Raw genomic sequence first — 55,566 nt, 5'->3', positions numbered from 1 at the left:
CTGTGACAGTTTCCAACAACACCGCGGAAAACAGCATCCGACCTTTCACCGTTGGGCGGAAAAACTGGCTTTTCAGTAACAGCGCCAAAGGAGCCAAAGCCAGTGCCATCGTCTACAGCCTGATTGAAACAGCCAAAGCCAACGGCTTGGACCCCGAACGGTATCTGAAATACCTTTTTGAAAAGCTGCCGAATACAGCAAACTTCAAAGATACCGAAACCTTGGATCAATACCTGCCTTGGGCAACAAAGCCCCAGGAAAAGTGCAAAGAATAAATAGAATCAAAGCCCTAGACTTATGAAAAAAGGATAGCATAAGTCTGGGGCTTTTTCTATACACTGATTTATTTTCCGCTTACGATATGATCGCAGTGCTCATGCGTTAAAATGATATACTCTGGAACGAGTTGATGACTAGCAAGATAGGAATGGATTTCTTGATAACAGTTTGGGTCGATGATGAGGGCGTGGGATTCAGCAGTAAGAATATAACAGTTACTCTGTGTCAGTGGGTCTGTAATGCAGTGGGGCTGGATGACCGCAGGCATGTTAGATATCGACTCCGTATTTCCGCAGAATATCCATTCCTTTTTCATAAGAGCTGAAGGCCAAGACGTCCGGGGTATCGATGGAAATGTCAAAGGTATCTTCCATTTCTTCCATCAAGTTCATGTGACCCATTGAATCCCACAGTTTTATGCTGCGATATTTTAAACCAGGAAGGTCTTCCTTTTTTAATTTAAAGCTGTTGATAAAAAGATTGTCGTATTTTTCTAAATTTGTCATGATACTACTCCTATTCTGATAATTAAAATTATTGGTTGTTTTCATAATACGTAAATAAGGTTTTCATCATTAATTGATGGATGGTTCCTTCTACGGCCAGTGTCCCGTCGGATTTTTTGCAGGTTCCCTTGAATTCTCCGATGTACCAGCGCTTTTTTTCTTCCATATGGACTAATTTTATAGAAGCCGTAATGGTATCCCCGGCATAAACGGGGGCTGTAAAGGTCAGGTTTTCGTCCATTAAGATGGTCCCTGCTCCGGGTAATGTAGTGCCCATTATGGAAGATAATAAGCTTCCGGTTAAAATGCCATGAACGACGGGGCGGCCGAATCCGTATTTTGCAGCAAAAGCAGCGTCGGTATGCAGCTTACCATAATCTCCTGTCAACTTTGCGAATTGTTGGATATCTTCTTCAGTAAACGTCCTCTCCATGGTGGCCGTATCTCCTAAACAGATACGCCTTTTTGTATCAGCCGTTTCTGGAGGTGCTTCTGCCAGTTCTTTAGCGAAAGCGGCAAACTGTTGGGGCGTACAAAGTTTTTTGAATTTTCGGGCTGCAATACCCGTTTCTTCTGCACAGGCTGTCATACAGCCACAGACAAGGAGGCAGATGTCGCAAACTGTATTTTCTATTTCATATGTGAATGTATGCTGGGGAAATTTTTTTTTAAGTTTTTCTACTTCCTGACTGCGGTCATAGCGTGGGTTACAGCCGCCACAGTATTTTATCCCGATTTTCATAGATTCACCTCTGCATATGGCGCTCTCTTAAAATCGCCTTGGCTTGAGCGATGAGAGCATCGCTGACACCACTGACGAGAATGACATCGTGGACATCCTCAACGGCTTCGCGGACTTTAGCACTGATTAATTCTTCTGTCGTCAACTGTGCTGAAGGACAGCCGCTGCATTGGCCGGTTAGGCGGATTCGCAAAATATGATCGGCATAATCGACAATGACGACGTCTCCCTGGTGTTCAGCCAGCGATGGGCGCACTTCTTTTTCTAAGACATTTTCGATTTGTTCTCGAATTGATAGAGTCATAGTAATTCACATCCTTATATAGTAGTTAATTATATATATGAAATTATCGTGCCAAAATATGGAGAAAGAATCAAATTAGATTGTTATAAAATTCACAAATAAGAAATCGAGAAAAATGGAAAAGCTACATAAACGTTTTAAATATAAAGAATTGGGCTAAAAGAATAAATAAAATAATATTTGTGAATACATCATATTACGAATATTTTTTATCAAGAAATAAGATAAAATCAAGGAAAAGTCTAAAAAATACAACTAAATAGCGTTTTAAATATGGAACAATATTGGGTTTGTTTTATATATGGAACAACGATTTAAGGAATACGAACCAAAAATGAAACGAAAAAACGTTATAAATATAACAAAAATAACGTGAAATTCAGAACAAGAATTCAGAGAAAATATTTTTTGGATTTCAAGAATGGGATAGTTGCTATGCTTTTGCGGAACGAGTCAAAAGAAAAATCCTATTGGAAGCTTACTTGGCACGATTCTTGCTCTTACTATAGGCAAAACACACTAACGTGTGAACCTACTGTCAATACTTTATTATATGATAAGAAGAAAGGATGATTATTATGGCATTAATGACAGGCGAACAGTACATCGAAAGCATGAGAAAGAAAAATTTACAGGTCTACATGTTCGGTAAAAAGATTCCGTGTCCGGCAGATGACCCGATTCTCCGTCCGTCTATGAACTCCGTTCGGATGACCTATGATCTGGCTCAGAAACCGGAATACCAGGAACTGATGACGGCGATTTCCCCGTACACCGGCGAACGTGTTAACCGCTTTACTCATATCCATCAGAGCACGACGGACTTGATGAATAAAGTGAAGATGCAGCGCCTTTGTGGTCAGAAAACGGCTTCCTGCTTCCAGCGCTGCGTCGGCATGGATGCTTTCAATGCGGTATTCTCTACGACGTACGATACGGATAAAAAATATGGTACGAAATATCATGAAAACTTCATGAAATTCCTTAAACGCGTACAGACGGAAGACCTTACTGTTGATGGAGCTATGACGGACCCGAAAGGCGACCGTGGCTTGGCACCGCATGCACAGGCAGACCCGGACCTCTATCTCCATGTTGTAGAACGTCGTCCGGACGGCATCGTAGTCCGTGGGGCAAAAGCTCATCAGACTGGTTTCATCAATTCTCATGAAGTCATTGTTATGCCGACCATTTCCATGGGCGAAGATGATAAAGATTATGCCGTTTGCTTCTCCTGCTCGACAGATGCTGAAGGCATTTTCATGATTGTTGGCCGTCAGTCCTGCGATACCCGTAAAATGGAAGGCACTCCGATGGATACGGGCAACCCTGAATTCGGTGGTACCGAAGCCCTGGTCATCTTTGATAATGTCTTCATTCCGAACGAAAATATCTATCTTAACGGTGAATATGAATTTGCCGGTGTCCTCGTTGAACGCTTTGCTGGTTACCATCGTCAGTCCTACGGCGGCTGCAAAGTTGGCGTAGGTGACGTCCTTATCGGTGCCGCAGCTGTTGCCGCTGATTATAATGGCTGCCCGAAAGCATCTCATATTAAAGATAAGATCATTGAAATGCAGCACCTCAATGAAACACTGTATGCTTGCGGTATTGCTTGCTCGGCCTTGGGCACGAAAACAGAATCGGGCAACTATCTTATCGACTTGCTCCTGGCTAACGTCTGCAAACAGAATGTTACGCGTTTCCCCTATGAAATCGTCCGTCTGGCTGAAGATATTGCTGGTGGCTTGATGGTTACGGCACCGTCTGAAAAAGACCTTCGTGATCCGAAGATTGGGCCGTATATCGATAAGTATCTCCGTGGTGTCAATAATGTATCGACGGAAAACCGCCTCAAGATTTTACGCCTCATCGAAAACCTCAGCCTTGGCACGGCCGCTGTCGGCTATCGTACAGAATCCATGCATGGCGCAGGTTCGCCGCAGGCACAGCGTATCATGATTTCTCGTCAGGGCAACTTGCGCATGAAGAAAGCCTTGGCTAAAGCCATTGCACACATTGAAGAATAAGTTGATTTTACACTGGAAATCGCTATCCTTGCGTAATGAAGTAGTACAGAATAAATATAGTATGAGTATATAGACGTGATTTTGACTGATGCCTGCAACTAGGCTGCTCCTCCTTCGTTGCAGGCCGTCAGTCAGTTATAGGAAAGTAGGTGTGTGTGATGGATTGGAAAAAAGAATATGCGAACAAAATTGTCTCTGTCGAAGAAGCTGTAAGCCATGTCCAATCCGGCAATCGTATCGTTTTCACCCATGCTTGCGGTGAAGCTCAAGCTTTAACAGAAGAATTAGTTCGCCAGGCAGATCGCCTGGAAAATGTTGAAATTGTTCACATGGTTGCCATGGGTAAAGCACCTTATTGTCAGCCAGGGATGGAAAAACATTTTCGTCATAATGCATTGTTCGTAGGCGGGTCGACTCGTAAAGCGGTAGAAGAAGGCCGCGGGGATTATACGCCGTGCTTCTTCCATGAAATACCCAAGCTCTTTACGGATGGTACATTACCTGTTGACGTTGCTTTTTTACAGCTCAGTGAACCTGATGAAAATGGTGTCTGCTCTTATGGGGTTTCTGTTGACTATACACAGCCAGCGGCGGAAGCAGCTAAACTGGTCATTGCACAGATCAATAAGAATATGCCCTATACCTATGGCAATGGTATTAACTTGAAAGACATTGATTATATCGTAGAAAAGGATGAACCCCTTATTGAATTGCAGCCTCCTAAAATTGGGGAAACAGAACATAAAATCGGGGAATATGTAGCTTCGTTGATCCATGATGGTGATACGCTGCAACTGGGCATCGGTGCTATTCCGGATGCTGTCTTATCCTTCCTCGGAGATAAAAAAGATTTAGGGATTCATTCCGAAATGTTCTCTGATGGGGTTATCGACTTAGCGCGTAAGGGCGTTATTACGAATAAGAAAAAGACGATTGACCAGGGAAAATTTGTTTCTTGCTTCCTCATGGGGACAAAGAAACTCTATGATTTTGTAAATAACAATCCTGATGTCTTAATGGAACGTGTCGATTACACCAATGATCCCTTTGTTGTAGCTAAAATTGACAATATCATCTCTATCAACTCGGCTATGCAGGTCGATTTGATGGGGCAGGTCAATGCTGAAATGATTGGCTATAAACAGTTCAGCGGCGTTGGCGGCCAGGTCGATTTCGTTCGAGGGGCTTCCCGTGCAAAGGGCGGTAAAGCTATTATTGCTATGCCTTCGACTGCAGGCCATGGCAAGATTTCCAAGATTGTACCGCTTTTAGACGAAGGCGCTGCTGTTACGACATCCCGCAATGATGTAGACTATGTCATTACAGAATTTGGTATCGCTCCCCTTAAAGGACGTACTTTGCGGCAGCGTGCTATTGCCCTCATTAAGATTGCCCATCCTGATTTTAGAGATGGATTGATTGCAGAATTTGAAAAACGCTTCCATTGTAAGTATGAAGGATAAAAATAGCGGTTTTTAATACGCATGCGCCATGGCGGCTGTTCTATTCGTAGATAATTACATATCGAATAACTTGGCCATGGCGCTATTTTTATCTAAATTTTCTGTTGATTTTTAAATTTACAAAGAAAGAGGGGACGAAATATGTTTGGTCCTGTTTATAAACGAAAAGAAGGCGAAATACAACCGGGAATTAATTTACACGTATTTAACTTAGTCCTGCGTTTACCTTTCATCCATTATCGCTTTGAATGGCCTGATTATGTTCAAGGGCTGCTTTTATGTGCCGTTTGTCTCGGCATCATCCCGGTATTGCAAGAATATTTAGGGATGCCTTTTGAAATTGCTATTACCATTGTCATTATGAACGGGTTCTTATATACTTGGCATGCTCACTTGGGTGACCCCGTTGTCCCTGGCTGGATTACTCCGGCTATTCCGCTGTTATTGCTGTGGCTGGGCGAGTTCCCCAATGATACGGCTGAACGTATGCATGCACTTATTGCATTTGAATTTGAACTCGGGTTGCTTACTTTCTTGTTAGGGGCTACAGGCCTTGCTAAACGCGTCGTCGACTTAGTTCCCGATGCTTTGAAATCAGGGATCCTTATCGGGGCCGGTATCGCAGCTGTACGCCTGGTATTCAATACGGGTGGTAACTTCGATAAATATCCATTTACTATCGCTATTGCCGTAGGCTTTGCTTTCTATTGCTCTTTTAGTAATCATTTCAAGAGCATCATGAATAAAAATAAAGTTTTCCAGATTATTTCTGACTTGGGATTGCTGCCTGCTATGGTTCTGGCTGTCATTATTGCTCCGTTGGTGGGCGAATTACCTTGGCCAACTATTGAAATGGGCTTTACTCATCCTCATTTCATTGAAGTCTTTACCCAGTGGAGTCCTTTCGCTGAACGCATTGGCTTCCCGGGTATGACTTACTATATCCAAGCAGCTCCGTTAGTTATTGCTACTTATGTTGTACTCTTTGGTGAATTGATCCAGGCCGATGCCTGATTGATGAAGCTCGTGAATTCCGTCATGGTGATGAAAATATCCATTTCGATGCCAACAGAAATAACGTTATCGTTGGTGTCCGTAATATGGTTATGTCCTTGTTAGGTCCTGACCTTTCGATGTGCGGTCCTTTATGGGCAGCTATGCAGGTCGTTATTTGTGAACGTTACAAACACGGTCGTGATGCCATGGATAGCTTAATTGGCGGCGTTGCTTCCTTCCGTTTGGGGACCTTTACTGGGTACTGGTTATCGCCTATCGTAAGTTTTGTTAAGCCTGTCCTGCCGATTGCTTTGGCATTGACCATGTTGATTCAAGGTTATGTTGCTGTCCGTGTCGGCGTACTTCGCTCTAAGACTTTCAATGACCTCGGTGTTGCCGGCGTCATTGGCGGTGTCCTCGTATCCCGCGGCGCTGCAATGGCTTTGGGTGTTGGCATTGTCCTTTGCCTGCTCGTATTTGGCAAAAACTTCTTTAAACGTAAAATGTCTCTGTACAATACGAAGTCTGACCCGCTTTTCAATATTGCAGCTTTGAAAGAACTGAATGCTGAAAAGGAAGGCGCAGAAAAATAAGCAAGAAGACTCTTGATGACCGGAGGTTGAACTATGCAGTATTATGGTGATTTATTGCGCAAACTGACAAAATCGAACACGACAGAAATCTGTGAATTCTTCGTGAAAAAGTGCCTGATGAATGCGAAGAGTAAGTCGACAAATGAAGCTATGAAGCGCTTTTTCATGATCTGTGGGGTATCAGCTAATGATGGCATCAAAGAGTTTTTAGAAAAGAATGATTTAACTTTTGATGGCTATTGGTCACATCGTCGATATTTTGCCAAGGTTAAAGACCATATCCCACTGGTCGTAAAATCTTACTTATCATGCATGTTGCTTCTATTAGCTTCTCAGAAAAAATTAATTTCTCAGAAAACGGGCATGAATGAAGAAGAACTTCTGAGTCGTTGGTGTACTATTTTTAAATATGATGACCAAGATAAAATTTATTTTAATGATCTTTTACGGATTGTCCGCAAAGGCGAAGAAGGTGTCATGGAAATTTTTGAAGACCTCAACAGTATTTGTCATGATAATCTGAATGGTGGAAAAGAATCTAATATCCCGTGTACGGATGAAAATCGTGATTTACTCGTTTATCGGGTTGGAGAAGATGTCTACATATTGGTTTGTCGTCTTCAGGAAATGCCTGATTTCTCTTCATAATTGGTATGTGTTGCGTAGAACCTCTTCTGGTAAGGGTAGCCTAGTACCCCAGCTGGGAGAGGTTTTTTAGAAAGGTGGTATTATGTCATGACGATTGGAATTAAAGCACCGGGATACTATGTGCAAGGCAATGGGGAGTTAGATAAATTAGGGAAATATGTTAAGAAAATGGGCAATAGTTTCTTGGTCTTACTATCGCCTAATAATAAGCGAAGAATTGGTGACCGCCTGGATAAAGCTTTGCATAGTGCGAATAAATCTGTATTCTATGCCGAATTTCAAGGTGAATGTTCTAAAAAGGCTATTGCCGATGCACAAGATATAGCGTACCAGCATGGTTGTGATACTATCATTGGCGTTGGCGGAGGTAAGGCACTGGATACGGCTAAAGCCGTGGCCACTAATTTAGGCGATTTACCGACAATTATTATTCCTACCATTGCTTCCAATGATGCACCGTGTAGCAGTGTGGCTGTTATTTACAATGAACAAGGTGTCGTTATCAAGGCTTTAATGATGAAACACAATCCGGATCTCGTTTTAGTCGACACTGGAATTATCGCTCAAGCGCCTAAACAATATTTAGTTTCTGGTATGGGGGATGCCTTATCTACCTATTTTGAAGCACGCGCCTGTCAGCGAAGTGGTGCAAAGACGATGGCTCGGGGGACTTGTTCGGCAACGGCACTGGCTTTGGCTGAATTATGTTATAAAACTTTATTAAATGATTCACTGGAAGCACTTAGCGCTGTTGAAAATCAGGAAGTAAACCCTGCTTTAGAACGAGTCATTGAGGCCTGCGTCTATCTCAGCGGTGTCGGATTTGAGTCGGGAGGCCTTGCGGCAGCACATGCTATCAATGATGGATTTGCTCATGTTCCACAGGCCCATGGAGCTTCTCATGGTGAAAAAGTTGCTTTTGGATTATTATCACAGCTTATCTTAGAAAAAGCACCAAAAGATGAGTGGGACACAGTATTGCACTATATAAAATCGGTAGGACTTCCTTCATGCTTAGCTGATTTAGGAATTACGGATGTAAAAGAAGACGAAATCCGTTTGGTTGCGGAAGCAGCTACCGTGCCAACTCAGTTCACAAAAAATGTGCGTGCTGACATTACGGCAGATGAAGTGTATGATGCCATTATGAAAGCAGATACATTAGGACAATCGTGAGGATTTCAACATGTTTACCATAACAGAACAAGCAAAACAATATATTCACGCTCATGGCGGTCATGTCATTATTACCTTGACCTTTGAACCGTCTGGAGGGAGTTGTTGAAAAGGCGATTTGATTTGGGGCAGTTATGTTCCCGAAATCGGTTTAGGTAAACCGGGTCAACAAATGGACTATCCTTTTGAATTAGTTGATGATATTGTCGTTTGGTATCATCCTAAATTACAAATTCAACAAGGGTATCAATCTATTGTTATCCATATGAAGCGATTTTTATTCCATCAATGGCTGACAATAGAAGGGGCGCAAGGAATGGCTATAACACGTGAAAAAGGGTTTGAATAAAGAGATAAGCTGCCTTATGAAGGAAATCTTTATAGAGGCAGCTTATCTTTTATGGACGATATATTATAATTTTGTTATACTTTTTATAGGTGCTACCAAAACGGTAGGCGGTTATCCCTCTTCGGAGGGCGCTCTACCCTCCACCCAGATTAGAAATCCGTATTCACATAAAGAAAAATAACCGCCTCGCTCCCAACGCAACGGTTATTTTTTCTTTAAATAATCTTTGAGGGCTAACCGTCTATCGGTAGCGCTTTTTTCTATATGTTTATTTTGCCAGCGTATGGGCGGCTTTGATGCGGTGCGTGATATAGGTGCTCAGCAGGACGCCGAGGATGGTAAAGACGGTCATGACGGGGAAGACAATCTGGTAGCCGTCGATACCCTGATGGCTATCGAGGATGGAGCCGTAGACGGCGTACATGAAGGCGCCGGGCAGATAGCCGATGAAGGAGGCCATGGACATGGCAGAGCCTGTGATTTCGCGGGGGACGTCGACTTCATCCATGGGGGCGAAGAAGACGGCGCGCATGCTGTAGACGCAGGCACTGATGGCCAGGGAGATGATGATGCCGGCCCAGATGCCGAAGGGTCTGGTAGGGCATCCAGGTGAAGGCGATGAGGACGACGGCTGTGATCAGATAACCGATGCGCAGGTATTTGGTCGGCGAATGGAAGAGTTTGTCCGATAACAGGCCGCCGACCATTTTCAGGCCGTACTGGTTGATGATGCCGTAGACGCCGATGAGCCTGAAATACATGAAATGCCATGGCAGCCACTGAATGCGGATTCCTATTTGACAGATTGAAGTATAAGAAAATTTAGGAAGTCCGCATCTGTCCCAGGTATGGTGGACGGTATTCCAAGATTCAGTATTGCTACTCTCTCAATCCCCTCTTGTCCCAGCTCTATCTGGGACGGGCCGAAGTCTATCATTCTGAGCCGTTGTGCCTGGAAGTGACGCCGTGCCGCGTCGATAAATCCTTTGGCTTGAAAAAACTCTTCTCCTCCCGCGTTCATTGACATCCTCTGCGGATAAGGGTATCATGAAGGCATGTGAAGAAGTAATGGCATTATAGGAGGAAGGACATGTTTGGCTTAGGCGCACCGGAATTACTGCTCATTTTAGTCATCGCCCTGGTCGTATTCGGACCGGGGAAACTGCCGACCATCGGCCGGGCTTTGGGGAAGAGCCTCCGTGAATTCAAGGAAGCCGTCAATACGGATGAAACAAAGCAGATAGAGGAAAAGACGGAAAAAACAGATGAGAAATCGATGAACCACTAATTGGCTTATAACGCAAAGTTTGTAGTATGGAGCAGTTTGTAGAAGCTGGCTCAAATTTTTTACCATTTGCTGCAAACTAAAAACTACAAACTTAAAACTCAAAAAAGGGCTGTCGCACGTGCGACAGCCCTTTTTCGTTTTCTGGCGGGAAAGTGTGGGAATCGAACCCACCTGAGAAGCTGTTAACTCCCCATGCTGGTTTTGAAGACCAGAGGGAACACCAGAACCCATCCTCCCCCAGGACAGGTTTATTATATCACGGGCATCCTGTATCTTGCAAAACTGTTTCCATCTTTGTTACACTAAAGGCGGTGAGTGCATTACCCATTAGAAAGGAGTTAATGAAATGATTGAATTACAGTTGAAACCGACGATTTACTCTTACGATACGTGCCGGGAATTTGTGGAAGACCTGCAGGTCGGAGCCGATGACCTGATTGTTACCAATCAGTATATCTTTGACCCGAATTTCAAGGATTTAGGCCTTACGTGCCACGTCTTGTTCCAGGAAAAGTATGGTATGGGTGAACCGTCTGATGAAATGGCAGAAGCCATTTATAAAGATATGCCCAAGGATGTGAAGCGCATCATCGGTATCGGCGGCGGCACGGTCATGGACTTGTGCAAGTTGTTCATCTTGAAGCAGGTCAGCCCGGTCCTCGATTTGTTCGATGGCAAGATTCCTGTGGAAAAGGAAAAGGAACTCATCCTCATCCCGACGACGTGCGGGACGGGCAGTGAAGTCACCAATGTATCGGTCATGGCCCTGGTTAGCCGCAACACGAAGAAGGGCATTGCCGACAATGCGCTCTATGCCGATAAAGCCGTCCTCATTTCGCAGCTCTTGAAGACCCTGCCTTTCAAGGTCTTTGCGACCAGTTCCATCGATGCCCTCGTCCACGCTGTCGAATCGGCCTTGTCTCCGGATTCCAGCGCCAGCTTCCGCGTTTTCAGTTATAACGCCATTGAACTCATCCTCAAGGGCTATTTGCAGATCCGCGACCATGGTCCGGAAGCGCGCATCCCGCTTATGAAGGCTTTCCTCCTGGCCAGCAACTGGGCCGGCATCGCTTTCAGTGTCCCTGGCTGCGCCGCTGTCCATGCCATGAGCTATCCTCTGGGGGCAAAGTATCATGTACCTCATGGTGAATCGAACTACGCCATGTTCACAGGCGTCATGAACTGCTACATGTCCATCAAATCGGACGGTGAAATCGCGAAATTGAACGGCTTCATCGCCGACATCCTGGGCTGCGAACCGGAACACGTCTATGAAGAACTGGAAAAACTGCTCAACGTCATCCTGCCCAAGAAAGCGCTCCATGAATACGGCGTCAAAGAAGAAGAATTGCCGGAATTTGCTAAATCGGTCATCGAAAATCAGCAGCGTCTCATGAAGCACAGCTTTGTGCCCCTCGATTATGATAAGGTGTACGGCATTTACAAGAAACTGTATTAGTGGCTAGTGGTTAGTCGCAGGGGCCGCACGTGGGCGGCCCGTCTCGGGCCATGTGGGAATCCCGGGCGAGCCATTAGCCGCTAACTGAAGGGTTCAACCTCTCCGGCCCTGCGGGCCACCTCTCCTATCAGGAGAGGCTTGCCTGCGGCCTGCGGTTTTACACATTAGAACCAGACGGCCTGGTCGCCGGCTTTTACGTTGCCGTCGGCTGCCAGGTGGACTTCCTGACCGTCTTCGAGGTCGGTGAAGATGCACAGGCAGGCGTCAGATGGGGCGTTGGCCTTGATGAATTCGTCGTCGAATTCCATCAGTTTATCGCCTTTCTTGACTTCCTGGCCGTTTTCGACGAAGACATTGAAGCCTTTGCCTTCGAGTTTGACCGTATCGATGCCGATGTGCAGGAGGTATTCTACGCCGTCTGCCGTGGTCATACCGATGGCGTGTTTCGTATCGAAGACGAAGGTGACTGTTCCGTCTTCCGGCGCATAGACCGTGCCGTCTGTCGGATAGACGAAGAAGCCGTCGCCTGTCATTTTGCCGGCAAAGGCTTCATCCGGGGCTTCCGTAATGGGATGGAGGCTGCCGGTGAAGGGCGAATTGAAGTAATGCTTTTCAGCATCTGTTTCCGGTTCAGTCTGTGTTTCCTGGGCTTTCGGCGCTTCTTCAGCCGGAACCGTTTCCGCTGCCGGTACGGCTTCGATAGGGCCGTCTGCCGGGTTGGTTGCCAGATAGCTTTCCAGGTTGGCCTTGATGACGGCGACTTGCGGGCCGTAGACGACCTGGACGCCCTGGCCTTTCTTGATGACGCCTACAGCGCCAGTGGCTTTCAGAGCTGCATCGTTGACCAAGGCCGAATCGGCTACGGAGCAGCGCAGGCGCGTAGCGCAGCAGTCGACGGAAGTGATGTTCTTGGTGCCGCCCAGGGCGCGGGTGATGGCCTGGCTGACGACGTCCGTGGCAGCCTCGCCGTCGCCGGCTTTGGCTGCGGCGTCACGGGCTTTGACGTCGGCTTTGGTGTAGAGTTTCGTTTCCACATCGTCGTCTTCACGGCCCGGTGTCTTGAGGTCGAACTTCTTGATGAGGAACGTGAAGATGAAGTAGTAGAGGAAGAAGTAGATGATGCCGACCGGGATGATGTACATCCAGTTGGTCTTGGCTTCACCCTGCAGGATACCGAAGATGAACAGGTCCAACAGGCCGCCAGAGAAGGTCAGGCCGACGGCGATGTTCAGCATGTGGGCGATCATGTAAGCGGCACCGGCCAGGACGACCTGGACGTAGAAGAGCATCGGTGCGACGAAGAGGAAGGAGAATTCAATCGGTTCCGTGATGCCCGTGAACATGGACGTCAGGGCTGCCGATAAGAGCAGGCCGCCGGCGACTTTGCGTTTTTCCGGTTTTGCCGTGCGGTACATGGCCAGGGCGGCGCCGGGCAGACCGAAGATCATGAAGATGAATTCGCCCGAGAAATACCGGGTTGCATCAGCACTGAAGTGAGTGACGTTAGGCGAAGCGAGCTGGGCGAAGAAGATGTTCTGGCCGCCCTGGACGAGGTTGCCGTCGATCATCATCGAACCGCCGACGCCGGTCTGCCAGAAGGGCGGGTAGAAGACGTGATGCAGGCCGAAGGGGATGAGGGCCCGCTTGATGATGCCGAAAATCAAGGTGCCGATGTAGCCCGTACCCGTGACCAGGCCGCCGAGGGCGAAGATGCCGCTCTGGACGACAGGCCAGACGAAATACATGGCAATGCCGACGAACATGTAGACGACGGTGGAAATGATAGGGATGAAGCGCGACCCGCCGAAGAAGGACAGGGCATTGGGCAGTACGATTTTATGATAGCGGTTGTGCAGGTAGGCGACGCCGATGCCGACGATGATACCGCCGAAGACGCCTTCCTGGAGGGACATGATGCCGCAGACATTGGCAATCGTACCTTCCAGGACATCGGGAGATACGGTGTTATTGGCCAATACCTTGCCAGTCAGTTTGAGGACGGCGTTGGTCGAGGCGTGCATGACGAAAAAGGCGATCATCGCCGATAAGGCGGCGACTTCCTTTTCCTGCTTGGCCATGCCGATGGCGACGCCGACGGCGAAGATGATGGGCAGGTTACCGAAAATGATGTTGCCGGCATCGCTCATGATGGTGAGCAGTGAATGGAGTATCGTGCCGTTTCCGAGGATGCTTTCCAATCCATAGGTCTGGATGGTCGTAGCATTCGTGAAAGAAGCCCCGATACCGAGGAGTAAGCCGGCAATCGGCAGGATGGCGACAGGCAGCATGAAACTGCGGCCGACAGCCTGCAAGATGGAAAAGACTTGGTCTTTCATAAAATTCCTCCTTTTACTATAGGAATAAATAAGTATGAGACAGTACGTTCCTATTTTAACATACCCTAGGCAAATGAGAAGGATGAGAGTTACGTCTCATCGTGCCTATCTAGCATATATACTTGACAAAAAGTAAAGGAGTGATAGTTTGCAGCATGGAGTTTGTAGTTTGTAGAGGATGGCTTTAGAAATTTTTGCTATTTACTGCAAACTAAAAACTATAAACTGAAAACTCGAAAAGAGGCTGTCTGTGACGACAGCCTCTTTTCGTTAAGAGGAGAATGAATGTGAAGTTGTTTTCTGATTTTTATGCTTTGGCAGCGGCTTCGCCCAATTCTTTGCATTCAGGAGCGTTGTCCGGTGTTTCGTTGACGATGGCCGTACCAATGACGGTGGCACCGGCATCTTCTGTACGCTGTTTCCATGCGTCCATCCATTCGCCGGAACCCCAGCCGTAAGAACCAAAGAGGCCGACTTTTTTGCCCTTCAATTTCGGAGCCAAATCGGTGAAGAACGGTTCGACGACAGAGTCTTCCAGTTCTTCTGAACCCATGGCCGGGCAGCCGAGCAAGATGACGTCTTTGCTAGCTACATCATCGACATTTGTATCTTCAAAGCGGACTGATTCTACGTCAGCACCGGCAGCTTTGACGGCTGCTTCGATTTCGTTAGCCATTGCTTCTGTATTACCTGTACCACTCCAATAAACGATTTCTACCATGATTAAATCCTCCTTATGCTACAATGAGCGAGTCTAATGTTGTCCCAACGGCAAAGCGATTCAAATAGTCTTGCCGGCAGCACGTATAGCGATGGAAAGTACGGGCGGCAGCGTGGGCGTCGCCGTATACCTTCCATTCGCCACAAAGCTTGGCATGGTTTCCCTTGTTGGCGATGAAACCGCACACGTCCTCTAGGGGATAGCCGAGGAAAATGCCCGATTCATGAGGGAAACAGCCATCTTCTGCAAAGCGTTCGGCAAGACGGTCCAGCAGGGAAGAGATGTCCTGGCAGTCCTGATAGCCGAATTGCTGCAGAAATGATGAAATGTCCCGCTGCTGTACGTAGGCCCAGACCCTGGCCGGTCGGTATACATACAGCAAAGTGCGTTTGGAACAGGCGTACAAGATACGGAAATACAAGCCTTTTGCATTATATTTATGATTATAATTTTCAATTATATCATCATAGGTACAGCCGCTGTCCAAGCGGGGTAGACAGAGAAGGGATGCCTGTTTGAGACCCGCTAAAGTCGGTGAACAGTGGGTTATTAAGACGAAATCCAGGTTCATATCCGGTTGCCGCTCCTTTCGCTTTGATACTGTAAGTATAATTTATTTGAAAGTGATTGTCAATACTAATATGATAATTCGTTTCAAATAAGCGAAAGGCTTGCCAAGTATAGTATAATAAAGGTAGTGTGAAGAATATTCGGAGGGGGGGATTAGATGGAAACTGCTTATGATACGAATCATTGTTTCGGCTGTGGCCGCGATAACCCGATTGGCCTGAAGCTGGACATGAAGATGGAAGGCGATCACTGCGTGGCTTATTTTACGCCCAAGGCAGAGCATGAAAGTTATGGTGACCGCATGCACGGCGGCCTGACGAGTACGCTGCTGGATGAAGTCATGGGAGATTATGTGTTCCGCATTGCCGGTAAACCAGCCTATACGGCGCGGCTGGAAATCCGTTTCCGCAGTGCCATACGCATCGGCGAAACGGTCAAGGTCGAAGGCTGGCCGGAAGTCCACCGCGGCCGTCTGTTCATCATGAAAGGAAAGATTACCCACGCTGATGGTACGCCGGCTGCCGAAGCCAAAGCGGAAATGATGCTGGCTAAATAAAGGAGGAGTTACTATGGATAGAAGCGATATGATGCACCGCATGTATGATATTAAAGGGCCTTTAGTGGCCAAGAAGTTTGCAGCCCGCGGCTTTGAAGCCGTATACTGTCCGACGAAGGAAGAAGCCTTGAAGCAGGCCATCTCGTATATCCCGGAAACGGATGTCGTATCCTGGGGCGGCTCTGTATCCATCAATGAAATCGGCCTGCGGCCTTATGTACTGGAACACAATCCGGTCATCGACCGCGATTCGGCCAAGACGCCGGAAGAACGGGTCGAACTGATGCGCAAGGCCCTGCTCTGTGACACCTTCCTCATGGGGGCCAACGCAGCCGTCCAGGACGGCCAGCTCATCAACATCGATGGCAACGGCAACCGCGTCGCCGCCCTTTGCTACGGGCCGAAACAGGTCATCGCCATCGTCGGTATGAACAAGGTCGTCCCGACGGTCGAAGCCGGCATCGAACGGGCGCACACCGTGGCGTCGCCGCAGAATATCGGCCGCTTCCCCGGTGTCGGTACGCCTTGTGCCAAGACGGGCATGTGTGGCCACTGCATCCGGCCGGACAGCGTCTGTGCCCAAGTCGTCCGGACGCGTATCTGCAAGCCCCAGGGCCGCATCAAGGTTATCCTGGTCGGAGAAAATCTGGGCTTTTAGTCCTGAAAAGAGAGGTATTTTATTATGAGAACTGGAACGGGCGTCGTCGAAGAAGTCTGCCCGAATGGCCTGGCCAAAATCCAGACCAACCGCAATAATCTATATTCGCCGTGCAGCGACAGCATGTGCGCGGACAATGTCGTCATCGATGCTGTGAACCCCATCGGGGCCAAAAAGGGACAGTATGTACAGTTCAACATCCCCGACGCCGGCATGGGCGTCAAGGGCATCATCTGCTTCGGCGTCCCCTTGCTGCTCATCATCGTCTGTGGCGTCGCAGGCTACCTGCTGGGAGAATCATGGCAGGTCAAACCGGAAATGACGGCCTTTGCCGGCATGATTGCAGGCGGCATCATCGGCTGCCTGGTCCTGAAAGGCTATGAAAAGAAAATCAACAACAACCAGACCAAAGCCGAAATCACGGGAATCATCAGTTAAGAGGCTGCAGGTTCGTAGGGGCTCGCACGTGGCGAGCCCGCCAGATATATGTAAGAATTCCGTGAACAATTGGCATGAGCGGGCGCCCCGCGTGGCGCCCCTACAGAAAAAGGCTTGTCGCACGTGCGACAAGCCTTTTTTTTATACAATATCGATTTGGCAGGCTTTCATGGCCTGTAATGCTCTTTCGTGGTTTTCTGGTGTCGAACCGGCACAGCATGTGCTGTCGACGATGATTTCCTTTTCCGGGTAGAAGGCTTTGAGCAGCATGGCATTGGCGATGACGCAGATGTCCGTGCACAAGCCCATCAATACCAGCCGGTCGTAGTCGCGTACTTCATCGACCAGGGCCGGACAGCCAAAGGATGGCTTTTCCAGGATGGTGGCCCACATGGTGTACGGCAGGAGCTGTTTGCAGATGCGCCAGCCCCGCGTGTCTTTCAGGCAGTGTGGAACGGGAAGTTTCCGGCCTTCCTGGGTTTCGCTGTAGGCCTCGTCGTGGGTGTCCTGGGTGAAAATCAGGTCCGTTTCCTGGTCGGCATCCTTTTTGCTGGCCACGATCTTGGCCTCGATGCGGGGGACGACGGCTTGAGCCTGAGCGCTTCCCAGGGCGCCGTCGATGAAATCATTCTGCATATCGATGATGATATAAGCCTGGGTCATTACGGTCATCCCTTCTCTTTAGGCACGCAATTCTTTTAAATATCCCGGTACGTCCGGGCAGGTCATGAGGCCCGACATGAGGGCGACGCCTTTGATGGGGACGTCCTGGAGCTGAGAGATGGTCTTCGGCGTAACGCCGCCTAAGGCATAGACCGGAATCTTGACGGCCTTGCAGATGGCTTCGACCGTGTCGACGCCGATAGGCGGATCCGACGGCTTGCAGGCTGTCGGGAAGACGTGGCTGGCCATGAGGTACGTAGCGCCGAGCTGTTCGGCTTTGACGGCTTCTTCGACGGTGTGTACGGAGACGCCGAGGGTCGTCATGTAATAGAGCAGGGACGAATGGGTTTCCAAATAAGGCAGAGAGCACTGGAAACGGGGAATATGAAGACGGATAGCAGCCTTTCCGAAATGCTGGAGGATACACGTCTTCTGATGGATGCTGCACAGGCGCAGGGCCCGTTTCGCATAGTCCGTGTATTCTTCTTCAGAAAGGTTTTTTTCACGAAGGACGATGAAATCTACATCGGATGCGGCGATTTGCTCGAGCTGATCCCAGTAGTTCGTCGAAGCCAATTCGTGATTTGTAATTGCAGCTACTTTTAACACGATTTATCACCTGAATATTAGAGTATTTTATATATATAACTATACATGAATCTCATACTAACGTCAACAATTATACCAATAGAATATAATAAATGTTCTATATGAGTTTAACGCCCTAAAACGAGAAGATATATGACAACAGGTTCGGGGTGGATTGGGTCCCGGACCGTTTTTGTCATATACATTTTATAGGATTGGTAATGGATTACGTTAGATGGTTTACAAATAAATATACTCACTGGTGACAGGCTGCAGGCCCATGCCCTTGATGTCGGAGTACATCTGGTCAAAGGACCGGCCGTCAGTGATTTCGAACTGTTCGTCACCCATTTCGGAGCCGTCATTTTCCAGATGGCCGCCGATGCCGACGCAGACGCTGGCCGATACTTTGGTAGCGGCGATTTTCATGATGGCGTTGCGGTAGCGGGCGCTTTCACGGCTCGATACGACGATGCAGGCGTAAGGCATGAACAGACGGTAGGCGCAGATGATCTGCGTCAGTTTCCGTTCGTCTACGTCCTTCGGGTTGATCTTATCGTTATTGATGATCGGGCACAGGCGCGGACAGGACAGGGAAATTTCGGCATGCGGGTACTTACGCTGCATGAGCCATGCGTGCATCCCCGTTGCCAGGGCATCTTTCTGGTAGTCGTCCAGGCCTAAGAGGGCTGCGAAGCCGACGCCGCGCATGCCGCCGAGGATGGCCCGTTCCTGGGAGTAGAAGCGGTACGGGAAGATGCGCTTGTGACCGGCCAGGTGAAGGGTAGCGTACTTGTCTGAATTGTACGTTTCCTGGAAGACCGTGACGTAGTCGGCGCCACATTCGTGGAGATATTTGTAGTCTTCCGAATTGACCGGGTAGATTTCCATGTTGATGACCCGGAAATACTGGCTGGCGATCTTGACGGCGTTGCCGATGTATTTGATATCGCTCATCTTCGGGCTTTCGCCGGTGAGCATGATGACTTCTTCGATACCCGTATCGGCGATGTTCTTACATTCGCGGTGGAGTTCTTCGTCCGTCAGGCGGGCGCGCTTGATCTTGTTGTGCGAGTTGAAGCCGCAGTAGATGCAGTAGTTATCGCAGTAGTTGGCGAAATAGATCGGCGTCAGGATGGTGATGTTGTTGCCGAAATGGCGCCGCGTGACCAGATGGGCTTTCTGGGCCATTTCTTCCAGGAACGGTGCAGCGGCCGTCGATAAGAGGGCCATGAAGTCCCGCGGGTCCAGATGTTCTTTCGACAGGGCCAGGCGGACGTCTTTATCAGTGAAGTCGTCATTGTTGAAGGAATTGCGGATGGCGACGACCTGGTCGAGCATATCCGAGTCGATGACTTCCATGCCCGGTAAATATTTCATGTGGTCGATGAGTTTGCTCTGATCGATAGTTTTAGTTTCTTCCGTCATGTTCGATTCCTCCTCAGTCTCCTAAGAATCCCGTCAGCGGATCCGAAGCCGAAGCCGTTTCGCGGACGCGGCCCAAGCCGGCAAGGTAAGCATTGCGGCCGGCACGGATGGCTTCACCGAAGGCTTTGGCCATGAGAGGCAGGTCGCCAGCCGTAGCGACGGCGGTGTTGGCCATGATAGCAGCGGCGCCCATTTCCATGGCTTCGCAGGCCTGGGACGGACGGCCGATACCGGCGTCGACAATGACCGGCAGGTCGACTTCGTCGATGAGGATCTGGATGAAATCTTTCGTCGACAAGCCTTTGTTTGTGCCGATAGGCGAAGCCAGAGGCATGATGGCAGCAGCGCCGGCGTCAGCCAGGGCACGGGCGGCGTAGAGGTCCGGATACATGTACGGCAGGACGACGAAGCCTTCTTTAGCCAAAATTTCCGTAGCTTTGATGGTTTCGTTGTTGTCCGGCAGGAGATATTTGGAGTCGCGCATGACTTCAATCTTGATGAAATCGCCGCAGCCGACTTCACGGGACAAGTGGGCGATGCGGACGGCTTCGTCGGCATTGCGGGCACTGGACGTATTGGGGAGCAGGGTGACATCTTTCGGGATATAGTCGAGGATATTGTCTTTCTGGCCGGCTTCGACGCGGCGCAGGGCCATGGTTACCATCTGGGCACCGCCTTGTTCGACAGCGGCCTTGATGAGGTCGACAGAGAATTTACCGGAACCTAAGATGAAACGCGATGTGAATTCGTGGCCGCCAAGGACCAGGGTATCTTTTTTTTCCATTGGGAAACACTCCTTTTATAATGATAGATGAGTTCATGACTGCTTTGCCGCAGGGAATCAGCCCCCGCCGACGAAGTGTACGATTTCCATGGAATCGCCGTCTTTCAAAGTCACTTTATCGTAATCCTTGCGCGATACGATATCACCGTTCAGCTCGATGGCGATGCGGTCTGTACGATATTCCTGGTCGGTCAGGTAAGCGAGCAGGTTCTGGCCGGCCGCTTCGATGTCTTTGCCGTTGATCCGTACCATGGAGGTCCTCCTTTCTCTCAAATGAAAAAAGGGTCGCACGAAGAATTACACCCAAGGTGGTGTACCCCTTCGTGCGACCCTTGTGATTCGGTCTCACTCTGCCTATGATTATAGCCTATTGTCACAAAAAGTCAACCGTTGATAATGAACTGTCTTGAGAGAAATGACCGGGGAAGACGACAAAGGCCGAAAAACTATAGTATAATAAAGTTATGATTTTACGAGAGGTGTGATCACTGCCATGGAAGAACGGATGGACTGGATGAATATTGCCCGTTATTTTTATTTGACCGACGAGCGGCTGCAGCAGATTTCCCGCGATTTTGCAGACGACATGGAACGGGCCCTGCAGGGAAAGCCGGGAGCGACCGTATCAGCCCTGAAGTCGTATGTGTCCCTGCCTGGCGGTGAGGAGCGCGGTGTCTATCTGGTCCTGGATTTCGGCGGTACGAACGCAAGGGCTGCGCGGATCCGCCTGTTGGGCCGGCACTGTTACCTCATCGAAAAGAAGGTCTGCCAGCCGCTCCGGCTGCCTGGCCAGTACGACTATCTCTCTTCGGCGACGACGGCTGGGGAGCTTTTCGATTTCCTGGCCCGCCTCGTCGGTCAGGTTGCCCATGGGCAGCAGGCCTATACCCTGGGCCATACCTTTTCCTTTGCTATAGAGCGGCAGGACCTGCGCGATGGCCGGCTCCTGTCGTGGTCGAAAGAAATTGCCGTTCCCGGTGTGGAAGGCGAATGGGTCAACGCCATGCTCAAACAGGCCCTGGCCCGTCAGGGCTTTAGGGCTGTCGAACCGGTGGCCCTGGTCAATGACACGACGGCCCTGCTGTTGTCGGCAGCGTATACGCTGGAACGGGTCCGCCTGGGCCTCGTCTGCGGGACGGGCTTCAACGCCTGCTACTATGAGCCGGCCTGGGATATGATCGTCAATCTGGAAGCCGGCGACTATGGCGGCCTCATACGCAATCGCTGGGACAAGGCAGTCGACGCCCTGTCGGCCCAGCCCGGTCAGCATCGGATGGAAAAGATGACAGGCGGTGCCTATGCAGCGGAAATCTTCCGGCAGACCTTGCTGTCTTATTTCAAGACTCGCCAGCTCCCGGTGTTTTCCACAGCCGCTATGAATGACATCATCAGCTGCGACAATGATTTGCAGTGCCGGCTCAAGATGGGCCAGCTGTGGAAGTGCATCGTGCGGCCCGATGAGATGCGGCCTGTCCGCAATATCGGCGCCGCCATTTTCGTCCGCGCTGCCCAGCTGGCCGGCGCCGTGAGCTGCGGCATCCTGCGCCATCTTTATGGCGGCGAAGCCGTTCCGGCCCAGTCCGTGGCCGTCGACGGCAGCCTCTTGGAACACGTCCGCGGTGCCTTGTTCATGATGGAAGATGCCATGCAGGCCTGCCAGAATGAAGGCGTGAGCCGGGACAAGCAGATTCCCGTCGACCCGGTACTCATCCAGGACGGCCCCTTAGTCGGCGCCGCCGTCGCAGCGGCCATGGCAGGCGAAGGCCGGTGACAGCAGGCCGGCCCACCACGAACCACGAGCCACGAACCATGAACCACTAGCCACGGCCACGTTTTTTCGGTACAATATAATATTGCAGAGATATTTCCACCATATCTGTAGTTCAGGGAAAGGAGACGGCGCCAGGTCACGATGCTGCAACTCGATAAATCTACCAGCAAACCCTATTACGTACAAATCTATGAATATTATCGCCGGGAAATCGAAGAGCACCGGATGATAGCCGGCATGCGCCTCGACTCGGTCCGTGAACTGGCCCAGGCTGCGGGCATCAGCAAGATGACCGTCGAAAAGGCCTACTACCAGCTGGCCAGTGAAGGCTACATCCTGCGCCGCCATAAGGCCCGCTATGAAGTGGCCTCCCTGGGCGGTCTGGAAGCGCGGACCGAAGAGGCTGCTGCGCCCGTATTGCGTGAAGCCAGCCGTCTCCCTGTCTATGCCTATGACTTTGCCAGTGGCGACATGGCTTTGGAACGCTTTCCCCTCGACATATGGCGGAAATATATGAATCGGATCTTATCGGAGCCAGACCGGCTGCTGGCGGCCAATGATGACCAGGGCGTCCCTGATTTGCGCCGGGCCTTGAGCCGTTACGTCTATGAAACGCGCGGCGTCCATGCAGAGCCGTCGCAGATTATCATCGGTGCCGGGACGATTTCTCTTCTCGGCGTCCTGACCAATCTGCTTCACGATAAATATGCCTGCATCGGCGTCGAAGACCCGGGCTTCCGCCTGGGCCGGGAGATTTTCCGCAACAGCGGCTATTCCATCGTGCCCATTCCCATCAGCGGCGGACTGCTCCACGTCGATGCCCTGGAAGCCAGCGGCGTCCGCCTGGTCTACGTCAGCCCGTCCCATCAGTTCCCGACGGGGACGGTCATGCCCGCCGGCATCCGCCATCGTCTGCTGCATTGGGCTGAAAAGACGGATGGACTGATCATCGAAGACGATTACGACAGCGAGCTGCGCTATTATGGCCGCCCCGTCCCGGCTTTGCAGGGCCTGGACCGCCACGGCCGTGTCGTCTACATGGGGGCCTTGTCCAAGGTATTGCCCTTTTTCATCCGCCTCAGCTATATGGTACTGCCGCCTCAGCTCATGCCCCTTTACGAACAGCGGCGCAGCCTGTTCCGCCAGGGCGCGTCGGTTCCGGAGCAGTGCGTTCTGGCGGAATATATCGAGAGCGGCGAACTGGCCCGTCAGGTACGGCGCCTGCGCAAGGAATACCAGGAAAAAGGGGAGCTCTTAGGCCGGCTCTTAGTCGAAGCCTTTGGTCAGGATATCGTCGTAGGGCGGCTGGTTTCCGGCGTATACTGCCATATCCGCCTGCACAGCCGCTTATCGGAAGAAGAACTGCGCCGCCGGGCGGAACTGCAGGGCTGCCGTGTCTTGTCCATGCAGTCTTTTTATGAAACACCGTCGCAGGAAACGGATAAAGAATTTCTCCTGTCATTTTCAAAAATTCCCACCTGCAGGCTCCGCGATGCCGTAGCGGCGTTGCATGGAGCGTGGTCAGAGAAAGAAGGATACTAATGGCGAAAAGTTTGCGTTTTATTCAATGCGGGGATCTCCACTTAGGGAGCCCTTTCCATAACCTCTCCGCTATTGATGAACGGTGGCAGCGCATCGTCGGGAAAGCGCCGGTCCGGGCGTTCCAGAAAATCGTCCAGATGGCCATTGATAAACGGGTCCACGCTGTCCTCATCACCGGCGATGTCTACACCAGTGCCGATCACAACTTGACGGCACAGCTCGATTACGTGCGCCTTTTACATAAATTAGCACAGAATAACATCCAGGTCTTTGCCGTCCTGGGGAATCACGACCCGCTCGAAGCGTGGAAGGCGAAGATTCCCTTTCCGCCGAATGTCCACGTGTTTCCGACCGATGCTGTCGAACGGGTCCCCCTGGTCGTAGATGGCGAAGAAGTAGCGGCCATTTACGGGCAGAGTTATGCCAAGAGCGAACAGCGGGACAATCTGGCCTGGAAATTCAACCGCGCTGCTGGCGACCGATTTTCCATCGGCATGCTCCATACCCAGGTAGGCAGCCGGGATTCGACATATGCGCCGTGCACCCTGGAAGATTTGAAAGAATGTGGCATGGATTACTGGGCCCTCGGGCATATCCACAAGCATGAGATACTCTGCGAAAAGCCCTATGTCGTCTATGCCGGCAACCCGCAGGGCCTCGATTGTACGGAAACGGGGCCGCGGGGCTGTTATTACGTCGAAGTCGGACCGTATGGGACGACGGACCTGGAATTCATCGACACGAGCATCGTCCGCTGGGAAAGCATCGACCTCGCCATCGACGGTATCGAATCGGTGTCGGAACTGCGCGAGTCCGTCCGCTTCGCTAAGGAAAAAGTGCGCCGTGATATCGGCAAGCCGACGTTCCTGACGGTCAATTTCACCGGTTCCGGCAGTATGTACCACGTCCTCAACAATCCGGAGGCGACGCAGTACTGGCTGGAAAGCTGGCGTGAAGAAGAACAGGGGAAATACGCCTTCGTCATGGTCGAACGCCTGCGTAACCTGGCCCGTCCCAAGATGAATATGGACGAACGAAGTAAACTGCCCGACTCCGTCGGCGACTACTTGAATGTCTTCGACAAGCTGGAAAAGCTGGCTCCTGAAGAAAGGGCCAAGGCGCTGCGGGATATTCTCATGAGCCGCCCGGAATTTGAACGCCTCGGGGCCTATGGAAGGGCCCTGACGGACCAGCGCCTGCTGGAAACGTTCGAGAAAGCCAAGTGGCTGGGCGTACAGAAATTGCTGGAACATAGAAGAGGTTAAGCAGTATGAAGATTACAGAGATGCATTTGGATGATTTCGGGATTTACCATAATGTGAGCTGGAATCCGCCGGAACACGGCCTGATCGTCATGCATGGCCGCAACGAAAGCGGCAAGACGACGCTCATGAAATATGTCCGCTCCATGTTCTTCGGCTATCTGCGCGGAGACTGGAAGGGCTATTTCGGCAGCATGGGCATCCGTCGGGAAGACGGAAAGGAATACCGCATCGTCCGCAATGAAAAAGAATATTTCCTGTCAGACGGTCAGGAAAAAGTACAGGAAGAGCCAGCGAATCTGTGGTGGCACGGCCTGGACCGTCAGACGTATGATACGATTTTTGCCATGGGCCTGGAAGACCTGCAGGGCTTCAAAATCCTGTCCAATGAAGCCGTGCGCAGCCATTTCTTCAGCATCGAAGGCGGCATCGGCATGGGCCTGGCCCGCAGTGAAGTGACCAAGCATATGGGTGACCTCCTGGTCGCTTCGCCGCAGGGCAAGAAACCCATCAATGCCCTGCTCAACGAGCAGAAGGACTTCGACCGCCGCATTACCGGCATGGCCTACGATGAAGATGAATTCGCCAGCCTGCAGGAAACGGAACAGACGACGCATGAAATCGAGAACCGCATCCGCCTGGATATCGAAGAATCGAAGCAGCAGATCGAACGGATTTCCATGCCTATCGCTGCCTGGGATGTCTATAAACGCGGCCAGGACGCCATGCAGCATATGCAGGCCCTGGCCGATGTATCCCAGTTCCCGGCTGACGGCGCGCAGAAATGGGCCGAGCTGGAACAGAACATCAAGGCCATTGACGAACAGGTCCGCAAGCTCAAGGCGACGAGCCGCAAAGGCCCGGCCTTCCAGGAATCGTGGAACCGCTGGCTGGCCTGCGGCCCCCAGCTCGACGCCATGGCTCACCATGTCGGTGAATGGAAGCAGGGGCTGGAAGAGCTTTCGGACCATGAAGATAAGGAAATGGACTGGGAATTTGAAGGCACGAAACAAGCCGACCTGCTCAAGTCCTGGACCGATGGCAAGGATATTCCGGCAGCCGTCAACTGGACTCAGGGGATTTCGGCCGCCGCTGCCCTCGACCACAGTCGTCAGGATTTAGAGAAATGGCAGGCTGACAAGCCCAAGAATGTTTCCGGTGCCAGCGGCGAAGACGGTCCGGCTGAAAAGACCAAGGACGAATGGGATGTCATCGGGACGGCCGTAGCGACGATCCAGAACGTCGTCATGGAACGCCAGAAGATACAGGAACAGCTGGAATGGCTGAAGAACGAACCGGCTGGCTCGTCGAAGGCCTTTACCTTCGTCGGCATCGCTTTCCTGGTCCTGGCGGCTCTCTGCGTCGCCGCTGTCTATCTGGCTCACTTCGATTCGACCCTGGGCCTGGGCGGTGCCGCTGCCTGTGTCGTCATCGCCATCATTTCCCTGGTCCGCCAGAGTACCGGTGCCGACCGGGTTCCCCGGAAAATCGCAGAAATCGAAGGCCAGCTGGCAGGCGTCAACCGCAAAATCAGCGACTTAGCCAAAGAAGCGGAAATGACCCTCAGTACGGACGAATCGAACGAACGCTGGCTCCAGGAACTGGACGCCGTCCGCAAGCAGTATCTGGACTGGCAGACGCGGGAAACGAAGAATGCCTGGCAGAAAGAACAGAAAGTCATGTACGACGCCATTTATGAAAAATGGCAGTCCGATGGCAATACCTGCAAAAAACAGCTCCTGGCCTGTGAAACGGCCTGGGACGGCTGGCGCGATAAAAATAGTTTCAGCAAACTGGATACGGCCGATGTGGCCAAAGCCAAAGAAGCCTGGGATACGTGGCATGAAGTCACGACGGCCGCTGCCGATTGGAAGCGACGCAAGTTGGAATTGAAAGGCGCCATTTCCCGCTGGAGCGATACGGCAGAACAGATTTTCCGGGAAGTCGGCGTCAAGAAGGCCGTTTCCCCGGATACCGTCGAAGACGTCTACAAACAGTGGCAGGACATCCGCGTCCAGGCTGAAGTGGCCAAAGAACAGGACCGTCAGCAGAAAGAACGGGAAAGTCAGATTGCCAGCCTGGGAGAAGAACGGCAGCAGCGCGTCCAAGAACAGCAGGAACTGCTCAAGGCAACCGGCGCCCAGACGGAAGGCGAATTCCGCAGCAAAGTCCTGCGCTTCCGCCAGTTCCACCAGTACAAAGAAGTCTATGACCAGACGGAAGCCCATATCCGCCTCATCGCCAAGACGCCGAAAAACCTGGCCGAACTGCGCCATGAATTGAAAATCCATACCTTGAAGACCTGGACAGATGAACGCGACTACTACCAGAAAAAAATCGCCGATGCCGAAAAGAAACTGGCTGAAGTCGCAGAAAAACGAGGCAGTATCATTGAACGCCTGAGCCAGATGGCCAAGAGCGACGAATACGGCAAGCTCCTGCAGGCCAAACAGAACCGCAAGGCCGAACTGGACCGCGACGTCGACGACTGGCTGACCAATATGTACACCCAGTACATGCTGGAACAGGCCCAGGAATACTACGAACGGGTCCGCCAGCCTATCGTCATCCGCCAGGCCGGCGAATACCTCAATCTCATGACCCAGGGCCGCTATACCCTGCAGGCTAGCCTGGACGGCAAACAGCTCTTTGCCGTCGATGGCAGCCAGCGCCGCGTCCCGGAAAAACAGTGGAGCAGCGGCCTGGGCGACCAGATTTACCTGGCCATCCGCATCAGCCTGGCCATGGCCTTCTCCAAACAAATCGAACCGATGCCGCTCATCCTCGACGACATCCTCGTCCGCTTCGACGAACAGCGCCAGAAAGAAGCCATCCAGTTCCTGGCCTCGTTGGGCAAAAAAGAACAGATATTCCTGTTCACCTGCTCCGATGCCACGTTGCACCTGGCCGAAGAAGTCCAAAAACAACTGTCTGGAGAAACAGACACGATCCATCTCTTTGAAATCGAAAAAGGGACGATACGGGGAAAGGAAGGCTTATGCTAGAGTATGTAGTTCGACAAACGGCGGCCTACATGGAATCCATGCCTAAACAGATTCGCAAAAAAAGTGGTCAATTCTTTACCAGCATAGAAACAGCCCGGTTCATGGCCGGGCTGTTTGCTATCCCTGCACAGCCTGAAATTACCATATTGGATCCCGGAGCTGGCACGGGTATCCTTACGGCTGCTTTATTGGAACGTATTTCGGCAATCCCAGCTGTGGAACGAGTACACCTTATATGTTATGAAACAGATGAAAAAATCATTCCTGTTTTAGAAGATAATCTTCGTTATGTGACCGCTCATTGTTTAAAAAAAGCTGACTATGAGCTCCGCACTTTGAATTATATTACAAGCCAGGAAAATGCTTTCAATGGAGGCCTGTTTCCAGAATCAGGCATCACTTGCGACCTCTGTATTGGCAACCCGCCGTATATGAAAATCGGAAAAGATGCGCCTGAAGCTAAAGCCATGCCGGCAATTTGTTATGGTGCTCCTAATTTATATTTTCTCTTTGCGGCTATGTCGTTATTTAATGTCCGTGACGGCGGAGAAATGGTTTACATCATTCCCCGTTCTTGGACAAGTGGCATGTATTTCAAGCGCTTTCGCCAATATTTATTCAGCCATGGTGTGATTGAGCAGATTCACTTGTTTACCAGTCGGGATAAGGTCTTTGATACCGAACAGGTATTGCAAGAAACGATGATTGTCAAGATACGGAAACAGCGTCAGGTTCCTTCGGATATATTGGTCACTTCTTCTGAAGCTAATTGTGATTTCCGTCATTTACAGCAGATTTCATTGCCTTATTCGGATGTAGTTTCCGGATCGGACCAGTATGTCTTTTTGATGACTAATCATCGGGAAGTAGACGCTATCTGCTTGTTAAACACATTTCCCTATACCCTGCCAGATTTCGGTATGAAAATGAAAACGGGATTGACTGTTGATTTTAGGGAGAGGGAGTCTTTGCGGAATACTGAAGTCGATGGGGCCGTACCGCTCTTTTTTGCCCAGCATATACAAAACGGTCATATTTGCTTTCCGATTGGTAAAGAAGGGGAATATTTAGTACCATCCCGGAAAAGTTTGGTACAGCCTAATACTAATTATTTGTTTATCAGGCGGTTTACGGCAAAGGAGGAAAAGCGCCGATTACAATGTGGTATTTATTTGGCAGAACAATTTCCGCAATATCAGACCATAAGCACGCAGAATAAAATCAATTTCATTGATAATGCGGACCATACATTGTCTAAAGATGTAGTATATGGGCTATATGTTTTGTTCAATTCTACCCTTTATGATGTATATTACCGGGTACTCAATGGTTCTACGCAGGTCAATGCTACAGAAATCAATCATATGCCTGTTCCAGCTATTTCGATTATTGAAGAACTAGGGCGAGCATTTTTGAAGCAATCCGATATAACAGAAAAAACGTGCAATCAGATCTTGGAGGGATTTTTACATGGGAAAAATCAGCGAAGCTCAAGCCATTCTTAGAGCTATTGGGATGCCCGAACGCCAGCAAACGCCTATTTGTGCGTTGAGTTTGCTGGCTTTGGCTCATATACGGCCTGATGATGACTGGTGTCAGGCTAGCAATGAGTGGATTCGTATTCACGATATAATTCAGTTCGTTAATCTGAATTATGAAGTTGATTATGCAGAGAATAGTCGGGAAACGTTCCGAAAGCAGGCTATGCATCATTTTCGCAATGCCGCTTTGATTGAAGATAATGGAAAAGCGACGAATAGTCCCAACTATCGCTATCGGTTGACTCAGGAAACAGTCCGCCTTTTGCAGACTTTTCACACCGACTTATGGGAAAAATCTTTGAAAGAATTTACTGATGTTCACGAATCACTGATTTCCATTTACGCATCGAAAAAAAAACGTTCAGAAAATGCCAGTCATGATTAATGAGACGGCCTATACTTTTTCACCAGGTAAGCATAATGCCTTACAAAAAGCTATCTTGGAAGAATTTGCACCGCGCTTTGCACCAGGGGCTATTTGCTTGTATGTTGGTGATACGACTAATAAAAACTTAGTGGAAAACCAGACGTTACTGAAACAATTAGGAATTGCTCTGACAGAACATGATAAGTTGCCCGATGTCATCCTGTATTGCAAGGACGTCGACTGGATTTACTTTGTTGAAGCCGTGACCTCCGTGGGTCCTATGAGTCCTAAACGCTTACAAGAATTGGAAGCTATGACTCAGCAGGTCACGAGCGGGAAAATCTATGTTACCGCTTTTCCTGATGTAACCGTCTACAAACGTTTTGTGGCGGACTTAGCTTGGGAAACCGAAGTTTGGATTGCCGATGAACCAGATCACATGATTCACCTTAACGGCAATCGGTTTATGGGGCCGCGTTGAATTTATAAAAGGGGCTGTCGCACGAAGAATTTTGTCATCATGCGAGGCCCCGTTTACTTTATAGTTTGTAGCACAGAGTTTGTAGTTTGCAGAGAAAACCTTTAAATTTAAAACTATCCGCTAACCCCGAACCACTAGCCACTAACAACTCAAAAAGGGCTTGTCGTATGATGACAAGCCCTTTTTTCACGCCCAGACGAATCCGGTCATAGCCATGGATCCTAAGGTGCAGGTATTATTGAATGGTGTAGCTTTATCCGTTCCGGCGGCGCCCAGGCAATAGAGCAGGGGCAGGTAGTGTTCCGGTGTCGGCACGGCGTAGGCTGCGTGTTCGTGGTTTTCGTAGTGGATGATGTTGTCGATGTTGCCGGCGATGACATTATCGACGATATCCTGGTTGAAGTGTTTGGCTGCTTCGGAGCCGCCGCGCTTGTTCCATTCGACGCGGCGCAGGTTGTGGACGATGTTGCCACTGGCCCAGATGAGGTAGCCTTTTTCTCGGAGCGGGGCGAGTTTCTGGCCGAGTTCAAAGCATTGGTCCGGTGTAAACGTGCTGTTTACAGAAAGCTGGACGACTGGGATGGGCGCGTTGGGGAACATGTGGACCATAACACTCCATGTTCCGTGATCGATACCCCATGAATCGTCGATAGAAACGTCATTGCCCAAAAGCTGGCAGACGTCCTGGGTCAGTTCCGAACAGCCCTTGGCTGGGTATTGGAGCTGATAGAGCTCTTCTGGGAAGCCGTACATGTCGTAGATTTGACGCGGCTTGTCGGCACTCTGGATATACGTGCCTGGGACATACCAATGGGCCGAGATGGCCAGGATGGCTTTCGGTCTGTCCTCACTGGTTAGAACGTCTGCGCCGACGCGCTGCATTTCGCGCGTCAAGTCGTTTTCATCGATAGCCAGCATCGGACTGCCATGACCGGTGAAGATAACAGGCGTTTTTTTCATTATGATGAATCCCCCTTTGCATAGAAACCATAAAGATAAAACCATCTTTAGTATATCATGAAGTTACTTTACGTCAACAAACTGCCATTTTTCACATATTTAATAATCACGAGGGAGTCGCAAAAATTTACGAATATTATAGTGCTGGATTCCATCCTGGCTAAAGTCGAGTTCGTCCATAGAAACGACGTATTTGGGATAATTGTCTTTTATGTCTTTATATACACGGAATTCGCGTTCGATAGTTTCTGGTGAAGCGAGTAAATATGTGACCTGGACATAACATTTTCGATTTCCTTTTTCGGCAATGAAATCGACTTCAAAATTTCCTGTTTTGCCAATCGTTACCGTATAGCCGCGGCGCAATAATTCCAAGCAGACAATGTTTTCTAATATTTGGTCGATATCGCGGGCATTGTGGCCATATACGGCTTCTCGCAGGCCATGGTCAACGACATAGTACTTTTCATTGATAGAAAGCAGTTTCTTCCCTAATAAATCTTGGCGGGGGATTTTATAGAATAAATAAGCTGTTGTACAAGCATTCAGGTAATTCAATACGGTATCGTTGGAAACTTTTCGATGTTCACTTTTCAAGTATTTTGTAATGTTAGAAGCACTGAAAACGTGGCCGATACTGCTGAGGGCATATCCGATGATGCGCTCTAATAAATCGACGTCGCGCAGATTATTCCGTTGGACAATATCCTTTAAAATTACGGAATTGTACATATCCTGCAAATACTGACGAGATGGGCCTTCTTGGAAATGGAGATTCATTAAGAAAGGCATCCCGCCGAAGAGTAGGTATTTTTGGAAGGCTTGCGGGGTATCGTCTAATTGATTTGCTAATATAAATTCTTGATAAGAAAAAGGATAAATGACGAATTGAACATAGCGGCCGGCTAAATAGGTGGAAAGTTCCCCAGAAAGCAGCTTAGCATTTGAACCGGTAAGATAAATATCGACATCGAAAGCGACACGCAGGGAGTTGATGACCCGTTCCCAATTCGTCACTTCTTGTATTTCATCTAAAAAAATGTATATTTTTCCTTTTATGGCAGCTGCTTTGTCTGCAATCCATTGATAGAGTGCCATGGGTTGGCACAAGGGGAGATTGGCCAAATCTTCAAAATTTAGGCTTATCATTTGATCAGGACGGACTTGTTGAGATAATAGTTCTTCCTGGATTAATTGCAGCATGACTGATTTTCCGCTGCGGCGTATTCCTGTCAATACCTTTATGAGATCCGTGTTAATGAACGGTCTGATTTGTTTCATGTAATATTCGCGCTGAATCATGGTATCCCATCCTTTCTGAAAAACTATTTATACTATTATACCAGTATATTTTACAGTTTTCCATAATTCATACTATTATACTAGTATGAATTATGGAAAATAGGAATTCTAACTAGTATAGTAGTTGGATTTTTCGTTTACTTGTGAGGATACGCTTCTTTTGCTATAATGAACGGGTAACGTACAGGTTACGGACTTGATTTTTTAGAGATAACGACTGTGCGTCCTTTTGGGCGCCTTCGTTATCTCTTTTTTTGTTGGGAGGAATTATTGTGGAAGTTCGTCATTATCATTGGAAAGATGGAAAATCCCTGACTGTCGGGGAACGGACGCTGGTCATGGGCGTCCTCAATTATACGCCTGACTCTTTTTCTGATGGCGGGAAATGGAATAATGCCGATGTAGCCTTGAAGCACATGGAAGAAATGGTAGCCGAAGGGGCGGATATCATCGACATCGGCGCCGAATCGTCACGGCCGGGTTTTACGCCGATTTCGGCAGCCGAAGAGATTTCCCGGCTGGAAACGATTTTGCCGCGCCTTGTCAAAGCCTGCCCGGTCCCCATTTCTGTCGATACGTATAAGGCTGAAACGGCAGACTATGCCATGCGTACGGGTGCCCATATCATGAATGATATCTGGGGCCTCCAGTATGCGCCGGAACCGGGACAGATGGCCGCTGTAGCCGCAAAATACGGCGTTCCTGTCGTCGTCATGCATAACCAGGACGGTACAGAATACGGCGACATCATCGAGGATATGAAGCGCTTCTTCATCCGCTCGGCCATCATTGCAGACCAGGCCGGCATGAGCCAGGACCAGATCATCACCGACCCGGGCATCGGCTTTGGCAAGACCTTTGACCAGAATGTCTACGTCATGAAGCACTTGCGGGATCTGACAGGCCTGCCGTATCCCATGCTCCTGGGGACGAGCCGCAAGGGCTTTATCGGCAAGATCCTCGACCTGCCGGTTACGGAACGGATGGAAGGGACCGGGACGACCTGTGTCGCTGGCGTCCTGGCCGGCTGCGCGATTGTCCGCGTCCATGACGTCAAACCCATCGTCCGCATGTGCCAGATGGCCGATGCTCTGCGTTAGATAAATTAGTCAGGTAAAACCTTTTACTGTATAAATATGACGGAACTTCCTTGACTGCCGTGGCCTGGCGGCGGTATAATGGCTCAAATGTATATAAGCTGATAGGGAGGTTTCTACATGGAAAATAAAAGTCTGCGCGGCCTCGTCGTATGCCGCAATTTTTTACAGGATCCCGTCATCAAGGCCCTGCTGGCCGTCCAGGAACAGGGGGATAATCCCTTTGGCAAGCATGAAGCGGCAGCGGTCCTCTTGGAACGGGCGGAACAGCTGGGCCTCAGCGGCAATATCCTGCGCCAGTATTTCCTCTATCTCTTGGGGGAAGGCGATACGGTCGCTGCCGAAGCCATTGAACGGTTGGGCAAGGCCGGCACGGGCATGACCAAGGCCCTGCTCTTGGATATGACTCTGCTCTGGCCGTATCTGCAAAAGGCCGCTTCCGACTTCCTCGGCGTCGATTTCCTCGACAACTACGAACCGGCTGTCCCCAAAGTTTACGGCTATGTCCAGACCCTGGAAACGGCCCTCATGGCAGCGTCGACGCCAGAAGAAGCGACGAAAGTCTTACTGCATCATTATGCAGTATACGGCCGGGGCAAACTGGCACAGTTCATGGCCTTCCGCATCGGTGAAGACGGGGACCTCGTAGGCATCGAGAATTTCCCCCATCTTGCCTGGGATGACCTCATCGGCTATGCGGCTCAGAAAGAAAAGCTCCTGGCCAATACGACGGCCTTTCTGGCTGACCGGGCGGCCAATAACGTCCTCTTGACGGGTTCCCGCGGGACGGGCAAGTCGACGGCTGTCAAAGCCCTGGTCTGCCGCTACCATGAACAGGGCCTGCGCCTCATCCAGGTCCAGCGCGGCCAGCTCCACAATCTGCAGCAGCTCATGGAAAAACTCGGCGACATCGGCAGCAAGAAGTTCATCCTCTTCTTGGATGATTTGTCCTTCGATGAAAATGAAAAAGAGTATAAATACCTCAAGTCGGCCATCGACGGCGGCGTCACGCCACAGCCGAAAAACGTGCTTATTTATGCAACATCGAACCGTCGCCACCTCTTGAAGGAAACGTGGCACGACCGCAACGACGAACTGGACGAAGTCTACCGCGATGACAGCACGAACGAGTCGATTTCCCTGTCGGACCGCTTCGGCCTCATCCTCCATTACTCGGCGCCGACGCAGGATGAATACTTGCAGATCATCGCCCATGAGCTGAAAAAAGCCGGCATTACCCTGGACCCGGAAGAGCTTCGTGTCGAAGGCGTCCGCTGGGAAATGGAACATTCCGGCCGCAATGGCCGCATTGCTCAGCAGTTTGTGAAATGGTATCTGGGCAATCGCAAGGCTTAAGAATCTTAGGCAAGTAAACGTTTAACCAAACTTTTTTCGGAAAAATTCCAAAAAAGCATTGACAAACAGCACGGCATTTTGTAGAATGTGTTCAAGCTTTTCAAACGGGCCACAACGATAAAGGCTCGCAAAAGCATATAGTGAAATCTGATGACGGGAAAGAGTAGTTCGTCCGGACATTCCCAGAGAACCGGCGGCTGGTGCGAGCCGGTAATGAATGGCGATTGAAAATCATCCCCGAAGAGAAGTGCTGAAGCAAGATTAAGCACTGACGATTTTTCCACGTTATAGGAAACGCGTATGTTGGTACGTTGTAGAGAGCCTGGCTGCAGTAATGCGCCGGGAATCAGGGTGGTATCGCGGAATAGTACTCCGTCCCTCAGTGAGGGGCGGAGTTTTTTTTGTTGGCCTCTTTCGACGAATCTCTAAATCCCAACGAGAATAAATTATTTTATACTCACAAGGAGAGATGTTATTATGGCAAAAGTATTTTATGATCAGGACGTAAATTGGGACGTTATGAAAGGCAAAAAAGTTGCCGTCATCGGTTATGGCAGCCAGGGTCATGCTCATGCATTGAACCTCAAGGACAGCGGCGTCGACGTCGTCGTCGGCTTGTATGAAGGCAGCAAATCGGTTGAAAAAGCTAAAGCAGCCGGCCTCGAAGTCAAGACCGTTGCTGAAGCTGTCAAAGATGCTGACGTCACGATGGTCCTCATTCCGGACGAAAAACAGGCTGACGTATATGCAACGGAAATCGCTCCGAACTTGAAATCCGGCAGTGCCCTCGCCTTTGCACACGGCTTCAACGTTCACTTCAAACAGATCGTCCCGCCGGCTGATGTCGACGTATTCATGGTCGCTCCGAAAGGCCCGGGCCATCTCGTCCGTCGTACATTCGTAGAAGGCGGCGGCGTCCCCGACGTATTCGCTGTCGAACAGGATGCTTCCGGCAAATGCTTCGACCTCGCTTTGGCTTATGCCCGCGGCATCGGCGGCACGCGTGCCGGCGTCATCCAGACGACTTTCCAGGAAGAAACAGAAACAGACCTCTTTGGTGAACAGGCAGTCCTCTGCGGCGGCATCTGCCAGCTCATCACCAACGGTTTTGAAACCCTTTGCGAAGCTGGTTATCAGCCGGAAATCGCTTACTTTGAAACCTTCCATGAAATGAAGTTGATCGTCGACCTCATGTACGAAGGCGGCATGGCTAAGATGCGTAAATCCATCAGTGATACCGCTGAATACGGCGATTACACGGCTGGCCCGCGTGTCGTAACCCAGGAATCGAAGAAAGCCATGAAAGAAGTCCTCAACGACATCCAGTCCGGTGCCTTCGCCAAAGATTGGCTCCTCGAAAACAAAGCCGGCGGCCGCGCTCACTTCCTGGCTATGCGCCGTCAGCATGCGGAACATCCGCTCGAACAGGTCGGTGAAAAACTCCGTGCCATGATGCCGTGGCTCCACAACAACGACCAGAACGACTAAGACATAGTTTGAAGTTGGATGTTTGGAGTTTGAAGTTGGAAATAACTTTTAACATCAAACTTCAGACATCAAACCCAAGAAGCAGGTTGATTGAAGAATAGCTTCTTTGTAAGTATGAGTCATGTTTTATGATGAGGTGAATGAGATGAAAATGACCGGAGCACAAGCAGTGATCGAATGCTTGAAACGTGAACAGGTACAAGTCGTCTTCGGCTATCCCGGCGGGGCTGTCCTGACATTATATGATGAATTATATAAAGCCAAATTTCCCCATGTCCTGACAGGCCACGAACAGGGAGCTGTCCACGCCGCTGACGGCTATGCCCGCGCTACGGGCAAGCCCGGTGTCTGCTTTGCTACGTCCGGTCCTGGCGTCTGCAACATGGTTACAGGCATTGCCACGGCCAACATGGATTCCATTCCCCTCGTCGTCATCAGCGGCCAGGTAGCAACGCCCCTTATCGGGCGCGATTCCTTCCAGGAAGCTGATATCTCCGGTATTACCACGCCGATTACGAAACACAACTATTTAGTGAAGAACGTCAAGGAATTGCCCCGGGTCTTGAAAGAAGCCTTTTACATCGCAACCACAGGCCGGCCCGGGCCGGTCCTTGTCGATATTGCCAAGGATGTATTCGATACACCTTTTGAATTTGAATATCCCGAAGAAGTCCATCTGCGCGGCTACCAGGGCCATCACGTCGGCAATGAAGCCGATGTCGACCACGCCGTCGAAGCCATTGAAAAGGCAAAGCGCCCGGTCATCCTCACCGGTGGCGGCGTCGTCCTTTCCAACATGTCGGACCGCTTGAAGCACATCGTCCAGCAGATGCATGTCCCTGTCGTCACGACCCTCATGGGCAAGGGCTGCGTCCCCGATACGTATGACGCCCACCTGGGCATGGTCGGCATGCATGGCTCGTACGCTGCCAATATGGCCGTTACGAAATGCGACCTCCTGGTCGCCATCGGCGCCCGATTCGATGACCGCGTCACTGGCGACGTCGAAAATTTCGCGCCGAACGCGCAGATCGTCCACTTCGATATCGATAAAGTAGAAATCAATAAAATCGTCCACGCCGACATCAGCGTCAACGGCGACCTCCGCTGGTCCCTGCCGCTCCTCGACGAAAAGCTGGCAGCTCATGAAACGCATCTGGCGGACCGCTATGGTGAATGGCGGACTTTCGTCCTCGATATGAAGGCCGCTCATCCCTTTGCCACGCGGGACCTTCCCGATGCCGTTTCGCCGCAGAAGCTCTTTGAAGAGGTCCAGAAGTGGACCGACGACGACACCATCGTCGTTACCGACGTCGGCCAGCACCAGATGTGGGCAGCTCAGTTCTTCGATTTGAATAAGCCCCGCCGCTTCGTTACCTCTGGCGGTCTGGGTACTATGGGCTATGGCCTGCCGGCTGCCCTCGGTGCCAAGCTGGGCTGTCCCAAGTCGAAAGTCGTCTTATTCACTGGCGACGGCAGTATCATGATGAACTGCCAGGAATTCGCCACTCTTCATAAATATGGCGTCGATGTCAAGACCATCGTCCTCCACAACAACGTCCTGGGCATGGTCAACCAGTGGCAGCGCTTGTTCTACAACGGCCACTGCGCTGAATCGCTGATTGGGGATAACCCCGATTTGACAGCCGTATCCGCGTCCATGGGGGTTCCCGGGACGGCCGTCCATAAGCCGGAAGACCTGGCTAAAGCCGTAGAAGCCCTGTTCAAGACGGAAGGGCCGGCACTGCTCGACGTCTTCATCCCGGCTGATGAAAATGTCTATCCCATGGTTCCCGGCGGCAAGCGCCTGGACCAGATGGTATTGGGAGGTGAAGGGAAATGATGAGACAACATCTCGCTATTCTCTGCGACAATAAACCGGGCGTCCTGACGCACGTCGCCGGCCTGATCAGCCGCAGAGCCATTAATATTGAATGTATCAATGCCGGTTATACGGAAGAAGCTGACGTAACGCGTATCAACATCGTCGTTTCCGTTGAAAACCGCTGGGAACTCGACCAGGCCGTCAACCAGCTGGCCAAGCTCATCGACGTCATCAAAGTCGTCAACCTCGACGATGCGCCGTTCATCAGCTATGAACTGGCGATGATCAAAGTCCAGAGCCCGACGCCGCAGACCCGCGAAGAACTGACCAATATCGCCCAGCTCTTCAACGCCAAGATCGTCGACGTCCAGCGCCGTTCCCTGGTCCTGCGCCTGACAGGCCGGGAAGACCATATCGAGGCTCTTTTGGAAATGCTGAAAGATTATGATATTATTGAAATCGCCCGGACCGGGCAGATTTCCCTGTCCCGCGGCGAAATGGCCGTCAAGGATATGTAGAGAAAGGATGAATACCATGCGCAGTGATGTTGTTAAAAAGGGCGTTACCCGAACCGCCCATCGTACGTTATTCCATGCTATGGGCTATAGCGATGAAGATTTGCAGAAACCGTTGATCGGTATCTGTAATGCCTTCAATGAAATCATTCCCGGCCATATCCATTTGCGCGATATTGCCGAAGCAGTCAAGCTCGGCGTTGCCGCTGCCGGCGGTACACCGATTGAATTCCCGTCCATCGGCGTCTGCGACGGTATCGCCATGGGTCATCGCGGCATGAGCTTTTCCTTGTCCAGCCGTGAACTGATCTGTGACTCCATTGAAGCCGTAGCGACAGCTCATGCCTTTGATGGCCTGGTACTCATCCCGAACTGCGATAAAATCGTCCCGGCTATGCTCATGGCTGCCGGCCGCCTCAACATCCCGACAGTCGTCGTCAGCGGCGGCCCCATGCTCGCCGGCCGTCACAACGGCAAGAACATCAGCGTCAGCACCATGTTTGAAGCCGCTGGCAAAGTCGAATCGGGCCAGATGACACCGGAAGAAATGCACCAGATGGAATTCCAGGCCTGCCCGGGCTGCGGTTCCTGTTCCGGCTTGTTCACAGCCAACACCATGAACTGCATGACCGAAGTCCTCGGCATGGGCCTTCCCGGCAACGGCACCATTCCCGCTGCCTATACGGGCCTGCGCCGCATGTTGGCTAAGAAAGCCGGCCAGGTCGTCATGGATTTGGTCCGCAAAGATATCAAGCCGCGCGACATCATGACCCTGGAAGCCTTTGAAAACGCCATTGCCGTCGACATGGCTATCGGTGGTTCGACCAACACGGCCCTCCATTTACCGGCCATCGCCCACGAAGCCGGCGTCGACCTCTCGCTCGATGAATTCGACGAAATCAGCCGTAAAGCAGCCTATATCTGCAAGATGAGCCCTGGCGGCACGTATCATATGCAGGACCTCGATGAAGCCGGCGGCATCTGCGCTGTCATGAAAGAGGTCTCCAAATTGGGCCTCATCCACACCGACGCCAAGACCATTACCGGCACGGTCGGCGACCGCATCAAAGATGCGAAGATCCTCAACCACGACGTCATCCATTCCGTAGAAAACGCCTATATGCATAAAGGCGGCATTGCCGTCCTCAAAGGCAACCTGGCGCCTCTCGGCTCGGTCATCAAGGAAAGTGCCGTCGAACCGGACCTCCTGGTCTATAAAGGTACGGCCAAATGCTATGACTCGGAAGAAGCTGCTATTGCCGCTATCATCGGCGGTGAAATCAAAGAAGGCCACGTCGTCGTCATCCGCTACGAAGGCCCGAAAGGCGGTCCGGGCATGCGTGAAATGCTCAACCCGACAGCTGTCATCACCGGCATGGGCCTGAAAGTCGCCCTCCTGACTGACGGCCGCTTCAGCGGTGCCAGCCGCGGCGCCTGCATCGGCCACATCTCGCCGGAAGCTATGGAAGGCGGCCCCCTGGCCCTGGTCCACGACGGAGACACTATTTCCATCGACATTCCCAACCGTAAATTGGAACTGGAAGTCAGCGATGAAGAATTGGCAAAACGCAAAGCTGAATGGAAGCAGCCGGAACCGAAGGTCAAGACCGGTTACTTGTCCCGCTATGCGAAACTCGTCACGTCTGCCAATACCGGCGCTGTCATGAAATAATTAGTCTTTCAACGAGCCTCTTGCCCTGGCCGGGCCTCTTCGGAATGGCGGAGAATCCCCATCGGGGCAGGAGGTTCCTTTTTTTTGGACTTATAAACATATTGTTTTAAAAAGAGGTATTCATCATGAAAAAAGTCTGTGCCCTTATCGGTAAATATTTCGGCGTCATCGCCGTCATCTTCCTCATCATCGGCATGACCCTGCCGACGAGCTTTTCTTGGGTCCTCGGCAAGGTGGGCGGCATTTCCGTTCTCTCCGTCCTCCTCGGCGTCATCATGTTCGGCATGGGCATGACCATGAGCGTCCACGATTTCGCCCTGGTCCTCAAGCGGCCGAAAGATGTCTTTTTTGGCGCCTGCGCCCAGTATTTCGTCATGCCTTTCCTGGCCTACGTCCTTTCGACGATTTTCCAGCTCGACCCGGCCCTGACGGTTGGCGTCGTCCTCGTCGGGACCTGCCCGGGCGGTACATCGTCTAATGTCATCACCTTCATGAGCAAAGGCGACGTACCCCTGTCGGTCACGATGACCAGTGTATCGACGTTAATTTCGCCGATCATGACGCCGCTTTTGACGTATCTCATCATCGGTCAGCGCATCTCCTTTGACCCGGTCGGCATGTTCTTATCGATCCTGCAGATCGTCATCGTCCCCATCGCTCTGGGCCTCATCGTCAAGAGCTTCCTGCCGAAGCTGGCTGATACGGCTGCGGATTACCTGCCGGCTGTTTCGGCCCTGGCTATTTCCTTCCTCATCGCCGGCATCATCGGAGCCAGCCGCGATGCTATCCTCAACAGTTCGGGCATCATCCTGCTGGTCGTCATCCTGCACAACTGCCTGGGCTATGCCCTGGGATTCTTTATCGGCCATCTCTGCGGCATGAGCTGGAAGAAAATGGTCGCCTTGTCCATCGAAGTCGGCATGCAGAATTCCGGCTTAGCAACGGGCCTGGCCAAAGCACACTTTGCATCCCTGCCCATGGCCGGCGTCCCCGGTGCCGTCTTCAGTGCATGGCACAACATCTCCGGTGCCGTCTTGGCCTATCTCTACGTCAACTACCTGAACAAACGCTTCGACTCCAACTACGAAACCGACCAGAAAGCCGCTGCCAGCGTATCGCCCACAGCAGCCCATTAAATTCGATTCCATCCACTAACTGCTAAAAGAGACTATCGCACGAAGGCTTCTGCCATCATGTGCGCTCCCATTCTCTTTATAGTTTATAGTATGGAGTTTGTAGTTTACATAGAAAGCCTTTAAATTCAAAGCCATCCACTAACTGCTAACGGCTAGCTGCTAACTGCTAAAAAAAGGCGCTGTCTTCGTGCGACAGCGCCTTTTTTCTGCTATAATGGATACAAATTCACTTGTCAGGGGGAAAGTACATGTTCGCTGTCATCGTCAATGCCGTGACGTCGTCATTAGGGGCATTGCTGGGATTTCTTTTGAAGCGCGGCATACCGGAGCGCTTTACCAAGGCCATTTTTGGTGTCATTTCTCTGTGCGTCGCCATCATGGGCATACAAGGAGCCGTCCAGAGCCAGAATCTGCTCCTCGTATTGGCTAGCATGATTATCGGTACCCTCGTCGGGACGGCTATCGGCATCGAAGATGGCATGAACCGCTTCGGCGAATTCCTCAAGAAACGCATGGGCCACGGCGATGATTCGCGGTTCGTCCGGGGCTTCGTCACCTTATCCATCATGCAGGTCATCGGCGCCATGGCCATCCTCGGCCCTATCCAGGCGGCCCTGGGGAGTCATGACCTTCTCTATTTCAAGAGCGCCCTGGACTTTACGTCTTCTTTCATTTTTGGGACCCTTTACGGCTTGGGCGTCGTTCCCGTCGGCATCGTCCTCTTCATCTATCAGGCTTTTTCTATCTGTTGGCGACCTTCATCATGCCCCTCATGACGCCCGATGTCATCCGGGAATTGAATGCCGTCGGCAGTGTCATGATCCTGGGTATTGCCCTCAACATGTTCCAGTTGACGAAGCTGAAAGTAGCCGATTTCCTGCCAGCCCTATTCATACCTATTATTTATTATCATTTAATCGTCTGATGATGGTATTACGACAATGTGCCACTTGTCATATATTCCAATCATTTACAGGATTCACGGCGGGACGCCTTAGACAGGCGTCCCCTACGGCATCGCATACAGGCGATGAAAAATAACGCGGCTATCTGCCGCCTACGTAGGGGCCGTCCCGGCCAGGGAGGCCCGTGGTGATGTTCGACCACAGCTTATTCGTGTATCATGGCAGGCTCTTTACCATTTAGGAGGCGTTTTTATGCATTTGCAGGAGATCATTGATCAATTAAAAACGGACGAACGGAACGCGTCGTATACGGCCCGCGGCATCGGTCCTATTTTTCAGATCCACGAGAAAGCGAGAATCTTGATCATCGGTCAGGCTCCGGGCAAGAAGGTCGAAGAATCGGGGATTCCTTTCCATGACAAGTCCGGTGAAAAGCTGATGGCCTGGATGGGCATTGACAGCCAGACTTTCTATTCGCCGGCCATTTCCATTATGCCTATGGATTTCTACTATCCGGGCAAAGCCAAAACGGGCGACAAACCGCCGAGACGGTTCATCGCCCAGGAATATCATCGTGAAATTCTGCAACTCATGCCGGACCTGGCACTGACCATCCTCGTCGGCAAGTACGCCATCGACTATTATTTGAAAGGCCGGACGGAACGCAACCTGACGGAGACTGTGCGGAATTATCAGGCTTACTTGCCGGACTATTTCCCCATCGTTCATCCCAGTCCGCTCAACTTCCGCTGGCAGGCCAAGAATCCCTGGTTCGAGGCCGACGTCGTGCCGGAGCTCCAGAATCGGGTCCGGTCTGTACTCCCGTAAATCAGCCAGGCACTACGTTTTGGGAACCGTCAAGGCATCGAGAGTCTTGAAGAAGTTTTTCTTTAAGTGCTGGATGAATTCTTCCTTTGGATAGTGGACGGGCAGAGCCTTGATGACCGGGCTGTTCTGGGCCAGGAAGGCCAGGGTGAACGGCGCGATGAGGCTGAGGTAGGCACTGTAAAATCCGATATCCGCCGTGTCATAGCCCAAGGCCTGCTGCAGGACGCCTGAGGATACGTAGAATTTGGGCAGGCCCTTTTGGGAAATGATATTCTGAATGTACGGCGACGGGTGCAGGAGTTCCTGGATCCAGACGCGGACGTGCCAGTCGTTGCGGCGAAAGGCATCTTCTATAAAATAATCGACAAAACGTTCTAATTTCTGGCGCGGCGAGCCTTCTTGCTGCGCCAGTTTTTTGAGTACGTCCACATTGACCAGGTAATCCTGGACTTCTTCGAGGACGGCGACGTACAGGCCGTCGCGGCTGCCGAAGTGATAGTTGACAGCCGCCATATTGACACCAGCTTTTTGGCAGATTTCCTTACTTGTCGTACCGTCGTAGCCGTGTTGGGCAAAGAGCGGGCCTGCAGCTTCGATGATGCGTGCTTTTGTTTCCCGGCCGTCTTCGCGGCTCGACGTCACAGGCGCTTTATGAGGCATAGCAATCCCTCTTTCTATGATAATTTATGGCGAAACAGCCAGGCAGCCAGGGGCAGGGTGACGGCGGCAACGGCCAGCATGGGCAGATAAGTATAGGCAATTACAGGGATACCGGCGCCTTCCAGGTAGATGCGGCGTATGGCTTCGATGGCAAAGCGCATGGGATTGATATAGGTCACGTACTGCAGGACCTGCGGCATGTTGCGGACTGGTGTCGCCAGTCCTGACAGGAGTATCATGGGCATGAGGAATAAGAAACAGTATACCATGACTTGCTGCATGTTCTTGGCTACGGCTGAAATCGACAGGCCCAGGCCGACACAACTTACGAGGAAAATGAAAATCGTAAGGTAGAGAGCGGCCAGGGAACCGACTAATTGTATTTTAAACCAAAACACGGCGATGCACAACATGAGCGTCGCCTGGACGAGGCCGATGAGGATAGGCGGCACGGCTTTGCCGATGAGGATTTCTGGCGGCGTCAGCGGCGTGACCAGAAGCTGGTCGAAGGTGCCATTTTCCCGTTCCCTGGCGACGGAGAGGCCGGCCAGGATGAGGACCTGTGTCAAGGCCAGCATGGGGATGAGCGATGGCAGGAACATGCGGCGTGTAATGTTATTGGGGTTATACCAGATGCGCGAACGGATTTCGATGAGTGGCTGATGGCCGATTCGCTGGACATTCATGGCTGAGACTGATAGAGGCAGCATAACTGGCCGCCAGGCCGGCTGTCATGGGATTGCGTCCGTCGGTGACCGTCTGGATCGGCGCTTCCTGGCCGCTGTTCAGTCGGCGGGCAAAGTCCGATGGGATGGTAATGACGATCATGGCCTCGCCGCTGTCGATGGCTTGGGCGATCTGCTGTGTCGACGACAAGGTCTGGACGCGCTGGAAGATGCCGGTCCCATCGAGATGGGCGATGAAATCGGCCGATTCCCGGCTGTGGTCTTCATCGACGAGGGCATACGGTACATTGTCGAGGTTATACGTCGCCGTATACCCAAATAGGAGTCCTTGGACGAGGACGGGGATGACCAGGATGACACGGCTCTTCGGGTCTTTCAAGGTCGTCAGCAGTTCTTTGACGATGAGCTGGTAGATTTTATAAAAAGTCAGTCGGAATGTGTCCATCAGGCAACCCCCTTTTTGGTGACGCGCAGGGACAGGAAAACGAAGAATACGGCATAAGCGCCGAGGATGGCACAGTCCTTGATGACCAGGGGCCCCGTCGTGCCGGCCAGGAACAAGGATTTCATCAATTCCATATAATACGTCGCTGGCAGGACGTGGCCGATGACGGCAATGGCTGTCGGTACGCTACGCAGGTCAAAGAGGAAACCACTGAGCATGATCGTCGGGAGCAGGCTGACGACCAGGGCCATCTGGCAGGCCAGGAACTGGTTCTTGGTCAGCGACGAAATGGTGAGGCCCATGCCGATGGCGACGAAGATGTATTCAATAGATGATAGAAGAATCAAGGCCAGAGACCCGTGCATGGGCACGCCGTAGCCGTAATAAGCGGCGACGAGGCAGAGAACAAGGCCGACCAGGGCGATGCAGAAATAGGGTATCATTTTGGCGGCAATGATTTCCAGCGGCCGGACGGGTGTGACGAAGAGGGATTCCAGTGTGCCCCGTTCCCATTCCCGGGCCATGACCAGGGAGGTCAGGAAGACGCCGACCAGGGTCATGACGATGACGATGAGTCCGGGGATGAACATCCATGAACTCGTATTGGCGTCGTTGAACCATTGCCGCGACACCAGTGTAATCGTACCCGTCCGGGACGCTGCGCCGTGGCTTTTGGCCCAAGCGGCCTGCCAGGCCTGGAAGCCGCTGGAAATATAGGTATTGGCCGCATTGGCCGTCGTCGCATCGATGCCATACAAGAGGACCTGCACCGTCGCATGGCCTTGTTCCAGGCGGTCCGTGAAATCCGGCGGGATGACGATGATGGCATCGGCCTGGCGGGCATCCATCAGGGCGGCGGCCTCACTTATGGAAGATACGTAGTGCGGTGAGAAATATGGCGAGCCGTCGAGGAAGTGAAGGGTGCTGCGGGCCGTCGGCGAGCTGTCTTCCAGGGCGACGGCGACGGGCAGGTCCTTGACATCGAGGGATAGGCCGGATCCCATGAGGATGATGAGCATGAGAGGGATGACGATGCCGATGAGGAAGCTGCTGGGGTCGCGCAGCATCTGACAGAATTCTTTATGACATAAGGCGAGAAAACGATGCAGGTTCATGACGATACCTCCTGATGATGGCGGCCGGACTCGACGATATGGATGAAGGCGTCATTCATAGTCGGACTATTACCGCCCTGTTTCCGGATGGCCGACGGCGTGCCGATGGCGATGAGCTGCCCCCGGTCCTGTATCATGATGCGGTCGCAGTATTCGGCTTCTTCCATGAAATGTGTCGTGACGATGATCGTCGTCCCCTTGGCCGACAGGTCCGTGATCTGCCGCCAGAAGAGACGGCGGGCCAGCGGGTCGATGCCGCTTGTCGGTTCGTCGAGAAAGAGGATAGGTGGTTCGTGGAGCAGGGCCGCTGCCATGGACAGGCGTTGTTTGTAGCCGCCAGGAAGGCTGCCGGCCGGCATATGGCGGAAGCCGGACAAATCGAATTCTTCGATGACCGCTTCGATGCGCTGGTCCAGCCGGCGGCCGCGCAGGCCGTAGGCACTGCCGAAGAAGCGGAGGTTCTCTTCGACGGACAGCGTCGTGTAGAGGGAGAATTTTTGCGCTACGTAGCCGATATGGGCCCTGGCCTGGGCTCGGGCGGTTCGCAGGTTGACGCCGGCTACGGAAATCTGGCCGGACGATACGGGAAGCAGGCCGCAGAGCATGCGGAACGTCGTCGATTTCCCGGCTCCGTTCGGGCCGAGGAGGCCGAAGATTTCCCCTTCGTAGACGCTGAACGACGTATGATTGACGGCGATGAAATCGCCGAAGCGGCGGACAATGTCCCGGACTTCGATGATTTTCCGTCCTGTTTCTACTCTTTTGGCAGCAGTCATATCGGGGCGGCTGTAGTGGGAGGGAAGGGACGGTTCCTGCTGGCGCAGGAGGCTCATGAAACTATCTTCCAGTCTGGCCGGGACGGCCGTTACTGTCAGGCCGGGCAGGGCGAGGTCCTTCAGGCTGGCCTGGGGCGTCAGACTGAAACGGACGGCCCCGCCTTCGGGAACGGCATCGGCTACGGCTTCCGTTTCGTCGATGAGGGCAGCCTGTATGAGCCGCGGTGGGACATTTTCCGGCGGCCTGACGACATAACAGCGGCCCTGGGCATAGTGGCAGAGCGTGTCCGGTGCGCCCTGGGCCAGGATATGCCCTTTATGCAGGATGTATACGTCGTGGCAGTGTTCGGCTTCTTCCAGGTAGGCCGTTGCGACCAGGATGGTCAGGGACCCCGACGCCGACAGGGTGTCGAGGATTTGCCACAGTTCCCGCCGCGATAGGGGGTCGACGCCGACTGTCGGCTCGTCGAGGAGCAGTAGCGGCGGCATGGAAACGAGGGTGCAGGCCAGCCCCAATTTCTGCTTCATACCGCCAGAGAGCTTGCCGGCCATGCGCTTCGTGAACGGGCTCAGACCGGTCAGGTCGAGCAGTTTCTTGAAGCGCTCCTGGCGCACGGCTTGAGGGACCGCGTGGAGGTTGGCGTAGAGGTCCAGGTTTTCCTGGACCGACAGGTCTTCATAGAGACCGAATTCCTGGGGCATATAACCGATATGGTCCTGGACGGCCTGAGGATGGCTGGCCACGTCCATACCCAGGACCGACAGGCTGCCGGCATCGCTTTTCAACAGGCCGCAGACGAGGCGCATGAAAGTCGTCTTGCCAGCCCCGTCAGGGCCGATGATGGCCGTCAGACTCCCGGTGCGGACGGTCAGTGAAACCCCTGATAAAGCCGTGACCGGACTGGACTGACCAGGGCGGATGAATTGTTTTACGATCCCCTGGGCCTCGAGGGCTGGGGAGGTCGATGCAGGCTGACAGTTCGTCATGGGAATCCTTCCTTTCTGCCTCAGAAGGTGACTGTCGCCGGCATGCCCAGGCGCAGGACGTTGTCGGGGTCGGTGACGTAAATCCGGACTTCATAGACGAGGGATGTCCTGAGGTCATCGGTTTCCACGGATTTCGGCGTAAACTCTGCCGTGTCGGAAATGTAACCGACCTGGCCCGTCAAGGGCGTGTCGACGCTGTCGATAGTGACCGTTGCCGACTGGCCTTCGTGGATTTTTCCCAGTTTATCTTCCGAAATGTAGGCCCGGATCCACTTGGTCGTATCCAGGCTGAGCGTATAGACCGGTGTCGACGGTGAGGCCATGTCGCCCGGTTCGACGAGGCGCGAGCGGATGACGCCGTCCTGCGGGGCGACGAGAGTGGCCTGGCTCAGGTTATACTGGGCGGTCTGCAGTTCGTTCTGCAGGGACTGGAGCTGTGCCTGTGCGGCGTCGATGTCTTCCTGGCGATAGCCGTTGCTGGCCAGGTCGTGGGCCGACTGAGCATGGGCCAGGGTAGCCGCTGTCGATTTGGCCTTGGCTTCCGCTGCATCCAAGGTCTGCTTGCTGATGGCGTCGCCGGCATAGAGCGTACTCATGCGCTGATAATCGGCGGCGGCATTATCCGCTTCGGCCTGAGCCGATTGGACGGAAGCCGCTGCTTCGGCAATTTCTTCGGGCCGCGAGCCGTTGTTCATCTTAGCGACGACGGCTTCCTGCTGGGCGATTTGCGCCTGGCAGCGGGCAATCGTCAATTTTAGGGGCGTCGTATTGAGCGTAGCCAGGACCTGCCCTTGGTGGACACGGTCGCCTTCTTCGACATTCATCGAGGCGATGCGTTCACTGGCATTGAATGTGAGCGAAACCTGACGGACATCGACATTGCCATGGAGCGTAAGCGGCGCTGCTTTAGGCTGCTGCCAGTAGCACCAGGCCCCAGCGGCAGCGGCCAGGAGGATGATGAAAATGAAGAGCTGTTTCTTATGGGCTTGCAGGGAAGCGGAGAGCATGGACATTCCTTCTTTCTTAGGACGGTATGCAGATTAGCAGAATTTTCTCTTTCTATTATATATAATTCAAATTCAAATTTCAACTATAAAATATAGAAAAGATGACCATGACATATGTAAATTTTTGACGGTAAAACGTACAACTAACTTAAAAGCTTATTGACTTCACGGGAGCGACACGGTATAATAGGCCTCAACAAATACAAAACAGTGTTGAATGGAAATAGTAATGTTTGGGAAACCATGACAGAGACCTGCTGGCGGCTGAGAGGCAGGATGGAATCCCGGCGTGAAGTCGTCCAGGAGCTGCTGCCCGAACGTATTTTGCTAGTAGACGCAGCCGGCAGGCAACCGTTACCTTGCCAGGCATTACATGGGCTGTCCCGGAGATGCTGGAAAAGTGGTCATTACGACAATGAGAGTGGTACCGCAGAGTGAATACTTTGTCTCTTTTTAGAGGCAAAGTTTTTTTTTGCTCCATCAAAACCGTTTGCGTATTTGTATTTGTCAGGTCTTATTTTAGAAAGGATGTGCGTGACTATGATGGATTTCATTGGAAAGTTGAGCGGTTTTGTTGGGAAGAATTTGACGTATATCGTCTTTCTCGTCGTCATCTGGGCTTATTTCATGCCCAATGCCTTTCTCTGGGCGGTTCCTCATACGGTCCTCTTGTTAGGCGTCATCATGTTCGGTATGGGTATGACGCTCCATGCCCGGGATTTCAAATTGATCGTCCAGCGGCCGAAGGAAGTCCTCATCGGCTGTACGGCTCACTATACGATTATGCCCCTCTTGGCCTATGCCCTGGTCCTGGCCTTTGAAATGCCGCCGGAAATCGCCGTCGGCATGATCCTCCTCGGCTCCTGTCCCAGCGGGACGGCGTCAAATGTCATGGGCTTCCTGGCCAAGGCCGATGTACCCCTGTCCGTTTCCATTACGACGTGTTCGACCTTGCTGGCGCCGATTATGATGCCTTTTATCGTCTGGGGCCTGGCCGGCCAATGGGTCGAAGTTTCCTTTATGGCTATGGCCATGACAGTCATGAAAGTCATCCTGGTTCCCTTGATCCTCGGCTTATTGACGCATCGCCTGATGGGAGAAAAACATATTGCCTCCCTGTCGAAGGTCCTGGTCCTCGTTTCGGCTTTCGGCGTCCTGGTCATCGTCGGCGGCGTCATTGCCATCAATGGCGCTAAAATCCTGGACATGGGTATCTTCATCATCCTCATGGTCCTCCTGCACAATCTCGGCGGCTTCCTCATCGGCTATTTCGTTACAGGCAAGCTGGGCTTGGGCAAGAAACAGCAGCACTCGGTCACGTTGGAAGTCGGCATGCAGAACGACGCCCTGGCCATTTCGCTGGTATCGGTCTTCTTTGCCCCGGCCGTCGCCATTCCGGCAGCCGTCGGAGCGGCTATCCATCAGGTAACGGGTTCTATCCTGGCCGGCATCTTTGCCCGCCACATGGATGCTCATGAAACCAAAGAAAAAGCGAAGGCTCAGGCCGAAACGCTCATGGAAGCCGTACCGGGCAGTCATTGAGGTCATCGAGTAAAACTTGCAAGCCCTCATTTGTTTTGATACTATAAGTATAGACAAATGGGGGCTTTTTCATGAGATTTGTTATATATTTACGAAAACATGTACATAAAATATTTCATGGGCCATTTGGTGATATCCAGGCTATTTTGGCGGATCCGGAATTCAGGAAACGGAAAATACGGGATAATCTCTATGCCTGCAGTTTCATTTCCTGCCTCCTGTGCATCATCGCCCTGACCGGGGTCATCGGTACGTATGCGCCCAATGCAGCCGGAGCCGTCTTGCCGGCTATCAATGCAACGGCAGTCTATGGAATCATTTTTAGCGTCAATGTCCTCTTTTTTGCCGGTTTCTACCGATGTCTGCACGGAGCGGTCCGCAATGAAAAGATATTAGAAAATCTGGTCTATATCTTTTTGTTCATCAATTCATCCTGGCGTGCCTGACTTTTTTCAGCACCCAGGACGGGAGCAGTTTCTTCTTTGAATACCTGCTCATGCTCATCATGGTCTATTTGCTGCCCATTTACGATAACCTCAAGGTTTTGTTTCCCATCGTCGCCGTCAATCTGGTCACGACCTTTGCCGTCATCGCCATGACAGGTCATCAGATTGCCTGGCAGGACCAATACGATATCGTCCTCTTTTATCTGGTTTGTCTGGTCATCATCTTTTCGCGGCGCCATCTGGCCCTGGCTTTTGCCCAGATACGCATGCACCTCCGGTCCAGTAATGAAGAGAGTTTTACCAGCGGAGCCGGACCGATGAGCTGACCGGGCTGCTGAACCGCGAAGCCCTGCGGGAAGATTTTGAACAGTATTTAGGACAGACGATTTGTGTCATGATTTGCGACATCGACCGGTTTAAATTTTTCAATGATACTTATGGCCATGTACTCGGCGATGATATCCTGTCCGGCATCAGCCGGCTTTTGTGCCATATCTTCCCGGATGATTGTGTCTACCGCTATGGAGGCGATGAATTCCTGATTTTGTCATTTCGGAATCAACCTTCGTTCCAGGACGATGTAGAGCGGTTCCAGCGGCACTTGAAGGACTTGCCCTTTGACGATTTGACCCGCCAGCCGACGATGAGCGGCGGCTATACGTGGGGCCTCTGCCAGGGCGCTGTCGACCTGCGGAAAATGTTCGCCTTAGCCGACCATTTCCTCTATCAGGCTAAAGAAGCCGGCCGCAACCGCATCCACTGCGAACCCTTCGATGACCAAAAAGCAGAAATCAGCCTGCATGAAATAGGAAACCTTATAGATAAAAGTTCATAAAAAAGTAGCATTCTAACGTAGGGGCTCGCACGTGGCGAGCCCGCCACAAGAATGTGTGTCGTTTGCATGAATGAAAGTTTGTGGGGGTCGCCCGTGGGCGACCCGCTAGGGATTTGGATGGTTTTCCTAGCAAGCTGATTGGGACATCGTACATATACCGGAGCGGGCGCCCCACGGGTCGCCCCTACAACACAAAAAGGGGCTGTCGCACATGCGACAGCCCCTTTTTTTACGAGCCACTAACCACGAGCCACTAATCCCTAACCTCAAATGACCTGCGGGAAGGTGTTGGTCAGTATTTTAGCCCCGCCTTCGGTGGTTTTGGTCTGCAAGGACGTTCCAACCGTTGCGACGTCTTCGATATCCGTCGGGATGCGCTTATAGGGCAGCTTTTTCATAATGCGGTCCATAGATTCCGTCAGGATTTCCTTGGGGTCGTTCAGGATAGATGCCGATTCGATTTCACGGCCTTTGTCGCTGTAGCTCTTGAAGGTATCGGTCCGCTTATCGTAGGCGTATACCGTCAGGTGATAGAGACATTCCGTGATGATTTCGTCATCATCATAGCGCCAGAGCCCGGCCATGTGCTGCCGCCAGTACCAGGTCTGGACGACGGGGACCAGGACGACGTCGGCTTTATACTGGGCCGAAAGGGCGCGCATCGTGTCGATGTTGACGTCAGACGGCGACAGAGCCGTATCCGTTTCGATGCGGTCCCAGTAGGGGATGCGGAACGGCTGTTTCAGCCGGTTTTTCATGAAACGGGCGGCGTAGCTGTCCTGTGTCGTATCGGCAATGACGACAGTGCGCATGTTATTGAAGCGCGGGCCGTCGGCAAAGACCGTTGTAATCGACAGGATGCAGAAGAAGAGCAAAAGACAGAGTTTTTTCACGAGGCAACACCTCCAGCAAAAAATCAGAAATTGCCGTTATCGTTTAAGAGCGGCAGCGTGTCGTCGACTTGCGGGATGTAGCGTTCCAAAGTGGCCAGCATTTTTTCCTTATCCATCGGCAGGGTGCCGCCGACAGGCAGGAGATTGGAAACGTGGTTACTGCGGAAGATGCAGGGCTTGGTCATTTCCGTATGGCGCAGGATCATGTCCAGTTCCTGGAGGAAGCCCCGCGCTGTCAGGGGGGTAAACGTTCCATTGACGACATCCTGGTAGAGCGGTACTTCGCGGGGAATAATGAGCGACAAGGCGCTGAGCATAGTCGGGTTGATGGCCGATACGACCTGGGCCGTATGCAGGGCATGTTCCTTGGTCCGTTCCTGGCCGCCCAGACCGAGGAGAATCATCGTCGACAGCTTCATGCCTGCTGCCAGGGCTTTTTTCCCGGCTTCGATGGTCAGGGCTGCCGTCGTCCCTTTATCGACGAGTTTCAAGACTTCGTCGTCTCCGCTTTCAATGCCCATGTAGACGATGGCCAGGCCCGCTTCGCGGAGGCGCTTCAATTCTTTCGGCGTCTTGCGGACCAGGTCAGCCGGAGTCGCATAGGCACCGATACGGTTCAGATTGGGGAATTTTTCGTAGCATTTCTGCATGATAGCTACGAGTTTGTCCGTCGGCAGGACCAGGGCATCGCCATCAGCCAGGAAAATCCGGCGGATGAAGGGCATGGCATAGGCGCCGCGCTCGATGATCCCTTCTATTTCTTCCATGGGACGGATGCGGAATTTAGACGCTTTGTACATATCGCAGAAACGGCAGGTATTGTGGGAACAGCCGATAGTAACGCGCAGGATGAAGCTGCGGGCTTCACTGGGCGGGCGGAAGACGAGGCCGCCGGCATCATCAATAATCATAGTAACACACCTTTCTCAAAAGATGAAAAAAACATTATTCATTCATCTCTTATTATACACGAAAAGTACGTATTACGAAATAGCTGGTTTCTTCTGCAAGATGATAATGAAGACCGTAGCGATGATACAGGCATAGCCGATGAGTTCAACCGTATGGAACGTCGTACCCAAGGCGATGGCCGAAGTCACTGAAGCGACGACCGGTTCCAGCGTGCCCAGGAGAGTCGCCTTCATCGGCCCGATTTCACTGATACCCGTGACAAAAGCCGCAAAAGACAGGGCCGTGCCGATGATGACGATAAAGGCAACAGCCAGCCAGCCCGTCAGGTCCAATGCGGGCCAGACCGTCCAGACCTGCAGGGTCAGACTGAGAAAAACGCCGCCGATGATCATGCCCAGGCCGTTGGCAACGGCCGCTCCCCAATGAGCTGCCAGCCCCTGGGACAGGACAGGATAGGGTGACACAGGCGATGGCGCCGATGAGGCCCCAGGTCAGGCCTAACGGAGAAATGACCATCGTCGACGGGGTGCCGTTGGTCGCAGCCAGGTAGACGCCGCCAAAGGCCAGGAAGACCGACAGGATTTCCCGCCCTGTCGGCCGTTTATGGAAGCGGACGGCTAAATAGAGCGACATGAGGACGACACTCAGGGTCTGCAGGACCGTCGCCGTGCCGGCGTTCGAGTTCTTTATGGCCGATAAATACGAGAACTGGCTCAAGATGAGGCCGAATAGGGCAAACAGGACCAAGTGGCGCAGACTGACCGGGTCATGCAGCATCTGGCGTATCTCGGCCCGCTTCGTCGGCAGTACCATGAGCGTCAGGAACAACCCGGCCAGGCACATGCGTATCGACGCCAGCCAGGACGGCTCGACAGGATAATGAGAGAGCAGGAACTGACTGACAACGCCATTGAACCCCCACGTCGTCGCACCGATGACACAAGCCACAATACCATGCTGCGTTTTTGTCATACTAAGACCTCCTCTGCCTGGGGCAATCATATTATCCTAAGTATACACGAGGTGAGGAAGGGGTGCAAGGGAATACCGCTTTCAAGCGGTATTCCCTGTAGGAGCGCCACGTAGGGCGCCCGCTGTCGAAAAAGGGGCTTGTCATCATGCGAGGTCCTTTTCACTTTATAGTTTGTAGTATGTAGTTTATAGTTTGTAGAAGATGACTTTAAATTTAAAAACCTCCGCTAACCCCTAGCCACTAGCTACTAACCACTAAAAAAAGGCGCTGTCGCATCGCGACAGCGCTTTTTTTATCACAGTTTCGCCAGAAGACTCCTTCCTCTTAGGTAGGGGCATCAATGGCGATGGATTTCGCAGGTTCGATGCCTGCGAAATCCACCTATGTCTTTCCTGTCTTAGCCTTTTCACTTCGGCTACGGTATAATGGTAGATAACAGAGGAGGTGAATCCCAAATGTACTTGACGCAATCGAATGTCATCCGCGGCTTGTCGAAACAAGATTATACCATGCTCCGGGAAATGTGCCAATACAGCAATAACCTGTACAATGTAGCGGTCTATACGATTCGGCAGCATTACTTCGATACTCATCAATTCTTGCGGTACGAAGAAAATTACCCCATTTGCAAGGAAAATGAAAACTATGGCTTGTTGCAGSC

General features: G+C 51.7%; 58 protein-coding genes, 1 tRNA gene, 3 pseudogenes and 2 other annotated features. Of the genes and pseudogenes, 35 read left to right on the top strand and 27 right to left on the bottom strand.

Annotation, left to right across the window (positions count from 1 at the left end; translation table 11 throughout):
- Nucleotides 1-275, top strand: a 275-nt coding sequence (locus NM10_RS05710; RefSeq protein WP_147675857.1) for a transposase domain-containing protein, incomplete at its 5' end; no start/stop codon positions are given.
- A gap of 68 nt (nt 276-343) precedes the next feature.
- On the opposite strand, the gene NM10_RS13275 is transcribed toward NM10_RS05710, so the two are convergent.
- From NM10_RS13275 to NM10_RS05695, 4 genes are read right to left on the bottom strand one after another with little or no spacing between them, the layout of a single operon-like run.
- Nucleotides 344-547 (bottom strand): MBL fold metallo-hydrolase, encoded by a 204-nt coding sequence (locus NM10_RS13275; protein WP_071601833.1) that lies wholly within the window; start codon nt 545-547, stop codon nt 344-346.
- A 1-nt stretch (nt 548) separates the two neighbouring features.
- Nucleotides 549-785, bottom strand: a complete 237-nt coding sequence (locus tag NM10_RS05705; protein ID WP_020310643.1) for a hypothetical protein — start codon at nt 783-785, stop codon at nt 549-551.
- A gap of 28 nt (nt 786-813) precedes the next feature.
- Nucleotides 814-1,527: a MaoC family dehydratase gene (locus NM10_RS05700; RefSeq protein ID WP_020310642.1), complete on the bottom strand. Its 714-nt coding sequence runs from the start codon at nt 1,525-1,527 to the stop codon at nt 814-816.
- Nucleotides 1,528-1,531: 4 nt separating this feature from the next.
- On the bottom strand, nt 1,532-1,831 hold the full coding sequence (locus tag NM10_RS05695; protein ID WP_020310641.1) for a NifU family protein: 300 nt from the start codon (nt 1,829-1,831) through the stop codon (nt 1,532-1,534).
- Between the two features lie 578 nt (nt 1,832-2,409).
- Here NM10_RS05695 and NM10_RS05690 point away from each other — a divergent pair.
- The 7 genes from NM10_RS05690 to NM10_RS05665 all read left to right on the top strand — a co-directional run bounded on the left by NM10_RS05690 (nt 2,410) and on the right by NM10_RS05665 (nt 9,086).
- Nucleotides 2,410-3,861, top strand: a complete 1,452-nt coding sequence (locus NM10_RS05690) for a 4-hydroxyphenylacetate 3-hydroxylase family protein (RefSeq protein WP_036200516.1) — start codon at nt 2,410-2,412, stop codon at nt 3,859-3,861.
- 158 nt (nt 3,862-4,019) lie between these two features.
- On the top strand, nt 4,020-5,324 hold the full coding sequence (locus tag NM10_RS05685) for an acetyl-CoA hydrolase/transferase family protein (protein ID WP_020310639.1): 1,305 nt from the start codon (nt 4,020-4,022) through the stop codon (nt 5,322-5,324).
- Between the two features lie 141 nt (nt 5,325-5,465).
- Nucleotides 5,466-6,338, top strand: a complete 873-nt coding sequence (locus tag NM10_RS14515) for a solute carrier family 23 protein (RefSeq protein WP_239639630.1) — start codon at nt 5,466-5,468, stop codon at nt 6,336-6,338.
- A 92-nt stretch (nt 6,339-6,430) separates the two neighbouring features.
- The gene (locus NM10_RS14510; RefSeq protein WP_239639629.1) at nt 6,431-6,913 is read left to right on the top strand and encodes a hypothetical protein; all 483 of its coding nucleotides are present in this window, start codon (nt 6,431-6,433) and stop codon (nt 6,911-6,913) included.
- Between the two features lie 33 nt (nt 6,914-6,946).
- Nucleotides 6,947-7,561, top strand: coding sequence for a hypothetical protein (locus NM10_RS05675; RefSeq protein WP_020310638.1), 615 nt, complete (start codon nt 6,947-6,949; stop codon nt 7,559-7,561).
- An 87-nt stretch (nt 7,562-7,648) separates the two neighbouring features.
- Nucleotides 7,649-8,737: a glycerol dehydrogenase gene (locus NM10_RS05670; RefSeq protein WP_020310637.1), complete on the top strand. Its 1,089-nt coding sequence runs from the start codon at nt 7,649-7,651 to the stop codon at nt 8,735-8,737.
- Between the two features lie 118 nt (nt 8,738-8,855).
- Nucleotides 8,856-9,086 (top strand): hypothetical protein, encoded by a 231-nt coding sequence (locus NM10_RS05665; protein ID WP_020310636.1) that lies wholly within the window; start codon nt 8,856-8,858, stop codon nt 9,084-9,086.
- A 268-nt stretch (nt 9,087-9,354) separates the two neighbouring features.
- On the opposite strand, the gene NM10_RS12985 is transcribed toward NM10_RS05665, so the two are convergent.
- Together NM10_RS12985 and NM10_RS12980 are read right to left on the bottom strand one after the other, a co-directional pair.
- Entirely contained in the window at nt 9,355-9,594 is a 240-nt protein-coding gene (locus NM10_RS12985; RefSeq protein ID WP_051132237.1) for a hypothetical protein, read from the bottom strand.
- Nucleotides 9,587-9,847, bottom strand: coding sequence for a hypothetical protein (locus tag NM10_RS12980; protein WP_051132236.1), 261 nt, complete (start codon nt 9,845-9,847; stop codon nt 9,587-9,589). Before NM10_RS12980 ends, NM10_RS12985 begins: the two co-directional genes overlap by 8 nt.
- A gap of 137 nt (nt 9,848-9,984) precedes the next feature.
- Between NM10_RS12980 and NM10_RS14990 the strand changes: the two genes are divergently transcribed.
- Both NM10_RS14990 and tatA read left to right on the top strand, forming a co-directional pair.
- Nucleotides 9,985-10,110, top strand: coding sequence for a hypothetical protein (locus NM10_RS14990; RefSeq protein ID WP_256378961.1), 126 nt, complete (start codon nt 9,985-9,987; stop codon nt 10,108-10,110).
- Nucleotides 10,111-10,176: 66 nt separating this feature from the next.
- Nucleotides 10,177-10,374, top strand: coding sequence for a twin-arginine translocase TatA/TatE family subunit (tatA, locus tag NM10_RS05650; RefSeq protein ID WP_020310634.1), 198 nt, complete (start codon nt 10,177-10,179; stop codon nt 10,372-10,374).
- 142 nt (nt 10,375-10,516) lie between these two features.
- Here tatA and NM10_RS13780 read toward each other — a convergent pair.
- Nucleotides 10,517-10,613 (bottom strand) — tRNA-Sec (locus NM10_RS13780).
- A gap of 107 nt (nt 10,614-10,720) precedes the next feature.
- On the opposite strand from NM10_RS13780, the gene NM10_RS05645 reads away from it, so the two are divergent.
- Nucleotides 10,721-11,833 carry a 4-hydroxybutyrate dehydrogenase gene (locus NM10_RS05645; RefSeq protein WP_020310633.1) on the top strand — a complete coding sequence of 371 codons (1,113 nt, stop codon included), beginning with the start codon at nt 10,721-10,723 and terminating at the stop codon, nt 11,831-11,833.
- Nucleotides 11,834-11,997: 164 nt separating this feature from the next.
- Here NM10_RS05645 and NM10_RS05640 read toward each other — a convergent pair whose 3' ends face one another.
- The 3 genes from NM10_RS05640 to NM10_RS05630 all read right to left on the bottom strand — a co-directional run bounded on the left by NM10_RS05640 (nt 11,998) and on the right by NM10_RS05630 (nt 15,461).
- Nucleotides 11,998-14,169: a PTS transporter subunit IIABC gene (locus NM10_RS05640; RefSeq protein WP_020310632.1), complete on the bottom strand. Its 2,172-nt coding sequence runs from the start codon at nt 14,167-14,169 to the stop codon at nt 11,998-12,000.
- 307 nt (nt 14,170-14,476) lie between these two features.
- Nucleotides 14,477-14,890: a flavodoxin gene (locus tag NM10_RS05635; protein WP_020310631.1), complete on the bottom strand. Its 414-nt coding sequence runs from the start codon at nt 14,888-14,890 to the stop codon at nt 14,477-14,479.
- A gap of 13 nt (nt 14,891-14,903) precedes the next feature.
- Entirely contained in the window at nt 14,904-15,461 is a 558-nt protein-coding gene (locus NM10_RS05630) for a DUF3793 family protein (protein ID WP_020310630.1), read from the bottom strand.
- 156 nt (nt 15,462-15,617) lie between these two features.
- On the opposite strand from NM10_RS05630, the gene NM10_RS05625 reads away from it, so the two are divergent.
- Genes NM10_RS05625 through NM10_RS05615 form a run of 3 tightly spaced genes read left to right on the top strand, consistent with a single transcriptional unit; the run spans nt 15,618 to nt 17,112 of the window.
- A complete protein-coding gene (locus tag NM10_RS05625; protein ID WP_020310629.1) occupies nt 15,618-16,016 on the top strand; it encodes a PaaI family thioesterase in 399 nt (132 codons plus the stop codon).
- A gap of 13 nt (nt 16,017-16,029) precedes the next feature.
- Nucleotides 16,030-16,674 (top strand): lactate utilization protein, encoded by a 645-nt coding sequence (locus NM10_RS05620; protein ID WP_020310628.1) that lies wholly within the window; start codon nt 16,030-16,032, stop codon nt 16,672-16,674.
- Nucleotides 16,675-16,698: 24 nt separating this feature from the next.
- Nucleotides 16,699-17,112 (top strand): SoxR reducing system RseC family protein, encoded by a 414-nt coding sequence (locus NM10_RS05615; protein ID WP_020310627.1) that lies wholly within the window; start codon nt 16,699-16,701, stop codon nt 17,110-17,112.
- Between the two features lie 141 nt (nt 17,113-17,253).
- Here the strand turns inward: NM10_RS05615 and NM10_RS05610 are convergent, their stop codons facing one another.
- The 5 genes from NM10_RS05610 to thiS form a co-directional block, all read right to left on the bottom strand.
- Nucleotides 17,254-17,775 (bottom strand): cysteine hydrolase family protein, encoded by a 522-nt coding sequence (locus tag NM10_RS05610; protein ID WP_020310626.1) that lies wholly within the window; start codon nt 17,773-17,775, stop codon nt 17,254-17,256.
- An 18-nt stretch (nt 17,776-17,793) separates the two neighbouring features.
- Complete coding sequence (locus NM10_RS05605) at nt 17,794-18,384, bottom strand: thiamine phosphate synthase (protein WP_020310625.1); 591 nt, start codon at nt 18,382-18,384, stop codon at nt 17,794-17,796.
- Between the two features lie 219 nt (nt 18,385-18,603).
- Nucleotides 18,604-19,791, bottom strand: a complete 1,188-nt coding sequence (gene thiH / locus NM10_RS05600; RefSeq protein ID WP_020310624.1) for a 2-iminoacetate synthase ThiH — start codon at nt 19,789-19,791, stop codon at nt 18,604-18,606.
- Between the two features lie 13 nt (nt 19,792-19,804).
- Nucleotides 19,805-20,575, bottom strand: a complete 771-nt coding sequence (locus tag NM10_RS05595; protein ID WP_020310623.1) for a thiazole synthase — start codon at nt 20,573-20,575, stop codon at nt 19,805-19,807.
- Nucleotides 20,576-20,632: 57 nt separating this feature from the next.
- On the bottom strand, nt 20,633-20,827 hold the full coding sequence (gene thiS, locus NM10_RS05590) for a sulfur carrier protein ThiS (protein ID WP_020310622.1): 195 nt from the start codon (nt 20,825-20,827) through the stop codon (nt 20,633-20,635).
- Between the two features lie 241 nt (nt 20,828-21,068).
- Between thiS and NM10_RS05585 the strand changes: the two genes are divergently transcribed.
- From NM10_RS05585 to NM10_RS14500, 7 genes are all read left to right on the top strand, one after another.
- Complete coding sequence (locus NM10_RS05585) at nt 21,069-22,346, top strand: hexokinase (protein WP_020310621.1); 1,278 nt, start codon at nt 21,069-21,071, stop codon at nt 22,344-22,346.
- A gap of 141 nt (nt 22,347-22,487) precedes the next feature.
- Nucleotides 22,488-23,888 carry a MocR-like pyridoxine biosynthesis transcription factor PdxR gene (pdxR, locus tag NM10_RS05580; protein ID WP_020310620.1) on the top strand — a complete coding sequence of 467 codons (1,401 nt, stop codon included), beginning with the start codon at nt 22,488-22,490 and terminating at the stop codon, nt 23,886-23,888.
- Nucleotides 23,888-25,153, top strand: a complete 1,266-nt coding sequence (locus NM10_RS05575; protein ID WP_020310619.1) for a metallophosphoesterase family protein — start codon at nt 23,888-23,890, stop codon at nt 25,151-25,153. The genes pdxR and NM10_RS05575 overlap by 1 nt, the downstream gene beginning before the upstream one ends.
- Before the next feature lie 5 nt (nt 25,154-25,158).
- Nucleotides 25,159-28,155, top strand: coding sequence for an ATP-binding protein (locus tag NM10_RS05570; protein ID WP_020310618.1), 2,997 nt, complete (start codon nt 25,159-25,161; stop codon nt 28,153-28,155).
- Nucleotides 28,149-29,660, top strand: a complete 1,512-nt coding sequence (locus NM10_RS05565) for an Eco57I restriction-modification methylase domain-containing protein (protein ID WP_020310617.1) — start codon at nt 28,149-28,151, stop codon at nt 29,658-29,660. The genes NM10_RS05570 and NM10_RS05565 overlap by 7 nt, the downstream gene beginning before the upstream one ends.
- The gene (locus NM10_RS14505; RefSeq protein ID WP_239639628.1) at nt 29,626-30,081 is read left to right on the top strand and encodes a hypothetical protein; all 456 of its coding nucleotides are present in this window, start codon (nt 29,626-29,628) and stop codon (nt 30,079-30,081) included. Before NM10_RS05565 ends, NM10_RS14505 begins: the two co-directional genes overlap by 35 nt.
- Nucleotides 30,074-30,544 carry a BsuBI/PstI family type II restriction endonuclease gene (locus NM10_RS14500; protein WP_239639627.1) on the top strand — a complete coding sequence of 157 codons (471 nt, stop codon included), beginning with the start codon at nt 30,074-30,076 and terminating at the stop codon, nt 30,542-30,544. Before NM10_RS14505 ends, NM10_RS14500 begins: the two co-directional genes overlap by 8 nt.
- Nucleotides 30,545-30,730: 186 nt before the next feature.
- Here the strand turns inward: NM10_RS14500 and ygiD are convergent, their stop codons facing one another.
- Together ygiD and NM10_RS05550 are read right to left on the bottom strand one after the other, a co-directional pair.
- Entirely contained in the window at nt 30,731-31,504 is a 774-nt protein-coding gene (gene ygiD / locus NM10_RS05555) for a 4,5-DOPA dioxygenase extradiol (RefSeq protein ID WP_020310616.1), read from the bottom strand.
- Nucleotides 31,505-31,603: 99 nt separating this feature from the next.
- Nucleotides 31,604-32,806, bottom strand: a complete 1,203-nt coding sequence (locus NM10_RS05550; protein ID WP_020310615.1) for an ATP-binding protein — start codon at nt 32,804-32,806, stop codon at nt 31,604-31,606.
- Between the two features lie 272 nt (nt 32,807-33,078).
- Between NM10_RS05550 and folP the strand changes: the two genes are divergently transcribed.
- From folP to NM10_RS05505, 9 genes and pseudogenes are all read left to right on the top strand, one after another.
- Nucleotides 33,079-33,906: a dihydropteroate synthase gene (gene folP / locus NM10_RS05545; RefSeq protein ID WP_020310614.1), complete on the top strand. Its 828-nt coding sequence runs from the start codon at nt 33,079-33,081 to the stop codon at nt 33,904-33,906.
- A gap of 117 nt (nt 33,907-34,023) precedes the next feature.
- Nucleotides 34,024-35,259, top strand: coding sequence for an ATP-binding protein (locus NM10_RS05540; protein ID WP_020310613.1), 1,236 nt, complete (start codon nt 34,024-34,026; stop codon nt 35,257-35,259).
- 141 nt (nt 35,260-35,400) lie between these two features.
- Nucleotides 35,401-35,642 (top strand) — a binding site (T-box leader).
- A gap of 94 nt (nt 35,643-35,736) precedes the next feature.
- Entirely contained in the window at nt 35,737-36,747 is a 1,011-nt protein-coding gene (ilvC, locus tag NM10_RS05535; RefSeq protein WP_020310612.1) for a ketol-acid reductoisomerase, read from the top strand.
- 145 nt (nt 36,748-36,892) lie between these two features.
- Nucleotides 36,893-38,590: a biosynthetic-type acetolactate synthase large subunit gene (gene ilvB / locus NM10_RS05530; protein ID WP_020310611.1), complete on the top strand. Its 1,698-nt coding sequence runs from the start codon at nt 36,893-36,895 to the stop codon at nt 38,588-38,590.
- The gene (gene ilvN, locus NM10_RS05525) at nt 38,587-39,090 is read left to right on the top strand and encodes an acetolactate synthase small subunit (RefSeq protein ID WP_020310610.1); all 504 of its coding nucleotides are present in this window, start codon (nt 38,587-38,589) and stop codon (nt 39,088-39,090) included. Before ilvB ends, ilvN begins: the two co-directional genes overlap by 4 nt.
- A gap of 16 nt (nt 39,091-39,106) precedes the next feature.
- Nucleotides 39,107-40,759 carry a dihydroxy-acid dehydratase gene (gene ilvD / locus NM10_RS05520; protein WP_020310609.1) on the top strand — a complete coding sequence of 551 codons (1,653 nt, stop codon included), beginning with the start codon at nt 39,107-39,109 and terminating at the stop codon, nt 40,757-40,759.
- Between the two features lie 125 nt (nt 40,760-40,884).
- Nucleotides 40,885-41,895 carry a bile acid:sodium symporter family protein gene (locus NM10_RS05515; RefSeq protein WP_020310608.1) on the top strand — a complete coding sequence of 337 codons (1,011 nt, stop codon included), beginning with the start codon at nt 40,885-40,887 and terminating at the stop codon, nt 41,893-41,895.
- Between the two features lie 248 nt (nt 41,896-42,143).
- Nucleotides 42,144-42,820, top strand: a pseudogene (locus NM10_RS05510) (DUF554 domain-containing protein).
- A gap of 232 nt (nt 42,821-43,052) precedes the next feature.
- Nucleotides 43,053-43,628, top strand: coding sequence for a uracil-DNA glycosylase family protein (locus NM10_RS05505; RefSeq protein WP_020310605.1), 576 nt, complete (start codon nt 43,053-43,055; stop codon nt 43,626-43,628).
- Between the two features lie 12 nt (nt 43,629-43,640).
- On the opposite strand, the gene NM10_RS05500 is transcribed toward NM10_RS05505, so the two are convergent.
- From NM10_RS05500 to NM10_RS05480, 6 genes are read right to left on the bottom strand one after another with little or no spacing between them, the layout of a single operon-like run.
- Nucleotides 43,641-44,288: a TetR/AcrR family transcriptional regulator gene (locus NM10_RS05500; protein WP_020310604.1), complete on the bottom strand. Its 648-nt coding sequence runs from the start codon at nt 44,286-44,288 to the stop codon at nt 43,641-43,643.
- Nucleotides 44,289-44,302: 14 nt separating this feature from the next.
- Nucleotides 44,303-44,974: an ABC transporter permease gene (locus tag NM10_RS14985; protein WP_256378959.1), complete on the bottom strand. Its 672-nt coding sequence runs from the start codon at nt 44,972-44,974 to the stop codon at nt 44,303-44,305.
- Nucleotides 44,913-45,419 (bottom strand): ABC transporter permease, encoded by a 507-nt coding sequence (locus tag NM10_RS14980; RefSeq protein ID WP_256378958.1) that lies wholly within the window; start codon nt 45,417-45,419, stop codon nt 44,913-44,915. The genes NM10_RS14985 and NM10_RS14980 overlap by 62 nt, the downstream gene beginning before the upstream one ends.
- Nucleotides 45,419-46,534 (bottom strand): ABC transporter permease, encoded by a 1,116-nt coding sequence (locus NM10_RS05490; protein ID WP_020310603.1) that lies wholly within the window; start codon nt 46,532-46,534, stop codon nt 45,419-45,421. Before NM10_RS05490 ends, NM10_RS14980 begins: the two co-directional genes overlap by 1 nt.
- Nucleotides 46,531-48,297 carry an ATP-binding cassette domain-containing protein gene (locus NM10_RS05485; RefSeq protein WP_020310602.1) on the bottom strand — a complete coding sequence of 589 codons (1,767 nt, stop codon included), beginning with the start codon at nt 48,295-48,297 and terminating at the stop codon, nt 46,531-46,533. The genes NM10_RS05490 and NM10_RS05485 overlap by 4 nt, the downstream gene beginning before the upstream one ends.
- Before the next feature lie 20 nt (nt 48,298-48,317).
- Nucleotides 48,318-49,310: an HlyD family efflux transporter periplasmic adaptor subunit gene (locus tag NM10_RS05480; protein ID WP_239639626.1), complete on the bottom strand. Its 993-nt coding sequence runs from the start codon at nt 49,308-49,310 to the stop codon at nt 48,318-48,320.
- Nucleotides 49,311-49,508: 198 nt separating this feature from the next.
- Nucleotides 49,509-49,758: a binding site (T-box leader), on the top strand.
- 86 nt (nt 49,759-49,844) lie between these two features.
- Here NM10_RS05480 and NM10_RS05475 point away from each other — a divergent pair.
- From NM10_RS05475 to NM10_RS05460, 4 genes are all read left to right on the top strand, one after another.
- The gene (locus tag NM10_RS05475; protein ID WP_020310600.1) at nt 49,845-50,846 is read left to right on the top strand and encodes a bile acid:sodium symporter family protein; all 1,002 of its coding nucleotides are present in this window, start codon (nt 49,845-49,847) and stop codon (nt 50,844-50,846) included.
- Nucleotides 50,847-50,917: 71 nt separating this feature from the next.
- The gene (locus NM10_RS05470) at nt 50,918-51,292 is read left to right on the top strand and encodes a hypothetical protein (protein ID WP_036243785.1); all 375 of its coding nucleotides are present in this window, start codon (nt 50,918-50,920) and stop codon (nt 51,290-51,292) included.
- A gap of 50 nt (nt 51,293-51,342) precedes the next feature.
- Nucleotides 51,343-51,618 carry a hypothetical protein gene (locus NM10_RS05465; RefSeq protein ID WP_020310598.1) on the top strand — a complete coding sequence of 92 codons (276 nt, stop codon included), beginning with the start codon at nt 51,343-51,345 and terminating at the stop codon, nt 51,616-51,618.
- Nucleotides 51,615-52,127 (top strand): GGDEF domain-containing protein, encoded by a 513-nt coding sequence (locus NM10_RS05460; protein WP_071601832.1) that lies wholly within the window; start codon nt 51,615-51,617, stop codon nt 52,125-52,127. Before NM10_RS05465 ends, NM10_RS05460 begins: the two co-directional genes overlap by 4 nt.
- Before the next feature lie 266 nt (nt 52,128-52,393).
- On the opposite strand, the gene NM10_RS05455 is transcribed toward NM10_RS05460, so the two are convergent.
- From NM10_RS05455 to NM10_RS14485, 4 genes and pseudogenes are all read right to left on the bottom strand, one after another.
- A complete protein-coding gene (locus NM10_RS05455) occupies nt 52,394-53,020 on the bottom strand; it encodes a hypothetical protein (RefSeq protein ID WP_020310596.1) in 627 nt (208 codons plus the stop codon).
- A 23-nt stretch (nt 53,021-53,043) separates the two neighbouring features.
- On the bottom strand, nt 53,044-53,931 hold the full coding sequence (locus NM10_RS05450) for a radical SAM protein (RefSeq protein WP_020310595.1): 888 nt from the start codon (nt 53,929-53,931) through the stop codon (nt 53,044-53,046).
- A 72-nt stretch (nt 53,932-54,003) separates the two neighbouring features.
- Nucleotides 54,004-54,396, bottom strand: coding sequence for a DMT family transporter (locus tag NM10_RS14490; protein WP_239639625.1), 393 nt, complete (start codon nt 54,394-54,396; stop codon nt 54,004-54,006).
- 136 nt (nt 54,397-54,532) lie between these two features.
- A pseudogene (locus NM10_RS14485) lies at nt 54,533-54,904 on the bottom strand (EamA family transporter); the annotation flags it as partial.
- A gap of 456 nt (nt 54,905-55,360) precedes the next feature.
- Here NM10_RS14485 and NM10_RS05440 point away from each other — a divergent pair.
- Nucleotides 55,361-55,566 (top strand): annotated as a pseudogene (locus NM10_RS05440) (transposase); the annotation flags it as partial.

Origin of the sequence: Megasphaera sp. NM10 (genome assembly GCF_000417505.1) — a bacterium.
Classification (GTDB): domain Bacteria; phylum Bacillota; class Negativicutes; order Veillonellales; family Megasphaeraceae; genus Megasphaera; species Megasphaera intestinihominis.
This window is presented reverse-complemented; position numbering and strand designations above follow the sequence as displayed.

Bases quoted from the DNA above. Each gene is read 5' to 3' on its own strand.
- NM10_RS14980 (WP_256378958.1), bottom strand. From the start codon at position 45,419: ATGGACACATTCCGACTGACTTTTTATAAAATCTACCAGCTCATCGTC.
- NM10_RS05465 (WP_020310598.1), top strand. From the start codon at position 51,343: ATGCTCATCATGGTCTATTTGCTGCCCATTTACGATAACCTCAAGGTT.
- ilvD (WP_020310609.1), top strand. From the start codon at position 39,107: ATGCGCAGTGATGTTGTTAAAAAGGGCGTTACCCGAACCGCCCATCGT.
- NM10_RS05635 (WP_020310631.1), bottom strand. From the start codon at position 14,890: ATGGTAGAAATCGTTTATTGGAGTGGTACAGGTAATACAGAAGCAATG.
- tatA (WP_020310634.1), top strand. From the start codon at position 10,177: ATGTTTGGCTTAGGCGCACCGGAATTACTGCTCATTTTAGTCATCGCC.
- NM10_RS05490 (WP_020310603.1), bottom strand. From the start codon at position 46,534: ATGAACCTGCATCGTTTTCTCGCCTTATGTCATAAAGAATTCTGTCAG.
- NM10_RS05585 (WP_020310621.1), top strand. From the start codon at position 21,069: ATGGAAGAACGGATGGACTGGATGAATATTGCCCGTTATTTTTATTTG.
- ilvN (WP_020310610.1), top strand. From the start codon at position 38,587: ATGATGAGACAACATCTCGCTATTCTCTGCGACAATAAACCGGGCGTC.
- NM10_RS05570 (WP_020310618.1), top strand. From the start codon at position 25,159: ATGAAGATTACAGAGATGCATTTGGATGATTTCGGGATTTACCATAAT.
- NM10_RS05685 (WP_020310639.1), top strand. From the start codon at position 4,020: ATGGATTGGAAAAAAGAATATGCGAACAAAATTGTCTCTGTCGAAGAA.
- NM10_RS05475 (WP_020310600.1), top strand. From the start codon at position 49,845: ATGATGGATTTCATTGGAAAGTTGAGCGGTTTTGTTGGGAAGAATTTG.
- NM10_RS13275 (WP_071601833.1), bottom strand. From the start codon at position 547: ATGCCTGCGGTCATCCAGCCCCACTGCATTACAGACCCACTGACACAG.
- NM10_RS05540 (WP_020310613.1), top strand. From the start codon at position 34,024: ATGGAAAATAAAAGTCTGCGCGGCCTCGTCGTATGCCGCAATTTTTTA.
- NM10_RS05450 (WP_020310595.1), bottom strand. From the start codon at position 53,931: ATGATTATTGATGATGCCGGCGGCCTCGTCTTCCGCCCGCCCAGTGAA.
- NM10_RS05705 (WP_020310643.1), bottom strand. From the start codon at position 785: ATGACAAATTTAGAAAAATACGACAATCTTTTTATCAACAGCTTTAAA.
- NM10_RS05695 (WP_020310641.1), bottom strand. From the start codon at position 1,831: ATGACTCTATCAATTCGAGAACAAATCGAAAATGTCTTAGAAAAAGAA.
- thiS (WP_020310622.1), bottom strand. From the start codon at position 20,827: ATGGTACGGATCAACGGCAAAGACATCGAAGCGGCCGGCCAGAACCTG.
- NM10_RS05485 (WP_020310602.1), bottom strand. From the start codon at position 48,297: ATGACGAACTGTCAGCCTGCATCGACCTCCCCAGCCCTCGAGGCCCAG.
- NM10_RS12985 (WP_051132237.1), bottom strand. From the start codon at position 9,594: ATGGATGAAGTCGACGTCCCCCGCGAAATCACAGGCTCTGCCATGTCC.
- NM10_RS14510 (WP_239639629.1), top strand. From the start codon at position 6,431: ATGTCCTTGTTAGGTCCTGACCTTTCGATGTGCGGTCCTTTATGGGCA.
- thiH (WP_020310624.1), bottom strand. From the start codon at position 19,791: ATGACGGAAGAAACTAAAACTATCGATCAGAGCAAACTCATCGACCAC.
- ilvC (WP_020310612.1), top strand. From the start codon at position 35,737: ATGGCAAAAGTATTTTATGATCAGGACGTAAATTGGGACGTTATGAAA.
- NM10_RS05595 (WP_020310623.1), bottom strand. From the start codon at position 20,575: ATGGAAAAAAAAGATACCCTGGTCCTTGGCGGCCACGAATTCACATCG.
- NM10_RS05630 (WP_020310630.1), bottom strand. From the start codon at position 15,461: ATGAACCTGGATTTCGTCTTAATAACCCACTGTTCACCGACTTTAGCG.
- NM10_RS12980 (WP_051132236.1), bottom strand. From the start codon at position 9,847: ATGTATTTCAGGCTCATCGGCGTCTACGGCATCATCAACCAGTACGGC.
- NM10_RS05575 (WP_020310619.1), top strand. From the start codon at position 23,888: ATGGCGAAAAGTTTGCGTTTTATTCAATGCGGGGATCTCCACTTAGGG.
- NM10_RS05615 (WP_020310627.1), top strand. From the start codon at position 16,699: ATGAGAACTGGAACGGGCGTCGTCGAAGAAGTCTGCCCGAATGGCCTG.
- ygiD (WP_020310616.1), bottom strand. From the start codon at position 31,504: ATGAAAAAAACGCCTGTTATCTTCACCGGTCATGGCAGTCCGATGCTG.
- NM10_RS05675 (WP_020310638.1), top strand. From the start codon at position 6,947: ATGCAGTATTATGGTGATTTATTGCGCAAACTGACAAAATCGAACACG.
- ilvB (WP_020310611.1), top strand. From the start codon at position 36,893: ATGAAAATGACCGGAGCACAAGCAGTGATCGAATGCTTGAAACGTGAA.
- NM10_RS14515 (WP_239639630.1), top strand. From the start codon at position 5,466: ATGTTTGGTCCTGTTTATAAACGAAAAGAAGGCGAAATACAACCGGGA.
- NM10_RS14505 (WP_239639628.1), top strand. From the start codon at position 29,626: ATGGGAAAAATCAGCGAAGCTCAAGCCATTCTTAGAGCTATTGGGATG.
- NM10_RS05670 (WP_020310637.1), top strand. From the start codon at position 7,649: ATGACGATTGGAATTAAAGCACCGGGATACTATGTGCAAGGCAATGGG.
- NM10_RS05505 (WP_020310605.1), top strand. From the start codon at position 43,053: ATGCATTTGCAGGAGATCATTGATCAATTAAAAACGGACGAACGGAAC.
- NM10_RS14985 (WP_256378959.1), bottom strand. From the start codon at position 44,974: ATGAATGTCCAGCGAATCGGCCATCAGCCACTCATCGAAATCCGTTCG.
- NM10_RS05565 (WP_020310617.1), top strand. From the start codon at position 28,149: ATGCTAGAGTATGTAGTTCGACAAACGGCGGCCTACATGGAATCCATG.
- NM10_RS05625 (WP_020310629.1), top strand. From the start codon at position 15,618: ATGGAAACTGCTTATGATACGAATCATTGTTTCGGCTGTGGCCGCGAT.
- NM10_RS05645 (WP_020310633.1), top strand. From the start codon at position 10,721: ATGATTGAATTACAGTTGAAACCGACGATTTACTCTTACGATACGTGC.
- NM10_RS05610 (WP_020310626.1), bottom strand. From the start codon at position 17,775: ATGACCCAGGCTTATATCATCATCGATATGCAGAATGATTTCATCGAC.
- NM10_RS05550 (WP_020310615.1), bottom strand. From the start codon at position 32,806: ATGATTCAGCGCGAATATTACATGAAACAAATCAGACCGTTCATTAAC.
- NM10_RS05515 (WP_020310608.1), top strand. From the start codon at position 40,885: ATGAAAAAAGTCTGTGCCCTTATCGGTAAATATTTCGGCGTCATCGCC.
- NM10_RS05620 (WP_020310628.1), top strand. From the start codon at position 16,030: ATGGATAGAAGCGATATGATGCACCGCATGTATGATATTAAAGGGCCT.
- NM10_RS14500 (WP_239639627.1), top strand. From the start codon at position 30,074: ATGATTAATGAGACGGCCTATACTTTTTCACCAGGTAAGCATAATGCC.
- NM10_RS05470 (WP_036243785.1), top strand. From the start codon at position 50,918: ATGAGATTTGTTATATATTTACGAAAACATGTACATAAAATATTTCAT.
- NM10_RS05480 (WP_239639626.1), bottom strand. From the start codon at position 49,310: ATGTCCATGCTCTCCGCTTCCCTGCAAGCCCATAAGAAACAGCTCTTC.
- NM10_RS05700 (WP_020310642.1), bottom strand. From the start codon at position 1,527: ATGAAAATCGGGATAAAATACTGTGGCGGCTGTAACCCACGCTATGAC.
- NM10_RS05640 (WP_020310632.1), bottom strand. From the start codon at position 14,169: ATGAAAGACCAAGTCTTTTCCATCTTGCAGGCTGTCGGCCGCAGTTTC.
- NM10_RS05500 (WP_020310604.1), bottom strand. From the start codon at position 44,288: ATGCCTCATAAAGCGCCTGTGACGTCGAGCCGCGAAGACGGCCGGGAA.
- NM10_RS05690 (WP_036200516.1), top strand. From the start codon at position 2,410: ATGGCATTAATGACAGGCGAACAGTACATCGAAAGCATGAGAAAGAAA.
- pdxR (WP_020310620.1), top strand. From the start codon at position 22,488: ATGCTGCAACTCGATAAATCTACCAGCAAACCCTATTACGTACAAATC.